29 protein-coding genes are annotated in these 40,882 nt (G+C 71.1%); 20 read left to right on the plus strand and 9 right to left on the minus strand.

Annotated elements, in window-relative coordinates; genetic code table 11:
• Nucleotides 1–248: 248 nt before the first annotated feature.
• Nucleotides 249–3,155, minus strand: coding sequence for a bifunctional [glutamate--ammonia ligase]-adenylyl-L-tyrosine phosphorylase/[glutamate--ammonia-ligase] adenylyltransferase (glnE, locus tag PKA16_RS10365; protein WP_324402984.1), 2,907 nt, complete (start codon nt 3,153–3,155; stop codon nt 249–251).
• Nucleotides 3,156–3,216: 61 nt separating this feature from the next.
• Between glnE and PKA16_RS10370 the strand changes: the two genes are divergently transcribed.
• The gene (locus PKA16_RS10370) at nt 3,217–7,287 is read left to right on the plus strand and encodes a YhdP family protein (RefSeq protein ID WP_324402986.1); all 4,071 of its coding nucleotides are present in this window, start codon (nt 3,217–3,219) and stop codon (nt 7,285–7,287) included.
• Entirely contained in the window at nt 7,284–8,105 is an 822-nt protein-coding gene (locus PKA16_RS10375; RefSeq protein ID WP_324402988.1) for a carbon-nitrogen hydrolase family protein, read from the plus strand. Before PKA16_RS10370 ends, PKA16_RS10375 begins: the two co-directional genes overlap by 4 nt.
• A 48-nt stretch (nt 8,106–8,153) precedes the next feature.
• Here the strand turns inward: PKA16_RS10375 and PKA16_RS10380 are convergent, their stop codons facing one another.
• Complete coding sequence (locus tag PKA16_RS10380; protein WP_324402989.1) at nt 8,154–8,393, minus strand: hypothetical protein; 240 nt, start codon at nt 8,391–8,393, stop codon at nt 8,154–8,156.
• Nucleotides 8,390–9,349, minus strand: coding sequence for a LysR family transcriptional regulator (locus tag PKA16_RS10385; RefSeq protein WP_324402991.1), 960 nt, complete (start codon nt 9,347–9,349; stop codon nt 8,390–8,392). Before PKA16_RS10385 ends, PKA16_RS10380 begins: the two co-directional genes overlap by 4 nt.
• Nucleotides 9,350–9,451: 102 nt before the next feature.
• Between PKA16_RS10385 and PKA16_RS10390 the strand changes: the two genes are divergently transcribed.
• Together PKA16_RS10390 and PKA16_RS10395 are read left to right on the plus strand one after the other, a co-directional pair.
• The gene (locus PKA16_RS10390; protein ID WP_324402993.1) at nt 9,452–10,810 is read left to right on the plus strand and encodes an aspartate aminotransferase family protein; all 1,359 of its coding nucleotides are present in this window, start codon (nt 9,452–9,454) and stop codon (nt 10,808–10,810) included.
• 26 nt (nt 10,811–10,836) lie between these two features.
• A complete protein-coding gene (locus PKA16_RS10395) occupies nt 10,837–12,357 on the plus strand; it encodes a CoA-acylating methylmalonate-semialdehyde dehydrogenase (RefSeq protein WP_324402995.1) in 1,521 nt (506 codons plus the stop codon).
• 64 nt (nt 12,358–12,421) lie between these two features.
• Here the strand turns inward: PKA16_RS10395 and PKA16_RS10400 are convergent, their stop codons facing one another.
• Complete coding sequence (locus PKA16_RS10400; protein ID WP_324402997.1) at nt 12,422–13,720, minus strand: D-amino acid dehydrogenase; 1,299 nt, start codon at nt 13,718–13,720, stop codon at nt 12,422–12,424.
• 132 nt (nt 13,721–13,852) lie between these two features.
• On the opposite strand from PKA16_RS10400, the gene PKA16_RS10405 reads away from it, so the two are divergent.
• The 3 genes from PKA16_RS10405 (at nt 13,853) to PKA16_RS10415 (ending at nt 16,341) form a co-directional block, all read left to right on the plus strand.
• Nucleotides 13,853–14,320, plus strand: coding sequence for an AsnC family transcriptional regulator (locus PKA16_RS10405; protein WP_324402999.1), 468 nt, complete (start codon nt 13,853–13,855; stop codon nt 14,318–14,320).
• An 89-nt stretch (nt 14,321–14,409) separates the two neighbouring features.
• Complete coding sequence (locus PKA16_RS10410; protein WP_324403001.1) at nt 14,410–15,480, plus strand: Dyp-type peroxidase; 1,071 nt, start codon at nt 14,410–14,412, stop codon at nt 15,478–15,480.
• A gap of 54 nt (nt 15,481–15,534) precedes the next feature.
• Nucleotides 15,535–16,341: a family 1 encapsulin nanocompartment shell protein gene (locus PKA16_RS10415; protein WP_324403003.1), complete on the plus strand. Its 807-nt coding sequence runs from the start codon at nt 15,535–15,537 to the stop codon at nt 16,339–16,341.
• 189 nt (nt 16,342–16,530) lie between these two features.
• Here PKA16_RS10415 and PKA16_RS10420 read toward each other — a convergent pair whose 3' ends face one another.
• The 3 genes from PKA16_RS10420 to PKA16_RS10430 all read right to left on the minus strand — a co-directional run bounded on the left by PKA16_RS10420 (nt 16,531) and on the right by PKA16_RS10430 (nt 19,999).
• The gene (locus tag PKA16_RS10420) at nt 16,531–17,529 is read right to left on the minus strand and encodes a diaminopimelate dehydrogenase (protein ID WP_324403006.1); all 999 of its coding nucleotides are present in this window, start codon (nt 17,527–17,529) and stop codon (nt 16,531–16,533) included.
• Between the two features lie 148 nt (nt 17,530–17,677).
• Complete coding sequence (dacB, locus tag PKA16_RS10425; protein WP_324403008.1) at nt 17,678–19,180, minus strand: D-alanyl-D-alanine carboxypeptidase/D-alanyl-D-alanine-endopeptidase; 1,503 nt, start codon at nt 19,178–19,180, stop codon at nt 17,678–17,680.
• A 312-nt stretch (nt 19,181–19,492) separates the two neighbouring features.
• A complete protein-coding gene (locus tag PKA16_RS10430; protein WP_324403010.1) occupies nt 19,493–19,999 on the minus strand; it encodes a DUF1993 domain-containing protein in 507 nt (168 codons plus the stop codon).
• Nucleotides 20,000–20,116: 117 nt separating this feature from the next.
• Between PKA16_RS10430 and PKA16_RS10435 the strand changes: the two genes are divergently transcribed.
• From PKA16_RS10435 to PKA16_RS10455, 5 genes are all read left to right on the plus strand, one after another.
• Nucleotides 20,117–23,695, plus strand: a complete 3,579-nt coding sequence (locus PKA16_RS10435; RefSeq protein ID WP_324403012.1) for an indolepyruvate ferredoxin oxidoreductase family protein — start codon at nt 20,117–20,119, stop codon at nt 23,693–23,695.
• A 672-nt stretch (nt 23,696–24,367) separates the two neighbouring features.
• Nucleotides 24,368–24,688 carry a preprotein translocase subunit YajC gene (gene yajC, locus PKA16_RS10440; RefSeq protein ID WP_324403014.1) on the plus strand — a complete coding sequence of 107 codons (321 nt, stop codon included), beginning with the start codon at nt 24,368–24,370 and terminating at the stop codon, nt 24,686–24,688.
• Nucleotides 24,689–24,778: 90 nt separating this feature from the next.
• On the plus strand, nt 24,779–26,659 hold the full coding sequence (gene secD, locus PKA16_RS10445) for a protein translocase subunit SecD (RefSeq protein ID WP_324403016.1): 1,881 nt from the start codon (nt 24,779–24,781) through the stop codon (nt 26,657–26,659).
• Nucleotides 26,660–27,172: 513 nt separating this feature from the next.
• The gene (gene secF, locus PKA16_RS10450; RefSeq protein ID WP_324403019.1) at nt 27,173–28,126 is read left to right on the plus strand and encodes a protein translocase subunit SecF; all 954 of its coding nucleotides are present in this window, start codon (nt 27,173–27,175) and stop codon (nt 28,124–28,126) included.
• A 56-nt stretch (nt 28,127–28,182) separates the two neighbouring features.
• Nucleotides 28,183–30,663: a DUF1631 family protein gene (locus PKA16_RS10455; RefSeq protein WP_324403021.1), complete on the plus strand. Its 2,481-nt coding sequence runs from the start codon at nt 28,183–28,185 to the stop codon at nt 30,661–30,663.
• Nucleotides 30,664–30,997: 334 nt separating this feature from the next.
• Here the strand turns inward: PKA16_RS10455 and dprA are convergent, their stop codons facing one another.
• Both dprA and PKA16_RS10465 read right to left on the minus strand, forming a co-directional pair.
• Nucleotides 30,998–32,173: a DNA-processing protein DprA gene (gene dprA, locus PKA16_RS10460; protein WP_324403023.1), complete on the minus strand. Its 1,176-nt coding sequence runs from the start codon at nt 32,171–32,173 to the stop codon at nt 30,998–31,000.
• A gap of 22 nt (nt 32,174–32,195) precedes the next feature.
• On the minus strand, nt 32,196–33,392 hold the full coding sequence (locus PKA16_RS10465; RefSeq protein WP_324403025.1) for a LysM domain-containing protein: 1,197 nt from the start codon (nt 33,390–33,392) through the stop codon (nt 32,196–32,198).
• 233 nt (nt 33,393–33,625) lie between these two features.
• On the opposite strand from PKA16_RS10465, the gene def reads away from it, so the two are divergent.
• The 8 genes from def to pyk all read left to right on the plus strand — a co-directional run.
• Nucleotides 33,626–34,156, plus strand: coding sequence for a peptide deformylase (gene def / locus PKA16_RS10470; protein ID WP_324403027.1), 531 nt, complete (start codon nt 33,626–33,628; stop codon nt 34,154–34,156).
• A complete protein-coding gene (locus PKA16_RS10475; protein WP_324403029.1) occupies nt 34,153–34,686 on the plus strand; it encodes a hypothetical protein in 534 nt (177 codons plus the stop codon). Before def ends, PKA16_RS10475 begins: the two co-directional genes overlap by 4 nt.
• Before the next feature lie 63 nt (nt 34,687–34,749).
• Complete coding sequence (gene fmt, locus PKA16_RS10480) at nt 34,750–35,901, plus strand: methionyl-tRNA formyltransferase (protein WP_324403031.1); 1,152 nt, start codon at nt 34,750–34,752, stop codon at nt 35,899–35,901.
• Nucleotides 35,898–36,713, plus strand: coding sequence for an AzlC family ABC transporter permease (locus PKA16_RS10485; RefSeq protein WP_324403033.1), 816 nt, complete (start codon nt 35,898–35,900; stop codon nt 36,711–36,713). The genes fmt and PKA16_RS10485 overlap by 4 nt, the downstream gene beginning before the upstream one ends.
• Entirely contained in the window at nt 36,706–37,047 is a 342-nt protein-coding gene (locus PKA16_RS10490; RefSeq protein WP_324403035.1) for an AzlD domain-containing protein, read from the plus strand. Before PKA16_RS10485 ends, PKA16_RS10490 begins: the two co-directional genes overlap by 8 nt.
• A gap of 112 nt (nt 37,048–37,159) precedes the next feature.
• Nucleotides 37,160–38,401 carry an MFS transporter gene (locus PKA16_RS10495; protein WP_324403037.1) on the plus strand — a complete coding sequence of 414 codons (1,242 nt, stop codon included), beginning with the start codon at nt 37,160–37,162 and terminating at the stop codon, nt 38,399–38,401.
• A gap of 76 nt (nt 38,402–38,477) precedes the next feature.
• Entirely contained in the window at nt 38,478–39,728 is a 1,251-nt protein-coding gene (locus PKA16_RS10500) for a phosphoglycerate kinase (RefSeq protein ID WP_324403039.1), read from the plus strand.
• 162 nt (nt 39,729–39,890) lie between these two features.
• Nucleotides 39,891–40,882: pyruvate kinase (pyk, locus tag PKA16_RS10505; RefSeq protein WP_324403041.1), on the plus strand; the 992-nt coding region annotated here is incomplete at its 3' end.

Genomic DNA, 40,882 nt, shown 5'->3' on the forward strand with positions numbered 1-40,882 from the left:
AAACCCAACCCCGGTTTGATCGCGTTGGCATCGGGGTAACTGAGGAAAATAGGTTTATAAGTGCCTGATAGCGTGAAACACTGCACTAGCGCAGCAGGTGTGCGTGTTGCTCGAAGCGCGCAAAGACGTGGTGCTCTCGAAAGACGGCAAGAGCGTTTCCTATCCAAAGTTGAGCGCCAAAAACACCTCCAGCACTTGACAAGAAGCGCAGGCAGCTACGTTTCCGAAAGCAAGTCGGCCAGACCGCGTCAGCCAAAAACCGCCTGCCACAGCGCGCCGATCGCTGTGCGTTCCTGCGCCAGCGATTCCTCCGGCACCTGCGTCGGCTGCTCGTCCAGGCGCGCGATGTGCTGGGCGAAGCGCAGGCTGCGGTAGGCGTCGGCGCCGGCGCGGCCGACGCCCGGCGGCAGCAGGCCGGCGTCCTCGGCGCGGATCAGCAGGGCGATGTTGCCCAGGTTGGGTTCCAGCTCGGGGTGCTCGGCCGTGTGGGCCAGCACCAGGTACTGGGTCACGAACTCGGCATCGATCATGCCGCCGGGGCTGTTCTTGAGGTCGAACAGGCCAGGCCGCACCGGGTTGGCGGCATGCATCCTGCGCCGCATGTCAGCGATCTCCGCGCGCAGCGCCGCCCGGTCGCGCGGCGCCGTCAGCACCGCGTGGCGCACCGCGTCAAACCGTGCCGTGAGGTCGAAGGCCTCGTCGTCGGTCTCCGCGGGAGCCCCCTCGGGGGGCAGCGCACCCTGCGCAGCAGGGGAGTGTGGGGGCACCACTCCGTCCGCCGCCGGGCCGCTCCCAAGGCGGGCGGCGGCCCCCTCGGGGGGCAGCGCACCCTGCGCAGCAGGGGAGCGTGGGGGCACCATCCTCGCTCGCGTCATCGCCTGATGCTCCCAGGTCCAGGCGGTGTTGCTCCCGCGCTGCTGCTGGTAGTCGGCGTAGGCGTCGAAACGGGTCACCAGCAGCCCCGAGCTGCCGTTCGGGCGCAGGGCGGTGTCGATGTCGTAGAGGTGGCCTTCGCCGGTCTGCAGGCTGAGCCAGGTGATCAGCTTGCGCACGAAGGCGGCGTACACCTCGGGCGCGCGCTCGTCGTCGTCGTCGAACACGAACACCAGGTCCAGGTCGCCGCCGTAGCCGAGTTCCTTGCCACCCAGCTTGCCGTAGGCGATCAGGCCCAGGCGCGGCACGACGCGGTGGCGCTGGCGCAGCCGGGACCAGCACCAGCGCACGGTGACGCGCAGGATGGCGTCGGCCAGTGCCGACAGGTCGTCGGCCACCTGTTCGACCGTGATGCGGCGCTCGACGTCGCGCACCAGGGTGCGGAACACTTCGGCCTGGTGCGCGCGGCGCAGCAGGCCGAGCAGGTTTTCCTCGTCGTCCTCGCCCCCCCGGGCCAGGGCGAGCCGGCGCTCCTCCAGTTCGCGTTCGAGCTGGGCGGCATCGAAGCGCTGGGCCAGCAGGCTGGGGCCGGCCAGCTCGTCGATCACGCCGGGGTGCTGCATCAGGTAGCGTGCCGGCCAGCGCGCCATGCCCAGCACGCGCAGCAGGCGCTCGTGCACGGCGGGCCGCTCGAGCAGCAGGACGTAGTAGCTCTCGCGCCGCAGCAGGCTGTCGAGCCAGTCGATGAAGCGCAGCACCGCGGTGTCGCCCACGCGGCCCTCGCCCAGCCAGCCGGCAGTGCGCACCAGCAACTGCAGCAGGCGCTGGCGCGTGCTGTCGCGCAGGGCCTGCACGCGGGGCTCCCGGCACCAGCGCGTCAGCGCTTCCTGCACGCCGGCGCTGGCGACCAGGGCGGCGACCTCATCCAGGTCGTTCGGGGCGGGGGCCGCCGGTGCCGGGGCATCGGGCTTCTTGCCGCAGGTGCGGCAGGGCACCGAGCCACCGAGCAGGCGATCGAACTCCTCGGCCACGGTCTCGCGGTGTGCGTCCAGGTCGCCCAGGAAGGGGCACACGCTGGCGTAGCCCAGGGTGTGGGCCAGCCAGTCGAGGTCGTCGTCGCGTGTCGGAAGCACGTGGGTCTGCTGGTCGTCGAGGTATTGAATGCGGTGTTCGACGCGGCGCAGGAAGGTGTAGGCGGCGGCGAGCGCGTCGGCGGTGGCCTGCGGCATCAGGCCGGCGCGCGCCACGCGCTGCAGCGCCTTCAGCGTCGGGCGCGTGCGCAGTTCGGGGTACTGGCCGCCGCGCACCACCTGCAGCAGTTGCACGATGAACTCGACCTCGCGGATGCCGCCGCGCGAGAGCTTGACGTCGTTGGCGCGTCCCGGCCGGCCGGCGCTGCGCCGGTTGGCGTGTTCGCGGATCTGGCGGTGCAGCACGCGCAGCGAGTCGAACACGCTGTAGTCCAGGTACTTGCGAAACACGAAGGGCTGGACCACGCCGCGCAGCGGCGCGGCGGCGCCCGCGGCAATCGCCGCCCGGGGCGCCACCGCTCGGCCCTTGAGCCAGGCAAAGCGCTCCCATTCGCGGCCCTGCACCAGCATGTATTCTTCCAGCGTCTCGAGCGAGCACACGGTCGGACCGCTGTTGCCGTTCGGGCGCAGCGCCAGGTCGACGCGAAACACGAAGCCGTGCTCGGTGACGTCGCCGATCAGGGCGCCGATGTGGCGTGCCGCGCGTGTGAAGTACTCGTGCACTGACACCCGGCCGCGCCCGTCGGCCAGGCCGCGCGTCTCGCCCTCCTCGTCGTACAGGTAGACCAGGTCGATGTCGCTCGATACGTTCAGTTCGCGCGCGCCCAGCTTGCCCATGCCCATGACCCAGAATGGGGTGCGCGCGCCGCTGGCGGCGCGCGGCTCGCCGTGGCGCGCGTCCAGGTGCGCGAACGCGTCGGCGCAGGCGACATCGAGTGCCAGTTCGGCGAGCGCGGTCATGACCCCGGTGACGGTGGCCAGCGCGGCGCCCTGCTCGCAGTCGAGCACCACCAGGCGTTCGAGCACCAGCTGGCGCAGGATGCGCAGCGCCGCGCCGGTGTCGTGCCCGCGCGCGCGCAGCGTGGCCAGGCATTCGACCAGGCTCGCGCGGCTCGGCGTGCCGGCGGGCAGCAGGCCCAGTTCGTCCGGGTAGCGGCGGCGCAGCCGCTGCACCATGCGTGAATGACTGGCCAGGCCGGCCAGCGCTGGTGTCTGTTCGCTCGCGAAACCTTGCGCGTTGCCGCGGGTCATAATTTCCTTGCTGCCTGATGCGGGCCCTCAAGGCCTCCAATCGATCACCCGCAGAACCGCCTTGATCCGGTCACCCCTCCGCCGAGTCGCCGCCGCCGTCGCGCGCTGGAGCCTGCGTGCGGCCCTGGCGCTGTGGCTGCTGGCCGTGATCGCCTGGGCCAGCCTGCACTGGTTCATTGTGCCGCGAATCGACGATTTCCGTCCGCGGCTGGAGCAGCTGGCCACGCGCGCCCTGGGCGCGCCGGTGGTGCTGGGCGCCTTGCGGGCCGAATCCAATGGCCTGGTGCCGACGATCTCGGTGCATGCGGCGCAGGTGCTGGGCGCTGCGGGCCAGCCGGCGCTCGAGGTCGCGCGCCTGTTGGTGACGGTCTCGATCGGCTCGCTGCTGCGCGGCGAGCTGGCGCAGCTGGTGATCGATCAGCCCGAACTCGAACTGCGCCGCGACCGCGCGGGGCGGCTGTGGCTGGCGGGGTTCGAGATCTCCGCCACGGACGGCGACCCGAACCCGGCGCTGGACTGGGTCTTCGCGCAGGAGGAAATCCTGGTGCGCGGCGGCCGGCTGCGCTGGCTCGACGAGCAACAGGGCGCGGCGCCGGTGATGGTGACCGCAATCGATGCGGTGCTGCGCAATCCGCCGCGCCGCCACGAGTTCCGCGTGGATGCCACGCCAGATCCGGGCTGGGGCGAACGCCTGACGCTGGTGGGCCAGTTCCGCCAGCCGCTGCTGAGCCGACACGCCGGCGACTGGCGCGCCTGGAACGGGCAGTTGCACGCCAGCCTGCCGCGCCTGGACCTGGGGCGCCTGGCGCAGCTGGCGTTGCTGCCCCCGGGCTGGCAGGTCGACCTGCAGGCCGGCACCGGGGCGCTGCGCCTGTGGCTGGACGTGCGGCACGGGGCGCCGGTGGGCGCAACCGTGGACCTGGGGCTGACGGGGCTGGACGTGGTCCTCGGCGCCGATCTGCCGGCGCTGCGACTGGCGCGCCTGCAGGGGCGGCTCGACTGGCACGAGCGCGATGGCGGCTTCGAGCTCGGCACGCGCGGGCTGCAGTTCGTCGAGGCGGACGGCACGGCCTGGCCCGGTGGCAACTTCCGCCTGCGCCAGGTGGCTGCCACGACCGCGCCCGCAAGCACGCTGCAGGCGGATCGGCTGGACCTGGCGGCGCTGGCGCGCCTGGCCGACCGCCTGCCGCTGCCGCTGGCGCTGCGTGAGCGCCTGCGCCAGCAGCCGGTGTCGGGCCAGGTGCAGGCGCTGCAGGCACGCTGGCAGGGCACGCTGACGGCACCCGCCGACTGGCGGGTGCAGGTCCGGTTCACCGACCTCGCCATCGGCGCGCGCGCCCAGGCGTCCGCGGCGGCCGGCGCGTTCGAGCCCGGGGTTCCGGGCATCGATGGCGCCGCGCTCGAGCTCGACGCCACGCCCGGCGGCGGCGAGCTGGCGCTGCAGATCCGCGCCGGCGGGCTGGAATTCCCCGGTGTCTTCGAGCAGCCGCGCATCGCGCTGGCCGAACTCACGGCGCAGGCGCGCTGGCGCATCGAGGGCGAGCGCATCGCACTCGAGGTGCCCGAACTGGTGCTGCGCAACGACGACGCCAGTGGACGCTTCAGCGCGCGCTGGCACAGCGGCGAGGACGCCGACGGCGGTGGCCCGCGCTGGCCGGGCGTGCTCGATCTGCGTGGCGCGTTCAGCCGTGCCAGCGCCGCCGCCGTGCACCGCTATCTGCCGCTCAGCCTGCCGGCCGAGGCGCGGCATTACGTGCGCGATGCCATTCGCCAGGGCGAGGGGCGGGACATTGCCGTGCAGGTGAGCGGCAAGCTGCGCGAGGTGCCCTTCAACCTGCCGGGCGAAGTCGGCGAATTTCGCTTTGCCGGCCCGGTCAGCGGCGTCACCATGGCCTACGTGCCGCGCGGCCTGCAGTCGGCCGATGAGCCGCCCTGGCCGCCGCTGGAGGCGCTCGCGGGCGAGCTGCTGTTCGAGCGCGCCGGGATGCGGGTGCAGGGCGCCTCGGCCGCGGTGCAGGGTCATCCGGGCTGGCGTTTTGCCGGCATCGAGGCCACGATTGCGGACTTCAAGCAGGAGCGCGTGCAGGTGCGTGCCGAAGGGCGCGGCGCGCTGGACGCCGGGCTTGGCATCGTGCGCGCCTCGCCGGTGGCGGCCTATACACGGCATGCGCTGGATGATGCCCGCGGCACGCGGGATGCGGTGCTCGGGCTCCAGCTCGACTTGCCGCTGGAGCGCCTGGCGGAGTCGCGCGTACGCGGCCATGTGACACTGGCGGGCAACGACCTGCGCTTCGGCGGGGCCGCGCCCTTGCTGGCCCAGGCGCACGGCACGGTGCGGTTCACCGAGCAGGGCTTTGCGATCGAGGATGCGCGCGTGCAGGCGCTGGGGGGCCAGGCCGTGGTGTCGGGCGGCACCGAGCCGTCCGATGCCGCGGGCACTTCGCCGGTGCTGGTGCGTGCCCGTGGCTCGGCCAGTGCCGAAGGCCTGCGCGCGATGACGCAATGGGGCCCGGTGGCCGAGCTGGCGCGGCACGCCAGCGGCAGCGCGGACTACACGGCGGAGATCCGGTTTGACGCCGCCACGCCCGATATCGTGGTGCACAGCGACCTGCACGGGCTGGCGCTGGCGTTGCCGCAGCCGCTGGCCAAGGCGGTCGGGGCCCGTTGGCCGCTGCGTTACGCGTCGAACGCGCGCGCCGGAGCCGAGGGTGCCGAGCGCCTGCAGCTGCGCGTGGCCGATCGGCTGGCGGTGGAGTACGAGACCACGGCGGCGACGCCGGCACGCGTGCTGCGCGGAGCGGTGGCGCTTGGCGCGGCGGCGCTCGGCGACCTGGCGCTGCCGGAGCGCGGCGTGCGCGCCTGGATCGAGCTGCCGGAGCTTGACGCCGACGCCTGGCTGGCCTTGCGTCCGGAGCCGGCGGGCGATGCCGACGCGCCCGCCGAGGCCTACGCCGACGCCCTGCCCAGCCGGTGGTCGGTGCGGGTCGACGAGTTGCGCGCCGGCGCGCGCCGGCTGCATGCGCTCGCCGCCACCTTGACACACGAGCAGGGACGCTGGCGCGTCGACGCGCACGCGCGCGAGCTGGACGGGCGCATCGATTACATCGAGGGGGCAGGCTCCGATCCCGGCACCCTGCGCGCCCGCCTGGCACGGCTCAGCCTGCCCGCCGAGACAGAGACAGAGACCGAGGCCGAAGCGAGCGCGAGACCGCAAGCGACGCAGCCATCCGGACGTCTGCCGGCGCTGGACGTGGAGATCGAGGACTTCGAGCTGCGCGGCAAGAAGCTCGGCCGGCTTGAGGTGCAGGCGGTGAATCGCGAGACGGCGCCGGCGGCCGATGGCGCCACCGCGCCCGCGCGCGAATGGCAGTTGTCGCGCCTGGCGCTGGTCACGCCGCAGGCGCAGCTCCAGGCCAGCGGGCGCTGGCTGACCGGGCGCGCCGGCGTGCGCGATGGCGGCGCCGCCAACGACACGGCGCTGGATTTCCGGCTCGAGGTGGAGGACGCCGGCGCATTGCTCGAGCGCTTCGGCATGCACGAGGTGCTGCGCGGCGGGCACGGGCAGATTGCCGGCCGGCTCGGCTGGGCGGGCTCGCCCACCGCACCGCACTACCCGAGCCTGGACGGGCAGGTGCACATCGACGTGCAGGCCGGCCAGTTCCTCAAGGCCGAGCCGGGCATCGCCAAGCTGCTGGGCGTGCTCAGCCTGCAGGCGCTGCCGCGGCGCCTGACGCTGGACTTCCGCGACGTCTTCAGCAGTGGCTTTGCATTCGACTACGTGCGCAGTGACGCCCAGGTGCGCCGTGGCGTCGCCAGCACGGAGAACCTGCAGATGAAGGGGGTGAACGCCGCCGTGCTGATGGACGGCCACGTCGACCTGGCGCGCGAGACACAGACGCTGCGCGTGCTGGTGGTGCCGGAAATCGATGCCGGCACCGCCGCGCTGGCGGCCACCCTGATCAATCCGGCCATCGGCATTGGCGCCTTCCTGGCGCAACTGGTGCTCAAGGGCCCGCTGGCCCAGGCCGCGACGCGCGAGTTCCGCATCACGGGCAGCTGGGACAATCCGGACATCCAGTCCGTGCAGGCGCCCGCGGCGGAGACGGTGCCGGCGCCAGGAGAACACCGATGAAGGTCGCCGCCATCCAGATGGTCTCGGGCATCGAAGTCGCCCCCAACCTGCAGGCCGCGCAGATCCTGCTGGCCCAGGCCGCCGCGAATGGCGCCGAGCTGGCCGTGCTGCCCGAGTACTTCTGCGTCATGGGGCGGCGCGACACCGACAAGCTGGCGCTGGCCGAGCCGCTGGGCAGCGGCCCGATCCAGGACTGGCTGGCGCGCACGGCGCGTGACCTGGGTCTGTGGCTGGTCGGCGGCACGCTGCCGCTGGCCTGTGAGCCGCCCCAGGCGGGGCGGGTGCGCAACGCGTCGCTGGTGTTCTCGCCGGCCGGCGAGCGGGTTGCCGTCTACGACAAGATGCACCTGTTTCGCTTCCACGATGGCGAGCGCGCCTACGACGAGGCGGCGGTGCTGGCGCCCGGTGATACCCCGGTGTGTTTCGATCTGCCGTCGAACGACGGCCATCGCTGGCGCGTCGGCCTGAGCATCTGCTACGACCTGCGCTTTCCCGAGCTGTACCGTCGCTACGCCACCCAGGGCGCCGATCTGCTGCTGGTGCCCAGCGCCTTCACCTTCGTCACCGGGCAGGCGCACTGGGAGGTGCTGCTGCGCGCGCGCGCCATCGAGAACCAGTGCGGCGTGGTCGCGCCGGCGCAGGGCGGCGTGCACGAGAACGGCCGGCGCACCTGGGGCCACAGCATGGTGGTCGACGCCTGGGGCGAGGTACTGGGCGTGCGTGCCGAGGGTGCGGGCGTGGTGCTGGCCGAACTCGATCCCGTGGCCCTGGCGGCGCGGCGACGCCAGCTTCCGGCGCTCGAGCATCGTCGACTCTGAGGCGTCGCCCGCGGGCGCAACCCGGCGCGGCCGATGCGCGCACCGGCGTCAGGGCGTGCGGGCGGATTGCGGGGTCGGCGTGTGGTCGGCGGCGGGCGCTGCGTCCGTGTCCGCAGGCGTCGCTGCCGCCGCGCGCGCCTGCTGTTGCAGGCGTGCGATCTCGCGCCCCCCGCGCACGGCGCAGGCGGCCAGTTGTGCCTGGCGCAAGGCCCGCACCTGGGCGAGCGGATCCTCTGCGGTCGGCGCGGCGGCCAGCGCCTGCTGCAGTCGGTGGGTGTCGTTGCTCATGCGGGTTCCCCAGGCTGGGGATGGGCGCCCAGCAGCGCGCGGTGGAAGGCCAGCGCCGCGCGCGGCGGCCGGGGCGAGCGGCGCAGCACGCTGACGAAGTCGCAAGCGTAGCGCAGGCGCCGTGGCTGCACGGCACGCATGCGGCCCTGGCGCTCGAAGGCCGCGGCGTAATGATCCGGCAGGAAGCCGAGGAAGCAGCCTGACAGGATCAGCGTGGCGATGGCCTCCTGGTCGAAGCCGGTGGCGGCGCGCGGCAGCCCGCGCGCGTGCGCCAGCTCCATGTTGGGCGAGTGGTAGCCCAGGCCGGCAAAGTCGCGCCGGCGGCGCAAGCCGTCCCAGTCCAGCTGCGCCGCCGGCGCGTCGAACAGCGGGTGGCCGGGCGCGCAATACAGGTGCATGGTCTCGCCGAACAGCCGGTCGTAACGCAGGCTGGCGGCGCTGCGGTGCGCCGGGACCACGCCCACCGCCAGGCTGCCGTCCATCACGCCGCGCTCGATCGCCTGGATGGTGCCCACGTGCAACTCCAGCGCCACGTCGGGGGCCTGGGCGCGAAAGGCGGCAATCGCCTGGGCGATGTGGGCCTCGGGGTTGCTCGCGGTCTTGTCGAACAGGCCCACCGCCAGGCGCCCGCCCATGCGCTGGTGGATGTCGTCGACGCCGGCGCGAAAACCCTCCACCGCGGCCAGCAGGCGCAGCGTTTCGTCGTAGACGCGCTGGCCCTCGGCCGTGAGCGCAAAGCCGGCACGCCCGCGCCGGCACAGGACGAGGCCGAGCCGCGTCTCCAGGTCCTTGACGTGGCGGCTGATGGTGCTGATGCCGATGTTCAGCTCCAGTTCGGCCGCCGCCATGCCGCCGCAGTCCACCACGGCCTTGAACACGCGCAACAGGCGCAGGTCCATGTCGCTGACCTGCCCCAGCACGGCGCGGGCGCGGGGCGCGGGTGCTTTGACTTTCATGAACAGTCAAGTGAACTTGGTCATTTGCCTATTTGATGAATTAAAGCACGCGCCGACAATCGCCGCATGGGCCCAAACGCGCCCGCTCGAAGGAGACCTGTCATGACCACCGTCCTCACGCCCCAGACCGCCACCCCCGCCATCCGCCGCGACGCCGCCTGGCTCGACGCGCACTGGATGCCCTTCACCGCCAATCGCCAGTTCAAGCGCGACCCGCGCCTGATCGTCGCCGGCGAGGGCGCGTACTTCACCGACGCCGACGGGCGCAAGGTGTTCGACGGCCTGTCCGGCCTGTGGTGCTCGGGCCTGGGCCATGGCCGGCGCGAGATCGCCGAGGCCGTGGGCCGCCAGGCGGCGCAGCTCGACTACGCGCCGGGCTTCCAGTTCGGCCACCCGCTGGCGTTCGAACTGGCCAACCGCGTCAAGGAGCTGACGCCCGAGGGGCTGGACTATGTGTTCTTCTGCAGCGGCGGCTCCGAGGCCGCCGACACCGCGCTCAAGATGGCGCGCGCCTACTGGCGCGCGCGCGGCCAGGGCGGCAAGACGCGCCTGATCGGGCGCGAGAAGGGCTACCACGGCGTCAACTTCGGCGGCGTCTCGGTGGGTGGCATGGTCGGCAACCGCAAGGTCTTTGGCCAGGGCATCGAGGCCGATCACCTGCCGCACATCCAGCCCCCGGTCGGCAGCTTCATCCAGGGCCAGCCGCAGGGGGGCGGGCGCGAGCTGGCGGACCGCCTGCTGGACCTGATCGCGCTGCACGACGCCAGCAACATCGCCGCCGTCATCGTCGAGCCCATGAGCGGCTCGGCCGGCGTGTTGATCCCGCCCGTGGGCTACCTGGAGCGCCTGCGCGAGATCTGCACCCAGCACGACATCCTGCTGATCTTTGACGAGGTCATCACCGGCTTCGGCCGCTGCGGCGCCATGACCGGCTCTGACGCCTTCGGCGTCGTGCCCGACCTCATGACCTTCGCCAAGCAGGTCACCAACGGCGTGCAGCCGCTGGGCGGCGTGGTGGCCAGCAAGGCGATTTACGACACCTTCATGGCCGCCGGCGGGCCCGACTACATGCTGGAGTTCGCCCACGGCTACACCTACAGCGGCCACCCCGTGGCCTGCGCGGCCGGCCTGGCGGCGCTCGACCTGCTGGAGCGCGAGGACGGCCCGGGCCGCGTGCGCGCGCTGGCGCCGCACTTCGCGCGCGCCGTGCACGGGCTGAAGGGCGCGAAGCATGTGGCCGACATCCGCAGCTACGGCCTTGCCGCCGGCCTGACCATCGCCGCGCTGCCGGGCGAGCCGGCGCGCCGCCCGTTCGAGATCGCCATGGCCTGCTGGAAGAAGGGCTTTTACGTGCGCTACGGCGGCGACACCATCCAGCTCGCGCCGCCCTTCATCAGCACCGAGGCCGAGATTGACCGTCTCGTGAGCGCCGTCGGCGACGCGCTGGACGAAGTGGCCTGAGCGCGACCCCTGGAGGAACAAGACCCATGCAACGCGACCCGAATGTCACCGCCACCGTCGGCCATCTGATCGATGGCCAGGTCGTCCACGAGGGTGGCCGCAGCCAGCCGGTGTTCAACCCCGCCACCGGCACCTCGCACACCAGCGTCGAGCTGGCCAGCCAGGCCACGGTGGAGCGCGCCATCGCCAGCGCCGCCGCCGCCTTCCCGGCCTGGCGCGACACGCCGCCGCTCAAGCGCGCGCGCGTGATGATGAAGCTGAAGAACCTGCTGGAGCAGCACGCCGACGAGATCGCCGCCCTCGTCACCGCCGAGCACGGCAAGGTGCTCAATGATGCGCACGGCGAGCTGCAGCGCGGCATCGAGAACATCGAATACGCCATGGGCGTGCCCGAGCTGCTCAAGGGCGAGCATACGCGCAACGCCGGCCCCGGCATCGACTCCTGGTCCGAGTTCCAGCCCCTGGGCGTGGTGGCCGGCATCACGCCGTTCAACTTCCCGGCCATGGTGCCGCTGTGGATGTGGCCGCTGGCGGTGGCCTGCGGCAACACCTTCGTCTTGAAGCCCAGCGAGCGCGACCCCTCATCCACGCTGCGCATCGCCGAGCTGGCGCTGGAAGCCGGCCTGCCGCCGGGCGTGCTCAACGTCGTGAACGGCGACAAGGAGGCGGTGGACACCCTGCTCGCCGACCCGCGCATCCAGGCCGTGAGCTTCGTCGGCTCCACCCCGATCGCCGAGCGCATCTACGCCGATGGCTGCAAGGCCGGCAAGCGCGTGCAGGCCCTGGGCGGCGCCAAGAACCACGCCATCGTGATGCCCGACGCCGACATCGCCAACGCCGTCAGCGCCATGATGGGCGCCGCCTTCGGCTCCTGTGGCGAGCGCTGCATGGCGGTGCCGCTGATCGTGGCCGTGGGCGACGACACCGCCGAGGCCATGATCGCCGGCCTGAAGACCGCCATCGCCGAGATGAAGGTCGGCCCCGGCAGCGACAACGCCAACGACATGGGGCCGCTGGTCACCAAGGCGCACTTCGAGAAGGTGCGGGCTTACGTCGACAGCGGCGTCGCCGAGGGTGCCATCCTGCTGGTCGACGGCCGCACGCTCAAGGTCAAGGGCCACGAGGACGGCTGGTTCCTCGGCCCCTGCCTGTTCGACCACGTGAAGCCCGGCATGAAGATCTACCAGGAGGAGATCTTCGGGCCCGTGCTCGGCATCGTGCGCGTGCAGTCGCTGCAGGAGGGCATGGACCTCATCAATGCGCACGAGTACGGCAACGGCACCTGCATCTTCACCCGCGACGGCGAGGCCGCGCGCTGGTTCACCGACCACATCCAGGTCGGCATGGTCGGCGTCAACGTGCCGCTGCCCGTGCCCGTGGCCTACCACTCGTTCGGCGGCTGGAAGCGCTCGCTGTTCGGCGACCTGTTCATGTACGGCCCCGACGGCGTGCGCTTCTTCACCCGTCGCAAGACCATCACCCAGCGCTGGCCGTCCGCCGGCGTGCGCGAGGGCACGGTGTTCAGCTTTCCGAGCCACCAGCACTGACGCCTTCAAGCCAGAAAAAGCCGCCGGCCCGTGAGGGCGAGGCGGCTTTTCTGTCTTGGCTCGATCAGGCCGGCGCGTGCTGGTGGAAGCGCCGCTCGTCACGGCCGCTGCGATCGTAGCGATCCAGCCCCAGCCCGTCGGTGCGGATGTCGGGCTGGCGGCCCAGCGTCAGGTCGGCGACCAGCTTGCCCGAGCCGGCGGCCATGGTCCAGCCCAGCGTGCCGTGGCCGGTGCTGAGCATCAGGTTGACGTAGCGCGTGGCGCCGACGATGGGGGTGCTGTCCGGGGTCATCGGACGCAGGCCGGTCCAGAATTCGGCACGCGGGATGTCGCCGCCGGTGAACAGGTTGCCCAGCACCATTTCCAGCGTCTCGCGCCGGCGCGGGTTCAGGCGCAGGTCGAAGCCAGCCAGCTCGGCCATGCCGCCGACGCGGATGCGGTCGTCGAAGCGTGTCAGCGCGACCTTGTAGGTTTCGTCCATGACGGTGGAGCGCGGTGCGCGTGCCGGGTCGATGATGGGCACGGTGAGTGAATAGCCCTTGACCGGATACACCGGCAGGTCCAGCCCGAGCGGCGCCAGCAGGGCGCGCGAGTAACTGCCCAGCGCCAGCACGTAGCGGTCGGCGGTGAGCACTTCGCTGCTGGCCAGGCGCACGCCCTTGATGGCCTGGCCGCTGGTCTGCAGGCACTCGACCTCGGTGTTGAAGCGAAACTGCACGCCCAGGGCTCGTGCCAGCTCAGCCAGCCGCGTCGTGAAGCGCTGGCAGTCGCCGGTCTCGTCGCCCGGCAGTTGCAGGCCACCGACCAGGCCGCGCGCCTGTGCCAGCGCCGGCTCGTATTCGGACAGTTCGGCCGCGTCGGTCATCAAGCGATACGGCACGCCGCATTCCTGCAGCACGGCAGTGTCGCGCTTGGCTGCTTCCATCTGGGCGGCGGTGCGGAACACCTGCAACGTGCCCAGGGTGCGCTGCTCGTACTCGATGCCGGTGTCCTGGCGCAACTGGCGCAGGCAGTCGCGGCTGTATTCGGCCAGGCGCGTCATGCGCTCCTTGTTGACCGCGTAGCGCGCGCTGGTGCAGTTGCGCAGCATGTGCGCCATCCAGCGCAACTGGAACAGGGTGCCGTCCGGGCGGATCGACAGCGGCGCGTGGCGCTGGAACAGCCACTTGATGGCCTTGAGCGGAATGCCGGGCGCGGCCCAGGGCGTGCTGTAGCCGGGCGAAACCTGGCCGGCGTTGGCGAAGCTGGTCTCCAGCGCGACGTCGGCCTCGCGCTCCAGCACCGTGACTTCGGCACCGGCACGCGCCAGATAGTAAGCCGTGCTGACGCCGATGACGCCGCCGCCCAGAACGATGACTTTCATGACTGTCTCCACTGTTGCTTTCGGATGATGGAAAGTGTAGGGAGAGTGCGGCGGAAAGAATCACCGAAATGCATTGCTCTTGCTTCTGTATCCAGTCAAAATCACTGCAAATCAACATTGATTTGGTGGATCATGCTGATGCTGGATCGAATTGACCGAAAAATCCTCGACGAGCTGCAGCGCGACGGCCGCCTGTCGATCACCGAACTGGCCCAGCGCATCGGGCTGTCGACCTCGCCCTGCTCCGAGCGCGTGCGTCGGCTCGAGCGCGACAAGGTGATCCTCGGCTACCACGCGCGCGTCGATCCCGAGGCGCTGGGGCGCAGTCTGCTGGTGTTCGTTGAGCTGACGCTGTCGTCCAAGTCCTCCCAGGTGTTCGAGTCGGTGCGCCAGGCCCTGCTGCTGGAGCCGCGCGTGATCGAGTGCCACCTGATCTCGGGCAGCTTCGACTATCTCGTCAAGGCGCGCCTGTCGGCGATGCGCGAGTACCGCGACCTGCTGGGCCAGATCCTGCGCCAGATCCCGGTGCCGGCCCAGAGCAACAGCTACGTGGTGATGGAGGAGATCAAGGAAGGACAACCGTTGCCGGTGGGCCTGTGACGGCGTGCGACCCGAGCGTGGGCACAGCGCGCGGTCGGTGCGGTTAGACTGATCCGTAAGCCCTTGGCGCTATTCCGACGGACCCTGACATGCCCCGCACCCCATCCGACGACGCTCCCGAGCCCCAGGCCGTGCTGGCCGGGCAGGGCATGGCCGCTCATTTCATCGTCCTGGACATTGCCCCCGGCGCTGACGCCGAGGAACGCGTGCGCGCCCTGTGCGGCAATGCCGCCGGCCTGGTGCGCAGCGTCGGCATGCGCGAGCCCGAGCAGCGCCTGAGCCTGGTGCTGGGCATCGGTTCGGCCGCCTGGGACCGGCTCTTCGGCGCCCCTCGGCCGGCGCGCCTGCACCCGTTCAAGGAGGTGCGCGGCGCACGCTACCATGCGCCCTCGACGCCGGGCGACCTGCTGCTGCACATCCGCGCCATGTCCGAGCGCATGTGCTTCGAGCTCGCGATGCAGATCATGCGCGCGCTGGGCGACGCCGTTACCGCGGTGGACGAGGTGCACGGCTTTCGCTACTTCGACCTGCGCGCCATGATCGGCTTCGTCGACGGTGTCGAGAACCCGGGAGGTCGCGAAGCCGTCGAGGCGGCGCTGGTCGGCGACGAGGACCCGGGCTTTGCCGGCGGCAGCTACGTCATCGTGCAGAAGTACCTGCACGACATGGTGGCCTGGAACGCCCTGTCCACCGAGGAGCAGGAGCGCGCCATCGGCCGCACCAAGCACGACAACATCGAACTGGCCGACGACGTGATGCCGAGCAACTCGCACGTCGCGCTGAACATCATCGAGGACGACGACGGCGAGGAACTCGCCATCGTGCGCGGCAACCTGCCGTTCGCCAACGCCGCGCGCGGCGAATACGGCACCTACTTCATCGGCTACGCGCGCGACCCGGCGGTGACCGAGCAGATGCTGGACAACATGTTCATCGGCCGCCCGCCCGGCAACCATGACCGCCTGCTGGATTTCAGCACCGCCGTCACCGGCACCCTGTTCTTCGTGCCCTCGACCGAGTTGCTGGAGCAACTCGCCGACGGCAACCCTCTCGCCGGCGAGGACGCGGCCCCGACTGGCAGTGCAGGCGCCGCCAGCAGCGGCACGCTGGCCATCGGTTCATTGAAGGGGCAGCCCCAGGCACCCCGCCGCAGCGACTAGGCGGCCCGGCGGCCGCGCGTCGAGCCCACAAACCATGCCACCGAGGATTTCGCCATGAACAACCTGCACCGCGAACTGGCCCCCATCTCCGACGCCGCCTGGGCGCAGATCGAGGAGGAGGTGGCGCGCACCTTCCGCCGCAACCTGGCGGGACGGCGTGCCGTCGACGTCGACGTGGCCGAGGCCGGCAGCCGGCACTCGGCCGTCGGCACCGGCCACCTGAAGGCGCTGGAGTCGCCACAGGAGGGCGTGATCGCGCGCCAGCGCGTGGTCATGCCGCTGGTCGAGCTGCGCGTGCCCTTCGAGCTCACGCGCGAGGCCATTGACGACGTCGAGCGCGGTGCCGACGATTCCGACTGGCAGCCGGCCAAGGATGCGGCCGAGCGCCTGGCCCACGCCGAGGACCGCGCCATCTTCCTCGGCTACGCCGCCGCCGGCATCGAGGGCATCCGCGACGGCAGCAGCAACCCGGTGCTGGCCCTGCCGGCGCAGGCGGCGCAGTTCCCGGACGTGGTGGCGGCCGCACTCAAGCAGCTCAAGCTGGTCGGCGTCGACGGGCCCTACGCCGCGGTGCTGGGCGCCGACACCTACACCGCCCTGCTCGAGGCCAGCGACCGCGGCTACCCGGTGCTGAACCACGTGCAGCGCCTGATTGGCAGCGACAACCTGATCTGGGCGCCGGCGATCGAGGGCGCCTACATCCTGTCCACGCGCGGCGGCGACTTCGAGCTCAGCCTCGGGCGCGACCTGTCCATCGGCTACCTCAACCACACCGACGCGCTGGTGCGTCTCTACCTGGAGGAGACGCTCACCTTCCGGCTGCTGTCGTCCGAGGCGGCGGTGGCGATCCTGCCGGCCTAGGAGTGTGGGCGGCAGAAGACGCCGAAGCGAAACGTGCGAAAAGCGAGGACAGCGTGGTGATACTGACAAGCTCAGGGTGACCCCCTGGGTGCGGTTGGCAGCACCGCGATGGATCAGTTTCTCGCGCGTTGCAGCCGGCGCGCCTCCAGCCGCCCACGCTCCTGGCCGCCGGCTCCGCCAGGCCGTGGTTCAGAGGTAGTCGCGTCGCAGCTCCTCGGCACTGCGCGGCGACAGCAGGCCGGGCGCCACGTCCAGCACGGTGTGGGCGCCATGGCGGCCCATCTGGTGCAGCCGGTACACGGCGCGCGCGTAGGCCACCAGCACGCTGGCGGTGAACTCCGGGTTGCTGCCGAGCTGCAGGCGGTACTCGATCACGTGCCGAGCGGCGTCCGAGGTGTCGCCGCTGCGGATCACGAAGCCGCCGTGCGGCATGGCCGCGTGGTCGCGCGCCAGTTCCTCGGCGCCGATGAAGCGCACCGTGGTCTCGTAGTCGGCAAAGTAGTCGGGCATGGTGACGATGGCCTGCCGCACGGTTTCGCGGTCGGCGCCCGGTGCCAGCACGACGAAGCACTCGCGCGTGTGCTTCTGGCGCGTCGTCAGCTCCGGCCGCGTGCCGCTGCGCACCTGCTGCATGGCGGCTTCGACCGGTACCGTGTACTGCACCGCGCCGGCCACGCCGGGCACGCGGCGCAGCGCGTCCGAGTGGCCCTGGCTCACGCCCTTGCCCCAGAAGGTGTAGCTGGCGCCGTCGGGCAGCAGGGCTTCGCCCATCACGCGCTGGATCGAGAACAGGCCCGGGTCCCAGCCCGCCGAGATCAGCGCGGTGGTCCCGGCGGCGCGCGCCGCCGCATCGACTGCCGCGAAGTGCTCGGGAACGTGCGCATGGGTGTCGAAGCTGTCGACGATGTTGCAGCGCGCCGCCAGCGCCGGTGACTGCAGCGGCAGGTCGTCCTTCGAGCCGCCGCACAGCACCAGGACGTCGACCTGGTCGGCCCGTGCGGCCAGGTCGTCCATGCGGTGGACCGGGGTGCCGGCGATGCGCGGCTGCACGGCGGCGGGGTCGCGGCGCGTGAAGATGCCGACGGTGCGCAGATCGGGGTTGTGCGTGATGGCGAGTTCGACGCCGCGGCCCAGGTTGCCGTGTCCCACGATGCCGATGCGGATCGGGGCGGCGGAAGGGGAGGTCATGGATTCAGCTCCTGTCTTGCTGGGGCGGTGCCCCTGCGGCGGCTGGCCGCCGAGTCTGGAAAGCCATCTTAACGGCGTTGCAGGGTCGACCGCTGACAGGGTGCACCGGTTTGCCAGCTGCATCCAGCCGGGAGCCGCCCGGGCCGCGTCACTGGTCGCGCACCGCCCACTCCACGAGCCGGTCCAGCGCGGCGCGCGCGGCGCCGGCGTTGGGGTCGTTGATCAGGCCCACCACGGCATAGACCTGGCCGGAGCGGCCAAAGGCGTAACCGGCAATGGCGGCGACGTCGCGCAGCGAGCCGGTCTTCAGGCGCGCCCTGCCGATCGCCTCGGAGCCCGGGCTGCGGCGTGCCAGGAAGCGGGCCGTGCCGGTGACCCCGGCCAGCGGCAGCGAGTGCTGGAAGGCCTCGGCATGCGGGCTGCGCGCGGCGTCCTGCAGCAGCGCCACCAGCGCGTCCGCGCTGATGCGGCCCTCGCGCGACAGGCCGGAGCCGTTGTCCAGCACCGGCGCGGCGCGCAGGCCGAAGCGCTCGCGCCACCAGCGCCTGAGCCGGTTGGTCGATTCCGCGAAGCTGCCGCGCCCGTCGCCCGCCGCCGACAGGGTCAGGAACAACTGCTGGGCCATCACGTTGTTCGAGTACAGGTTGATGTCGTCCACGATGTCGAGCAGCGGCAGCGAGTAGCCGGTCACCAGCGGCTGGCCGGTGGCCGGTCGGTCCAGCCAGCGCACCTGGCCGCTCAGGCCGCCGCTGGCGGCGCGCCACATGCCCTCGATCACGCGCGGCGCATGGCTGGCCGGATCGGCGTAGGCGACGGCCCACTCGCGCTCGCCGCAGGACCAGGGGTAGCGTCCGGCCAGCCGCACCTCGGACGGATCGCTGAAATCGGCCGCCAGGCGCGCCTGCCAGTCGCCGCAGGCGCCCTTGGCGCTCGCCACCCGGGTCGGCACGCGCACCCCCGCCATGGGCGGCTCGCTCTCCACGCGCACGCGGCGGGTGACCGGGTCCGGGATGAAGCGCAGCACCAGCGCCTTGAAGTTGACCAGCAGACCGTCCGGCCCCACGTTGTACGGGCGCAGCGGATCGTCGTCGAAGGCCGCCGGGTCGTGCGGCGGCAGGCGGAACACGCTGCCATCGAGCAGGATGTCGCCGTCGATGCTCCGCACGCCCTTGTCGCGGATCGCCGCGATCAGTTCGGCGAGGCGCTCGCGCACCAGCTTGGGGTCGCCGCTGCCCTGGATCAGCAGGTCGCCGTGCAGCACGCCGTCATGGACGTAGCCCTGGGTGTAGACGCGGGTCTTCCAGAAGTAGGCGGGCCCCAGCAGGTCGAGGCCGGCATAGGTGGTCACCAGCTTCATGACCGAAGCCGGGTTCATCGGCACGTCGGCCTGCCAGGACAGGCGCGGCGCCGGCGGCGCCGCGGTGGCCGGAGCCGGATTGGCCTCGCCGCTCGGGTTGACCGGCGCGGCGACGCGGCTGACGGTGCCGGGCGGCGGTGCCAGCGGCACCACCGTCATCGACACGTGGGCCTCGGGCACGCCGGCGCGCGCCAGCGCCTGGCTGACCTCCTCGGGCAGTGCCTGCGCCAGCACAGCGGCGGCCCAGCCCAGGCCCAGGGAGACGATGACGGCGCGCACACGGAACCGCTGCATGGGCGCCAAGTTTAGGCGGGCCGATCGAACGATGAACGACCACGGCCGCCGCCATCATCGCGAGCCGCGCAGCGACGTGGCGATCCAGCAACAGCGCCCGCGACGATCTCAGCGCTGCGCCTGGGGCGCTGCGCACGGGCCCGGCCCCATCCTGCGCCGCAGGCGCGTCATCGCAGCGCAGCGAAGTCATGCGTGATTTCAAGCGCAGGTTCGCATCAGGCGCCCCTGGCGTCGCGCGCCACCGGTGGCCGCGGAACAGGCCAGTCGGGGCGCCCGTGGCCGTGGCCTCCCTGGCCACGGGGGTGATTCATTTCACGGCTGCCCCAGGAAGTCGCGCTTGCCCACTGCCACCCCGTTCGCGCGCAGGATGTTGTAGGCGGTGACCACGTGGAAGTAGACGTTCGGCATGGAGTGGCCGAGCAGCAGTTGCAGGCCGGTGTAGCGTGTCTCCACGCGCGTCACCGGCAGCACGATCTCGTGGTCCTCCGTGCCGTCGATGCGCTCCGGCGGCACGCTCTGGATGAAGGCGATGCTGCGCGCGATGCGGTCCTTGAGCTCGGCCAGGGTCTGCTCGTTGTCCTCGTAGCGCGGCACCTCCATGCCCGCCAGGCGCGCCACCACGCTGCGCGCCTTGTCGCAGGCGATCTGCACCTGCTTGGAGAACGGGTACATGTCCAGCGCCAGGCGCGCCTGCATCAGCACGGCCACGTCAATGCCGTGCGCGTCGATGTGCGCCTGCGCCTTGTCCAGCATGCCCGACAGGTTGTGGAGCACGTTGACCAGGCGTGGCACGCTAGCCTGGTACATGGAAATCTGCATGGCAACTCCCAGGAGACGGACGCAAGCCGTCCGTGCGACACCGATCTTATCCACCCGCGGGCCACGCCTGCGCCCTATCATCGACGCATCAGCTTGCCAGACCAGGAGACCTGCCCCATGAACGCCCCGCTGCCCGAGTCGATTCGAAAGGCGCTGGAGACCGTCACGCTCGAGGACCGCTACACGCTCGAGCAGGGCCGCGCCTTCATGAGCGGCATCCATGCCCTGGTGCGCCTGCCCATGCTGCAGCGCCAGCGCGACCAGCAGGCCGGCCGCAACACCGCCGGCTTCATCAGCGGCTACCGTGGCTCGCCGCTGGGCGGCTACGACCAGGCGCTGTGGGCGGCGCGCCAGCACCTGCAGCAGCACCACATCGTGTTCCAGCCGGGGGTGAACGAGGAGCTGGCGGCGACCGCGATCTGGGGCACGCAGCAGCTCGGCTTCGCGCCCGCCGGCAGCAATCGCTACGACGGCGTGTTCGGCATCTGGTACGGCAAGGGGCCAGGCGTGGACCGCTCGGGCGACGTCTTCAAGCACGGCAACATGGCCGGCACCACGCCCTGGGGTGGCGTGCTGGCGGTGGCGGGCGACGACCACATGGCCGTCAGCAGCACGGCGGCACACCAGAGCGACCACATCTTCAAGGCCTGCGGCCTGCCGGTGTTCTTCCCGGCCAGCGTGCAGGAGATCCTCGACTTCGGCCTGCACGCCATCGCGCTCAGCCGCTACGCCGGCGTCTGGGCCGGCATGAAGACGATCCAGGAGATCGTCGAGTCGGCCGCCAGCGTCGAGATCGACCCCGGCCGCGTGCAGGTCGTGCAGCCGACCGACTTCGCGATTCCCGAGGACGGCGTGCACATCCGCTGGCCCGACGGCGCGCTGGCGCAGGAGGAGCGCCTGTTCAACGTCAAGTGGCGCGCGGCGCTGGCCTACATCCGCGCCAACCGCCTGAACCACGACGTCATTGCCGGCCCGCAGGACCGCTTCGGCATCATGGCCAGCGGCAAGGCATACAACGACACGCGCCAGGCGCTGCTCGACCTCGGCCTGGACGAGGCGGCCTGCCGCCAGCTCGGCATCCGCCTGCACAAGGTCGGCGTGGTCTGGCCGCTGGAGGCACAGGGCACGCGCGCCTTCGCCACCGGGCTGCAGGAGATCCTGGTGGTCGAGGAAAAGCGCCAGATGATCGAATACCAGCTCAAGGAGGAGCTCTACGGCTGGCGCGACGACGTGCGCCCGCGCGTGGTCGGCAAGTTCAGCGAGGGCGGCGAGTGGTCGCAGGCCGACCCGAGCGCCAACGAGCTGCTGCGCTCCACCGCCGACCTGACGCCGGCGCGCATCGCGCGCGCGCTGGCGCAGCGGCTGGGCAAGCTCGGCCTGGACGCCGACTGGAACGCGCGCATCGCGCAGGGCCTGGCGCGGCTGGAGGCGGCCGAGCGCGCGCAGAGCGTGATCCGCGTCAGCGGCCCGCTGGCGGCCGAGCGCATGCCCTGGTTCTGCTCGGGCTGTCCGCACAACACCAGCACGCGCGTGCCCGAGGGCTCGCGCGCCATGGCGGGCATCGGCTGCCACTTCATGGCCACCTGGATGGACCGCGACACCATCGGCTTCACCCAGATGGGCGGCGAGGGCGTGCCCTGGGTCGGCCAGCAGCCCTTCAGCAACGAGAAGCACGTGTTCGCCAACCTGGGCGACGGCACCTACTACCACAGCGGGACGCTGGCGGTGCGCCAGAGCGTCGCCGCCGGCGTCAACATCACCTACAAGATCCTCTACAACGACGCCGTCGCCATGACCGGCGGCCAGCCGATCGGCGAACGCCCCGAGGGCCTGTCGGTGCTGCAGATCGCTCAGAACATGCGTGCCGAGGGTGCAACCAGGATCTGCATCGTCACCGACGAACCGGAGAAGTACACCGAGGCACGCCGCCACGGCCTGCCCGACGGCATCGCCATCCACCACCGCGATGAGCTGGACGCGGTGCAGCGCGAGTTCCGCGAGATCGCCGGCACCACGGTCATCATCTACGACCAGACCTGCGCCACCGAGAAGCGGCGCCGGCGCAAGCGCGGCACCATGGTCGACCCGGCCGTGCGCGTGCTCATCAACGAGGCCGTGTGCGAAGGCTGCGGAGACTGCAACGTGCAGAGCAACTGCCTGTCGGTGGAGCCGCTGGAAACCGAGTTCGGCCGCAAGCGCACCATCAACCAGAGCACCTGCAACAAGGACGTGTCCTGCGTCAAGGGCTTCTGCCCCAGCTTCGTCACGATCGAGGGCGGACAGCTGCGCCAGCAGGCGCGCCAGGGCGTTTCCACCAAGCCGGATGAACTGGGCGCCCTGCCCGAGCCGGCGCCGGCGCCGCTCGCGCCCGGCCAGGCCTGGGGCGCGGTCGTGGCCGGCGTCGGCGGCACCGGCGTCATCACCATCGGCCAGCTGCTCGGCATGGCGGCGCACCTGGAGGGCAAGGGCATCGTGACGCAGGACGCGGCCGGCCTGGCGCAGAAGGGTGGCTCGACCTGGAGCCACGTGCTGATCGGCGCCTGCCAGGACGACATCGCCACCACCCGCGTCGGCATGGCGGCGGCCGACCTGGTGCTGGGCTGCGACCCGATCGTCGCCGCGCACCGCGAGACCGTGGCGCGCATGGGCCCCGGGCGCACGCACGTGGTGCTGAACAGTCATGCGGCGCCGACGGCGGCCTTCCTGAAGGACGGCGCCTGGCAGAACCCAGCCGAGCGGCGTGCCCAGGATATCGCGCGCGTGGTCGGCGACGCCGGCCTGGCGCGGCTCGATGCCGACGCGCTCGCCGCCGGCCTGCTGGGCGACACCATCTACACCAACCCCATCCTGCTCGGCTACGCCTGGCAGCGCGGCTGGCTGCCACTCGGCCGGGCGGCGCTGCGCCGCGCCATCGAGCTGAACGGCGTGCAGGTCGAGAAGAACCAGCTCGCCTTCGAATGGGGCCGCCAGGCGGCGCACGACCTGGCGCGCGTGCAGGCGCTGCTGGCGCCGGTGCGCGCAGTGGCCAAGGCGCGGCCGCAGTCGCTGGACGAGGTCGTGGCGCGCCGCGTGGCCTATCTCACCGACTACCAGGACGCTGCTTATGCACGCCAGTACCGGGATTTCGTGACACGCGTGCAGGCGGCCGAGGCGCCGCTCGGCCGCACCGAGCTGGCCGAGGCCGTGGCGCGCTACCTGTTCAAGCTGATGGCCTACAAGGACGAGTACGAGGTCGCGCGCCTGCACGCCGACCCGGCCTTCCTCGCGCGCATCGAGTCCATGTTCGAGGGCGACTACAGGATTCACTACCACTTGGCGCCGCCGCTGCTGGCCAAGCGCAATGACCAGGGCGAGCTGGTGAAGCAGAAATACGGCCCCGGCATGCTGCGTGCCTTCCGCCTGCTGGCTCGGTTCAAGGGCCTGCGCGGCGGCCCGTTCGACGTGTTTGGCCGCACCGCCGAGCGGCGCACCGAGCGCGCCCTGATCGCCGAATACCGGGCCAGCATCGAGGCCGTGCTGCCCGCGCTGGTGGCCGGAAATCACGCCGCCGCCGTGGAGATTGCCCGCATCCCGGAGCAGATCAAGGGCTACGGCCACGTCAAGGAGCGCAACCTCCAGGCGGCACGCGGGCGCTGGGACGCCCTGCTGGCTGCATGGCGGCCGGCCGGCGCGCAGCGTCCCCCGGCGGCGTCCTAGGATGAAACACCCCCTATGTCGCTGAGCTCCACGTGCTCGCCGCCAGAGGCGGCGGCTCTTCGGCCCGTCCAGACCTGCGCAGGCAGGTCTGGAGCCGCGGGCCTCAGCCCCCTGCAAGGGGGACGCACCCAGTGTCCAGGGAGACCCCGGCCACGGGTGCCCCCGCCTGGCCTGCTCCGCGGCCCTTGGAGCCGTGGCGTTTCATGCGTCGCGGGTGGCGCGAAGCGCGGTGGAGCAACTGAAGTGAAACACGCTCCGCGGCTTCACGCGCTGCGCGATGTCGCGCCCGCCACCTTGAGCACCGCTCGGCCGCCGCAGGTGCGCAGGCCCCCCATCGGGGGCAGCGCAGCGTGCGCGCGTTGTGCGGGAGCGCGCAGCCCGTGGCCGCGGAGATCCCGGTCATGGCTGCCGCTGGCGTGGCCTGCCCCGCGGCCATCGGAGCACGATCCCTCCATGCGTCGCGGATCGCGCGAAGCGCGGTGGAGCAGCTGATGCCGCCTCGCATTCGAACGCAAGCTCGCAGGACGCGCCGGCGCGCGGCCCGGCCTGCCCTGGCCGGCAACGCCGACTTACAATAAAGGGTTCAACTGCGCGCGGCCATCGGCGCCAGCGCGGTCGCGGCGCACGCCACCCCGGCGCGCGCCTTGCTTGCCCTTTGCCCAGGAGCCCCTCGTGTTCATCTCCAACGCCTACGCCCAGGCCGCGCCCGCGGCCGACATGTCTTCGTCCCTCATGAGCATGGCACCGCTGGTGCTGATGTTCGTGGTCCTCTACTTCATCATGATCCGTCCGCAGATGAAGAAGCAGAAGGAGCACCGGGCCATGATCGATGCCCTGGCCAAGGGCGACGAGGTGGTGACGGCCGGCGGCATCCTGGGCCGTGTGACATCGCTCGGCGACAGCCACCTGGGCGTGCAGATCGCCAGCGGCGTCGAGGTGCAGATGCAGCGCAGCTCGGTGGTGCAGGTGCTGCCCAAGGGAACCTTGAAATAAGCCGGCCGGTCGCAACCCGGTGGGCTGGCGCATGATTGCTGGCCCGGTGCGCCGCCATTCCTTGATGCCCCGCTTGCCACGAATCGCTCCATGAACCGTTATCCGCTCTGGAAGTACCTTCTCCTGCTCGTCGTGCTGGTGGTGGCGGTGATCTACACCCTGCCCAATTTCTACGGCGAGGCGCCGGCGGTGCAGGTTTCGGCCGGCAAGACCACGACCCGGGTCGACGAGGCCACGCTGGAGCGCGTCGAGAGCGCGCTGCGCGCGGCGGACACGCCGGCCAACCAGCTCACGCTGGAAGGCGGTTCGGTGCGGGCGCGCTTCGACACGCCCGACGCCCAGCTCAAGGCCAAGGACGTGATCGAGCACGCGCTCAACCCCGATCCGGCGGACGCGGCCTACATCGTCGCGCTGAACCTGGTGTCGCGCTCGCCGACCTGGCTGTCGCAGCTCGGCGCCAAGCCGATGTACCTGGGGCTGGACCTGCGCGGCGGCGTGCACTTCCTGCTGCAGGTCGACATGCGCGCCGCGCTGACCAAGAACCTGGACACCCAGGTGAGCGACCTGCGCCTGGCGCTGCGCGAAAAGGGTGTGCGCCACGGCGGTATCAACCGGGAGGGACAGAGCATCGAGGTGCGCGCCAATGACCCGGCCACGCTCGAGGCGGCGCGCCGCGTGGTGCTCGACAAGCTGCCCGACCTGCAGGTCGACACCGCCGGCAGCTCGGACGGCCGGCTGGTGCTGACTTTCAAGCCCGAGGCGCTGCGCCGCGTGCAGGACAACGCCATCAAGCAGAACATCACCACCCTGCACAACCGCGTCAACGAGCTGGGCGTGGCCGAGCCGGTGATCCAGCAGCAGGGCGCCGACCGCGTCGTGGTGCAACTGCCCGGCGTGCAGGACACGGCCAAGGCCAAGGACATCCTGGGCCGCACGGCGACGCTGGAGATGCGCCTGGTCGACGAGAGCGCCGAGGGCCGCGCCGCCGAGCTGGGCCAGGGCCCGGTGCCGTTCGGCTCGGAGAAGTTCCTGCTGCGCGACGGCACGCCGGTGGTGGTCAAGCGCCAGGTGATCCTCACCGGCGACAGCCTGACCGACGCCCAGCCCGGCTTTGATTCGCAGACGCAGCAACCCAAGGTCGACCTGACGGTGGACGGCAAGGGCGGGCGCATCATGCGCGACGTCAGCCGCGAGAACCTGAAGAAGCGCATGGCCATCATCCTGTTCGAGAAGGGCAAGGGCGAGGCGCTGACGGCGCCGGTGATCCAGGCCGAACTGGGCACGCGCTTCCAGATCTCGGGCTCGATGACGGTGAACGAGGCCAGCGATCTGGCGCTGCTGCTGCGCGCCGGCTCGCTGGCGGCGCCGATGGAGATCATCGAGGAGCGCACCATCGGCCCCAGCCTGGGCGCCGAGAACATCAGCAAGGGCTTCCACAGCGTGCTCTGGGGCTTCGTCGCGATCGTCATCTTCATGTCGATCTACTACATGATGTTCGGCGTGTTCTCGTCGATCGCGCTGACCTTCAACCTGCTGCTGCTGATCGCCATCCTGTCGATGCTGCAGGCCACGCTGACCCTGCCCGGCATGGCGGCGGTGGCGCTGACCATGGGCATGGCGATCGACGCCAACGTACTGATCAACGAGCGCGTGCGCGAGGAGCTGCGCGAAGGCGCAGCGCCGCAGACCGCGATCCACACGGGCTACGATCGTGCCTGGGCCACCATCCTGGACTCCAACGTGACCTCGTTGCTGGCGGGCCTGGCGCTGCTGGCCTTCGGCTCGGGGCCGGTGCGCGGCTTTGCCGTGGTGCACTGCATCGGCATCCTGACCTCGATGTTCTCGGCAGTGTTCTTCTCGCGCGGCCTGGTCAATTTGTGGTACGGGCGCCAGAAGAAGCTCAAGTCGGTGTCGGTCGGCACGGTCTGGAAGCCCGAGCCCGAGGATCGCCTGGTGGCAGGCGCGCGCTGAGAAATGGGTTACCCCCTGTGTCGCTGCGCTCCTTCCCCCAAGGGGGACGCACCCTGTGGCCGGGGAGACCCCGACCACGGGCGCCGCGCATGGCCTGCTCCGCGGCCGCGGGGGCAGTGTCGTTTTGTGCGGCGTGGGCGGCGCGCGACTGCACGGGCAATCGAGATGAAGCCCCTTGGTGGCGCCCCGCTCCTTTCCCCTGGAAGGGTGATGCACCCTGTGGCCAGGGGAACCCCTGCGACGCATGGTGCGATTGGCCTGCTCCGCGGCCGCGGGGGCAGTGTCGTTTTGTGCGGCGTGGGCGGCGCGCGACTGCACGGGCAATCGAGATGAAGCCCCTTGGTGTCGCCCCGCTCCTTGCCCCTGGAAGGGTGATGCACCCTGTGGCCAGGGGCACCCCTGCGACGCGTGGTGCGATTGGCCTGCTCCGCGGCCTCTCGAGGTGGCACGCGGGGTTCATGAGTCGCGCGCGATGCAGCGCACCGTGACCCACTGATACGAAAGAGATACGGCATGGAATTCTTCAAGATCCGGCGCGACTACCCGTTCATGCACTACGCGCTGTACTTCAACATCGCGTCGTTCCTGATGTTCGCGCTGGCGGTGTTCTTCCTGGTCACGCGCGGCCTGCACCTGTCGGTGGAGTTCACGGGCGGCACCGTGATGGAGGTCGCCTACAGCCAGCCGGCCGACCTCGGCAAGGTGCGCGGCAGCCTGGCCGCGCTCGGCTACAACGACGCCCAGGTGCAGAACTTCGGCACGTCGCGCGATGTCATGATCCGGTTGCCGGTGCAGAAGGACCAGACCTCGGCGCAGCAGAGCCAGGTGGTGATCAAGGCGCTGCAGGCGGACCATCCCGACGCCGAGCTGCGCCGCACCGAATTCGTCGGACCGCAGGTCGGCAAGGAGCTGGCCTCCGACGGCCTGAAGGCGCTCGCCTTCGTGGTGATCGGCATCATGATCTACCTGTCGATGCGCTTCGAATGGAAGTACGCGGTCGCCGGCATCATCGCCAACCTCCACGACGTCATCATCATCATGGGGTTCTTCGCCTTCTTCCAGTGGGAGTTCTCGCTCTCGGTGCTGGCGGGGGTGCTGGCCACGCTGGGCTACTCGGTGAACGAATCGGTGATCATCTTCGACCGGATCCGCGAGGCGTTCCGGCGCTTTCGCAAGATGTCGACGGTGGAGATCATCAACCACGGCATTACCGCCAACATCAGCCGCACCATCATCACGCACGGCTCGACCCAGGCGGTGGTGGTCTCGATGTTGCTTTTTGGCGGCGAAGCCCTGCATTATTTCGCGGTGGCGCTGACCATCGGCATTCTCTTTGGCATCTACTCCTCGGTGTTCGTGGCCGCCGCCATTGCCATGTGGCTGGGCATCAAGCGCGAGGACCTGATCAAGGCGCACCGGCGTGAACCGGGCGACCCGAACGATCCCAACGCCGGGGCCGTGGTGTAGGGAAAACCGGGTACAGGGGAGGTGAAGGCGCCGCCGGAACCCGCTACCATGCGCGCATGGTGACGAACCCGCAACCCGGTGCCATGGCGGCGGCGCAGCTCGCGCGCGAGGTGCGCGAGCGCTTTGCCCGTGCCGTCACCGGGTTGGTGGACGCTTTGCCGGCGGCGGTCGAGGCGCAGCTCGATGGCGTGCTGCGCGACAGCAAGGGCCTGACCATGGCCCAGCTCTCGGTGGCGATGGAGGCGGCGGGCGCCTTCAAGCGCCTGCGCGGCGCCTGGGTCGAGGCGGTGCATGCGCAGTGGCGCGCCGCACTCGCGCCGCGCGTGCACGAGGCGCAGCCGCAGAAGCCACTGGCCAAGTTCGGCCTGGTGGACGACGACGTGGTCGAAGACAAGATCCTCGCCTCGCGCCTGGGCGCTGCCGTGCTGGAAGTCGCCGGCAGCGAATGGAGCGACCTGCGCATGCGCATGCAGCGCCTGGAGCGCAACGGCGAACTGGCGGCCGATGATCCGCTGCGTCCGGACGTGTTCGCGCTGGCCCTGGTCAAGGGCTGGGCCGATTGCGGCCTGAAGCGGCCCATGTGGAACCTGGTGCAGGCCGGGCTGCAGCCGGTGCTGGCCAGACACTACCAGGAGGCCTATGCGCAGGGCAATGTGCTGCTGCGCCAGCACGGGGTCGAGGCCGAACTGGCACTGCGTGCGCGCGTGCAGCGTTCCGGCGGACCGCCCACGGGCGTGCGCGACGAGACACGCGCCAGCGGCGTTCGCAGTGGCCAGGCGCCGTTCGACAGTACGGGTGGCTGGAGCGGTCGCGACGCACGTGCCAGCCGCAGTGGCCATGGCAGCGTGGCGCCGTCCGGGCCGGTCGATGCGCGCGCTGCCTGGTCCGCCTCTCCCGCGGCGCAGCGCCACCAGGCCGGCGCTGTTGCCGCAGACGTGCCCGCGGGCACGACCGAGTGGCGCGATGGCGTGGCGCAGTCGGCGCTGGCCCGCGCGGCCCAGGAAACCCGCATGGTCACCGGCATGTCGCCGGTGGCGCGCGTGCGCCAGCGCGCGCAGGGCGTGCTGGGCCAGTTGCGCCGGCTGCTGTCCGACCCGGCCGTGGGTTACGACTCGGGCGCCGCGCCGCAGGCCCCGTCGCCGCAGCTGGCGCGCGCGCTCGCCGAGCCGCCCGATGCGGCCTACGCCGTGACCGAGCTGATGCACCGCGTTGATGGCGACACGGTGCCGCATCTGATGCCCGATGTCGGCGCGGTGGCACGCCAGTTGCGCCAGCGCGCCGCCGACCTGAAGGCCAAGGCGGAAAAGCCGAGCGAGAAGGCGGTCATCGAGATCGTGGCCCTGATGTTCCAGGCCATCCTGGCCGAGGAGCGCATCGCGGCCGGCGTTCGTGTGTGGTTCGCGCGCCTGCAGATCCCGGTGCTGCGGCTGGCGCTGGCGGAGCCTGACTTCTTTGCCTCGGCCGACCATCCGGCGCGCCAGCTGATCGACCGCATGGGCGCCTGCGCGCTCGGCTTCGACGCGGCCCAGGTGGCGGGCGATCGGCTCGAGCGCGAGGTCAAGCGCATCGTGCAGGTGATCGAGCAGTACCCCGAGACCGGCCGCCGCGTCTACCAGCTGGTGCTGGAGGAATTCAAGAAGTTCCTCGGCAGCTCGCTCACCGAGGGCAAGGCGGCCGGGCAGGTCGCCACGCTGGCGCAGCAGGTCGAGCAGAAGGAGGCCCTGGCGATCCAGTACACGATCGAGCTGCGCCGCATGCTGGCCTCGGTGCCGATCGGCGAGGAGGTGCGCGAATTCCTGTTTCGCATCTGGTCCGACGTGCTGGCCGTGGCGGCGGTGCGCCATGGTGCGCAGGACTCCGAGACGGTGCGCATGAAGCAGGCGGCGGCCGATCTGATCTGGGCCGTCAGCGCCAAGCCCGAGCGCACCGAGCGCGCGCGCGTGATGCAGCAGCTGCCCGGCCTGCTGCACGTGCTGCGCGACGGCATGGCGATGCTGGCCATCGCGCCCGAGGAGCAGGAGCGCCAGGTGAAGCTGATCAACGACGCCGTGGTACAGGCCTTCATGGCGCGCGGCGAGGGCCTGGCACCCGGCAAGTTCGACGAACTGGCGCATGCGCTGGCGACGCTGGAAGACGTGGTGAAGGATGAGCCCGAAGGCGAGCTCTGGCTCGATGCCGGCGTCATCGAACTGATGGCGGGCGAGGATGGCACGTCGGTCGAGGTCATCAGCGAGGGCGGGTCGCAGCCGGCCGAGGCGATCGTGCAGTGGGCGCGGCAGCTCGAGCTGGGGACCTGGTTCACGCTCGATTACCAGGGTGCGCTGATCCAGGTGCAATACGTCTGGCGCAGCGCGCGCGGCCAGCTGCACCTGCTGGCCGGGGCGGCCGACAAGAGCTACCTGGTGCAGACCCAGCGCCTGGCGGCCTACCTGCAGGCGGGCCTGCTGGTGCCGGTCGAAGACGAGGCGCTCACCGTGCGCGCGACGCGCGAAGCCCTGGCCAAGCTGCAGGCAAAGCCGGACGAATTGCTGCACTGATCCTGGAAACGGCAGTTGGCCGCGTCCGCCAGTGCCGCACTCGGCGTGGCAGGCGAGACGAGAGGACGCGGCAGGCTCGTGCCGGCAAGGACGATCAACGACGCATGGCGCGGCGAGAGTGGTGCTGGCGGGCGTGTAGCGTGCTCACCCATGGGGTGAACAGGAGAGAAGCCACCAACGTCCATGGCCACGCGCGTTTGGAGTAGGTTGCAAGCGGTCAACTGCCGTTTCCAGGCTGATCGCGTCGTGCGATGATGCGCGATTGCACCGCTGATGCGGCTGCGATGACGAAGGGCTCACGAACGGACGCGGCGGCCGTGGCGGCTGGGCTGCCTCAACCAAGCGCCAGGCGCTGGAACAGTCCGCCCGGCAGCCGGCCGACCTGACCCGCCAGTTCGAGCTCCAGCAGCCGCGCCTGCAGCGTCGCGGTGTCCAGGCCGGTGCGGGCCTGCAGTGCGTCCAGGCCGATCGGATCGCCGCCGAGCGCCCGCAGCAGGGCGTCGGCGTCGCTGCCGGGCGCGGGGGCGGGAGACGGGTCGGCGGCGGCGCCCCCGACAGGCACGGCAGCCGCGGCCGGGCCGGGCCAGTGCAACTCCTCCAGCACGTCCTGCGCGGTCTCGACCAGCTTGGCGCCCTGGCGGATCAGCGCGTGCGGGCCACGCGACTGCGGGCTGTGGATCGAGCCGGGGATGGCGAACACCTCCTTGCCCTGTTCCACCGCGAGTCGTGCCGTGATCAGCGAGCCCGATTGCAACGCGGCCTCGACCACCAGCGTGCCCAGGCTCAGCCCGGCAATCAGGCGGTTGCGCCGCGGGAAGTTGGGTGGCAGTGGCGGCGTGCCCAGCGGGTATTCGCTCACCAGCATGCCGTGCGCGGCGATGCGGTGCGCCAGTTCCCGGTGCTGGCGCGGGTAGACGCGGTCGATTCCCGTGCCGATCACCGCCAGGGTGGCCAGCCCCGGCCCCGCCTGGGGTGCATCCGCGTCGAGCAGGGCGCCTTCGTGCGCGGCACCGTCGATGCCCAGCGCCAGGCCCGAGACGATGCTCAGTCCGGCGGCGCGCAGGGCGCGCGCGAACTGCCGGGCATTCTGCAGCCCCTGGGGCGTGGGGTTGCGACTGCCCACCATGGCCAGCGCCTGCCGGGGCCAGCCGCCGGCCGCTTCCAGGCAGTCGATGCGGCCCTGCAGGTACAGCAGCAGTGGCGGATCCTCGATCGCCAGCAGGCCGGCCGGGTAGAGCGGGTCGCCCAGCGTCACCACGCGCCGGGTCGCGGCCGCGTCCGGCGCCGCCAGCCAGTCCTGGGTGGCCTGGAACTGGGCGGCGAGGTTGGAGGGCTCGGTGCGCAGGGCACTGGCCTGGGCTGGTCCGACCACCTGCTGCAGGGCGGCCGCCCCCTGGGCGAAGACCGCCTGCGGCAGGCCGAACGCCACCAGCAGGCGCCGCGCCGCGTCGTTGCCGATGCCCGGCGTGAGCACGAGCCGCAACCAGGCGGCCAGCTCGTCTGGCGCCACCGCCGTGCCCCCGGTCGCGCGATCAGCGCGGATTGGTCAGCTTGTCGCCCACCTGCACGGGGGCCGTCACTTCCATCACCAGCACGTAGGAGACGCGATCGAAGGTGCGAAACACCATGCCCAGCCCGTTGCGCTCGTCGGGCAGTTGCAGGGCCTCGCGCCGTCCCTCGGTCTTGTCGAGGATGCGCGGTCCGGTCGAGAGCAGGGCCAGCACGTCGCCGCTGGCCATGCCATCGCGCGTGCCCTTGTTGATGGCCACCACCTGGTTGCCTCCGGCGTAGCGCACGGCGTTGCCGTAGACCGAGACCACGCGCGCATCCACTGTCTGCTCGGGCGCGTGCGGTACGTAGTTGCGGTATTCGCGCGGCGGCTCGGGCAGCAACCGATCGCCCGCGCGCATCTCCTCCTTGCTGCTGAGCACGTCGATGGTGGCCGGCACGTGCAGCACGGTCGGCTCCGAGCCGGGCTGGGGCCCCGGCTCGGCGGTCTGCGATTCGCCGCGGACCAGCTGGACCTGGCCCACGTACTGGCCTTCGTAACCGAGGATTTCGCCGCTCACCGGGTCCTTCAGCGGGGTGGCGGCGCGAAACACGCGGAAGTCGGTCGGCGCGTCGGCGACCTTGGCCAGCGGCGCATCGTCGGGTCCGCGGGCATAGGCGCGGTCGCCGCTGACCACCAGCACCCGGTCCTGGTTGCTCAGCGCGACGATGCGCGGCGCGCGCTGGAAGGTGTCATCGTCGAATACCAGGGGTTCGGCCAGGAATGGTTCGATCAGGTGGGTCGCCAGCGTCGGCAGCGGGTTGGCGTCGAGCATCTCGACGCGATTGCGTGGCGAAACCCGCACCGTGCCCCCGACCTGGCCATCGGCCGTGCGGCGCGCGCGCAGAAAGGCGCGGTCGCCCACGCGCTCGAGGTAGAGCTGCTGGCCGGGATAGATCAGGTGCGGGTTGCGGATGTCGTTCAGGTTCATGCCCCACAACTCGGGCCAGCGCCAGGCCGAACGCAGGAACTTGCCGGAGATGCCCCACAGCGTGTCGCCGCGTCGCACCGTGTATTCGTCGGGTGCGTCGGGCGCCAGCGCCGACAGCGGCACGCCCTGGGCTGCCACCTGCTGCGCCGTGGCGCGCTGCGTCGGCGTGACCGGGGAGTGGATGCCATGCTGGGGCGGGGCGGCCAGCGCAGCCGCAGCGGCCAGCAGCGTGCCCAGGGGAAGCAGCACGGCGCTCGTGGCGCGAAGAAAAAGTGGTTTCATTGTTTTACAAAAACGCAGTTGCGCACTTGACAAGTCAGCAGACATTGTGAATGCAAGCCCGCCATCGGGCAACGACAATGCGGTGTCGAGCCCCCGGCGAATTGAAAAAGTAGCGAAAATAGCCACATCTTGAGGACTTCCGGCGGTCACCGACGCGGGGCAGGCGTTCCCGGCGCAGGTGCGAACCGCCACCCTGATCGATGGCCCTGCTTCCGATTCTTCGCTATCCCGACCCGCGCCTGCACAAGGTGGCCCAGCCCGTGGAGACCGTGGACCAACGCGTGCGCACCCTGGTCGCGGACATGCTGGAAACCATGTACCACGCCCAGGGCATCGGCCTGGCGGCGACCCAGGTGGACGTGCACGAGCGCGTGATCGTGATCGACGTGTCCGAGGCACGCAACGAACCGATGGTGCTGATCAATCCCGAATTGCTGTGGGCCAGCGCCGAACGGGTCCGGGGCGACGAGGGCTGCCTGTCGGTGCCGGGCATCTACGATGGCGTCGAACGCGCCGCCGAGGTGCGCGTGCGTGCGCTGGACGCCGAGGGCCGGGTGCGCGAGATCGCGGCCGAGGGCCTGTTGGCGGTGTGCATCCAGCACGAGATGGACCATCTGGTCGGCAAGGTGTTCGTCGACTACCTGTCGCCGCTCAAGCGCGGCCGCATCAAGTCCAAGCTGCTCAAGGCCGAGCGCGAGGAGCGTGCGGAAAAGGCCAGGGTGACGGCGTGACGCCGCAGCGCCAGGCACTCGGCGGCGTGCTTCGCGGGGGGCTGGGCAGTGCCATCGTGGCGCTGCTGCTGGCGGGTTGCGCGCTGTTTCCCGACCCCGAGCGCGTGGCGCCGGGCACCCCGGTGGCGCAGGTGCTGGAGCAGCTCGGCCGGCCGAGCGCGCACTTTCCGGCCGGCGGCGGGATGGACGAGCGCCTGCAGTACTCGTACCAGCCGGGGGGACAGCGGGTGATCAACCTCGATCTGGACGACCGGGGCCGCGTGGTGCGGGTGGAACAGGTCCTGAACGAAGCCCTGTTCGCCCAGCGCATCGAGCCGGACCGCTGGACCCGGGCCGACGTGCTGCGTGAATACGGGCCGCCGGCGCGCATCGAGCAGGTGCACAACTTCCATGGCGACATCTGGGTCTGGCGCTATCTGACCGGGCCCACCTGGCGCCTGCTTTTCATCGACATCGATCCGACCGGCGTGGTGCGCGGTTGGTCGACCGGCGACGAACCTCTTTCCGACCCGCCCGAGCCACCACGCTGAAATGCTGCGCGGGTGCGCGCCGACCTTCCTACCCGGGGCCGGATGCGGCCTCCGGAGCCATCCATGAGTCTTCGAGTCGCTTTCGCCGGCACGCCCGAGTTCGCCGCGCGCGCCCTGCAGGCCATCCTGGAAGCCGGCTTTGCCGTGCCCCTGGTGCTGACGCAGCCCGATCGCCCTGCCGGGCGCGGCCTGAAGCTGCAGACGTCCCCGGTCAAGCAGCTGGCGCGCGCGCACGGCCTGCCCGTGGTGCAGCCGCGCAGCCTGCGCCTGGACGGCCGCTACCCGCAGGACGCCGAGGCCGCGCGCGCCGCCCTGCAGGCCGCCGACGCCGACGTGCTGGTGGTTGCAGCCTACGGCCTGATCCTGCCGCGCTGGGTGCTCGATGCCATGAGCGCCGCGCGGCCGCCCGGAGGCGCGCAGGCCCCCTCTGGGGGCAGCGCAACAGGCGCAGCCGTGGAGCGTGGGGGCGAGATGAGCGCCGCGCGGCCGCCCGGAGGCGCGCAGGCCCCCTCTGGGGGCAGCGCAACAGGCGCAGCCGTGGAGCGTGGGGGCCTGGGGCTCGGTGCGCTGAACATCCACGCCAGCCTGCTGCCGCGCTGGCGCGGCGCGGCGCCGATCCAGCGCGCGATCGAAGCCGGCGACGCCGAAACCGGCATCACCATCATGCAGATGGACGAAGGCCTGGACACCGGTGCCATGTTGCTGCAGGCGCGCTGCCCGATCGGTGCGCAGGCCACCAGCGCGACCCTGCACGACGAACTGGCGGCCCTGGGCGCGCGCCTGATCGTGGAGGCGCTGCGGCGCGCCGCGCAAGGCAGCTTGCGGGCCGTGCCCCAGCCGGCGACCGGTGCGACCTATGCGCACAAGATCGACAAGGCCGAGGCCGCCATCGACTGGCGCCTGCCGGCGGCCACGATCGAGCGTCGGATCCGCGCCTTCGACCCGTTTCCGGGGGCCAGCACAAGCCTGGAGGGTGTCCCCCTCAAGGTCTGGCGAGCCAGCGTCGACGCACAGGCGCTGCCCGCGGGTGCGCTGCCCGGCGACGTGCTGGCGGTGGACGATGACGGCATCGGGGTTGCCTGCGGCGAAGGGGTGCTGCGCCTCGCCGAACTGCAGCGCGCGGGCGGTCGGCGCCTGCCGGCGCGCGCCTTCCTGGCGGGTTGTCCGGTGGCGCCCGGCATGCGGCTGGGGACAGGGCAGGGCGACGTGCCATGAACATGCCGCTGCCGGAACGGCCGCCGGACCTGGCGCCGCACACGCGCCTGGCCGCCTGGCTGCAGCAGCGCGTCGACGCCTGGGCGCGCACCGCGCGCCACCCCCTGTTCTGGGTCGGGGCGCGCGAGATGAGCGGTGTCTCGGTCGGGTTGACGGCCTGGGCCTTCATGACCGGCGTCGCCATGGTCAAGTCCGGGCTCACGCTGAGCCAGGCGGTGCTGATGACGCTGCTCGTCTTCGCCGGCAGCGCGCAACTCGCGGTGCTGCCGCTGATCGCGGCCGGCGCGCCCCTGTGGGTGATCTGGACCGCGGCCACCTGTGTCAACCTGCGCTTCGTCGTGTTCAGCCTGCATCTGCGCGACTACCTGATGTTCCTGCCGCGCGCGCAGCGCATGTACCTCGGCTACTTCATGGGCGACGTGACCTACGTGCTGTTCACCCGGCGCTTTGCGCGGCCGGGCGAAACCGAGCGCCAGCGTCGCGCGCAGCTGGCCTACCTGTGGGGCGGCAACTGCCTGAACTGGGCGAGCTGGCAGACCATGAGCCTACTCGGCATCTTCCTCGGCGCGGCCCTGCCGGAGCGCTGGGGTCTGGGCTATTCCGGCACGCTGGCCCTGCTGGCGGTGACCTGCACCCTGGTGACGACGCGGCTGCGCGCGGTGGCGGCGCTGCTGGCGGGCGTCGCCGCGCTGGCTGCCTACGGCCTGCCGTATCGTCTCAACATCGTCGCCGCGATCGCGGTGGCGCTGGCGGCCAGCCTGCTGCTCGAGCAGCGCCAGCGCGCCGCCGCCCAAGGAGCGGGCGATGCCTGAATCCGACGGCTGGATGCTGCTGGCGATCCTGGGCCTGACGGCGATCAGCATCGTCACGCGCAGCTTCTTCTTCATCTCGGAGCGCCCCTGGCGGCTGCCGGCCTGGGCCCAGCGCGCCCTGCCCTATGCCCCGATCGCGGCGCTCTCGGCCGTCATCGCGCCGGACGTCTTCCTGCAGGGCGGGGCCTGGGACGTGTCCTGGCGCGACGCCCGCCTGTGGGGCGCGCTGGCGACCATCCTGTACTACGTCTGGGGACGCGATCGGCCGCTGCCACTGCCGCTGGCGATCGGTGCCGGCCTCGTGGTCTACCTGCCATTGCAGTTGCTGCGCTGATCGTCTGCAGGCGCGGCGACAAGGCGTACCATCCGGGTTTTGCCCGCGCGCCGGGCCCTGCCGTCGCGGCTGCAGCGCCGGCGGGCGCGTGCACCGGGGCATCACCCCTGCCATGACCAGCGGCACTGCCATACCTCCCGCCCTGCCAGCGAGCCGCGAGGGCACGCGCTATCGCGTGCTCGGCGCGATCAGCTTCTCGCACTTCCTCAACGACATGATCCAGTCGTTGATCCTGGCCATCTACCCGATGCTCAAGGGCGAGTTCGCCCTGAGCTTCGCCCAGGTCGGCCTGATCACGCTGACCTACCAGTTCACCGCCTCGCTGCTGCAGCCCCTGGTCGGGCTCTACACCGACCGCCACCCCAAGCCGTACTCGCTGGTGTTCGGCATGGGGGCGACGCTCAGCGGCCTGGTCGTGCTGTCGCTGGCGCCGAGCTTTGGCGTGGTGCTGCTGGCGGCGGCCCTGGTGGGCACCGGCTCGTCGGTGTTCCACCCCGAATCCTCGCGCATCGCGCGCCTGGCCTCGGGCGGTCGGCCGGGGCTGGCGCAATCGATCTTCCAGGTTGGCGGCAACGGCGGCAGCGCGGTCGGCCCGCTGCTGGCCGCGGCCATCGTGATGCCGCACGGGCAGGGCGCGATCGCCTGGTTCGCGCTGGCGGCGCTGGTCGCCATCATCGTGCTGTGGCAGGTCGGTGCCTGGTACCAGCGCCAGCACCTCGCCAGCGGCGCGCGAGCGCGACGCAAGGCCGCGCCGATGGCCAGCCCGGTGTCTTCGCGCGTGGTGGCGCTGGGCATCGGCGTGCTGCTGGTGCTGATCTTCTCCAAGTACTTCTATCTGGCCAGCCTGACCAGCTACTACACCTTCTACCTGATCACGCGGTTCCACCTGTCGGCGCAGGCGGCGCAGGTCTACCTGTTCGTGTTCCTGTTCGCGGTGGCCGCCGGCACCTTGCTGGGCGGCCCGATCGGTGACCGCATCGGCCGCCGCCAGGTGATCTGGCTCTCCATCCTCGGCGTGGCGCCGTTCACCCTGGTGCTGCCCCACGTCGACCTGATGTGGACCGGCATCCTCACCTTCGTCATCGGCCTGATCCTGGCCTCGGCCTTTCCGGCCATCCTGGTGTTCGCCCAGGACCTGATGCCGGGCAAGCTTGGCGCCGTCTCCGGCCTGTTTTTCGGCTTTGCCTTCGGCATGGGCGGCATCGGTGCCGCCGTGCTCGGCGCGCTGGCCGACCAGCGCGGCATCGAGTTCGTCTACCACCTCTGCGCCTGGCTGCCGCTGCTGGGCGTCCTCGCGGTGCTGTTGCCCGACGTCGGGCACGAGCCCCGTCGCCTGCGCGCCGCCGCGTCCTGAGCGGACACGCGGGGCAGCCCTTCTACAATGCGGCGGCCCGCCCCTGGCGGGCCGTGCAACCAACCCGCTTCCTCCGATGAACGTCCTCCGTTTTGCCGACCTTTGCGCGCAAGGCGCCGTGCGTGGCCGGCGCGTCTTCATTCGCGCTGATTTCAACGTGCCGTTGAAGGCCCCGGTGCCCGCCGCCGGCGCCGACCCGCAGGACCTGGTGGTTGGCGGCTGGGGCGATCCGGCGCGCATCGCCGAGGACACGCGGATCCGCGCCAGCCTGCCCGGCATCCGCATGGCGCTGAAGGCCGGCGCCGCCGTGATGGTGACCAGCCATCTGGGCCGCCCGACCGAGGGGGTGCTGCGGCCGGAAGACTCTCTGGCGCCGGTCGCTGCCCGCCTGGGCGAGCTGCTCGGGCGCCCGGTACCCCTGGTGGGCAACTGGGTGGACGGCGTCACGGTCGCGCCTGGCGAGCTCGTCCTGCTCGAGAACTGCCGCGTCAATCCAGGGGAAAAGAAAGACGATGAGCAGCTATCTCGAAAAATGGCTGCTCTTTGTGACATTTACGTGAACGATGCCTTCGGTACGGCACACCGCGCCGAAGCCACCACGCATGGCATGGCGCGCTATGCCACCCAGGCCTGCGCCGGCCCCTTGCTGGCGGCCGAGATCGATGCCCTGAACCGCAGTCTGAAGGACCCGAGGCGGCCCCTGGTGGCCATCGTCGGCGGCAGCAAGGTGAGTACAAAACTCACGATCTTGCAGTCATTGGCGGCTAAAGTAGATCAACTCATCGTTGGCGGTGGAATTGCGAATACCTTCATGCAAGCCGCAGGCCTGCCCATCGGGCGCAGCCTGGCAGAGCCCGACCTGGTGGACGAGGCGCGTGCCGTGATGGCCGCCATGCGGGCGCGCGGTGCCGAAGTGCCGATCCCGACCGACGTGGTCACTGCCAAGGCGGCGACGGCGGAGGCCGCAGCCGAGGTCAAGCCGGTCCACGCCGTGGCGGACGACGACCTGATCCTGGACATCGGCCCCGAAACCGCGGCGCGCCTGGCCGCGCAACTGCGCCAGGCCGGCACCATCGTCTGGAACGGCCCGGTCGGCGTGTTCGAACTGGCTGCCTTCGAGGGCGGCACGCGTACCCTGGCCCGCGCCATTGCCGACGCCAGCGCCTTCAGCATCGCCGGCGGCGGCGACACGCTGGCCGCCATCGCCAAGTACGGCATTGGCGCCGAGGTCGGCTACATCTCGACCGGCGGTGGCGCCTTCCTGGAAGTCCTGGAAGGCAAGACCCTGCCGGCGCTGGCGATCCTGGCGCAGCGCGCGGCCGCCTGACGTCGGCCCCGTGCGCGGCCGGACGGGGGCTGCGCCGACGTTGCCGGCATGCCAGAATGGGCTGTGCGGGTGCGGCCAGGAGGCTGGGCGACGGCGCCGCCGCGAGGCCGTCCGCCATCGCCCGCGCAGCGTGAACCACTTTCCGTCCTTTCGAAAGCCCCCATGAGTCGTCGCCGCGCCACCAAGATCGTTGCCACCCTCGGGCCCGCCTCGAGCGATCCGGCCATCCTGGAGGAAATGATCCGCGCCGGCGTCAACGTCGTGCGCCTGAATTTCAGCCACGGCGTGGCCGCCGACCACGTCGAGCGCGCGCGCCGGGTGCGCGAGGCGAGTGTGCGCGCCGGGCGCGAGGTGGCGATCATGGCCGACCTGCAGGGGCCCAAGATCCGTGTCGGCAAGTTCGCGGACGGCAAGGTGCAACTGGTGCAGGGCGCGGCCTTCGTGCTGGATGCGGCGCGCAGCGAGCCGGGCGACGCGCAGGGCGTGGGCCTGGACTACAAGGAGCTGCCGCGCGACGTCCGGCCGGGCGACACGCTGCTGCTCAACGATGGCCTGATCGTGCTCGCCGTGGACGCAGTGCGCGGCGAGGCGGTGCACACCACCGTCAAGCTCGGCGGCGAGCTGTCCAACAACAAGGGCATCAACAAGCACGGCGGCGGCCTGACCGCGCCGGCGCTGACGGCCAAGGACATGGAGGACATCCGGACCGCCATGAGCCTGCGTGCCGACTACGTGGCGGTCAGCTTTCCCAAGAGCGCCACCGACATGGAGATGGCGCGCCAGCTGTGCCACGTCGCCGGTGCCGAATGGGGGCACAAGCCAGGCCTGATCGCCAAGATCGAGCGCGCCGAGGCGATTCCCAAGCTGGCGGAGATCATGGCCGCCAGCGACGGCATCATGGTGGCGCGCGGCGACCTGGCGGTCGAGGTCGGCAACGCCGTGGTGCCGGCGCTGCAGAAGAAGATGATCCGCATGGCGCGCGAGGCCGACAAGCTGGTGATCACCGCCACCCAGATGATGGAAAGCATGATCAGCAACCCGGTGCCCACGCGCGCCGAGGTCAGCGACGTCGCCAATGCGGTGCTCGACGGCACCGACGCCGTCATGCTGTCGGCCGAGACGGCGGCCGGCAAGTATCCGCTGGAGACCGTGCG

The organism is Ottowia sp., from assembly GCF_035325765.1.
Lineage (GTDB): Bacteria > Pseudomonadota > Gammaproteobacteria > Burkholderiales > Burkholderiaceae_C > Ottowia.

What these genes read in the sequence shown, in the direction of transcription:
- def (WP_324403027.1), top strand. Translation starts at nt 33,626, where the DNA reads ATGGCCCTGCTTCCGATTCTTCGCTATCCCGACCCGCGCCTGCACAAG.
- PKA16_RS10485 (WP_324403033.1), top strand. Translation starts at nt 35,898, where the DNA reads ATGAACATGCCGCTGCCGGAACGGCCGCCGGACCTGGCGCCGCACACG.
- PKA16_RS10455 (WP_324403021.1), top strand. Translation starts at nt 28,183, where the DNA reads ATGGTGACGAACCCGCAACCCGGTGCCATGGCGGCGGCGCAGCTCGCG.
- PKA16_RS10500 (WP_324403039.1), top strand. Translation starts at nt 38,478, where the DNA reads ATGAACGTCCTCCGTTTTGCCGACCTTTGCGCGCAAGGCGCCGTGCGT.
- fmt (WP_324403031.1), top strand. Translation starts at nt 34,750, where the DNA reads ATGAGTCTTCGAGTCGCTTTCGCCGGCACGCCCGAGTTCGCCGCGCGC.
- PKA16_RS10495 (WP_324403037.1), top strand. Translation starts at nt 37,160, where the DNA reads ATGACCAGCGGCACTGCCATACCTCCCGCCCTGCCAGCGAGCCGCGAG.
- PKA16_RS10435 (WP_324403012.1), top strand. Translation starts at nt 20,117, where the DNA reads ATGAACGCCCCGCTGCCCGAGTCGATTCGAAAGGCGCTGGAGACCGTC.
- PKA16_RS10420 (WP_324403006.1), bottom strand. Translation starts at nt 17,529, where the DNA reads ATGACCTCCCCTTCCGCCGCCCCGATCCGCATCGGCATCGTGGGACAC.
- PKA16_RS10490 (WP_324403035.1), top strand. Translation starts at nt 36,706, where the DNA reads ATGCCTGAATCCGACGGCTGGATGCTGCTGGCGATCCTGGGCCTGACG.
- PKA16_RS10390 (WP_324402993.1), top strand. Translation starts at nt 9,452, where the DNA reads ATGACCACCGTCCTCACGCCCCAGACCGCCACCCCCGCCATCCGCCGC.
- PKA16_RS10395 (WP_324402995.1), top strand. Translation starts at nt 10,837, where the DNA reads ATGCAACGCGACCCGAATGTCACCGCCACCGTCGGCCATCTGATCGAT.
- PKA16_RS10400 (WP_324402997.1), bottom strand. Translation starts at nt 13,720, where the DNA reads ATGAAAGTCATCGTTCTGGGCGGCGGCGTCATCGGCGTCAGCACGGCT.
- PKA16_RS10375 (WP_324402988.1), top strand. Translation starts at nt 7,284, where the DNA reads ATGAAGGTCGCCGCCATCCAGATGGTCTCGGGCATCGAAGTCGCCCCC.
- PKA16_RS10405 (WP_324402999.1), top strand. Translation starts at nt 13,853, where the DNA reads ATGCTGATGCTGGATCGAATTGACCGAAAAATCCTCGACGAGCTGCAG.
- glnE (WP_324402984.1), bottom strand. Translation starts at nt 3,155, where the DNA reads ATGACCCGCGGCAACGCGCAAGGTTTCGCGAGCGAACAGACACCAGCG.
- PKA16_RS10385 (WP_324402991.1), bottom strand. Translation starts at nt 9,349, where the DNA reads ATGAAAGTCAAAGCACCCGCGCCCCGCGCCCGCGCCGTGCTGGGGCAG.
- PKA16_RS10415 (WP_324403003.1), top strand. Translation starts at nt 15,535, where the DNA reads ATGAACAACCTGCACCGCGAACTGGCCCCCATCTCCGACGCCGCCTGG.
- PKA16_RS10430 (WP_324403010.1), bottom strand. Translation starts at nt 19,999, where the DNA reads ATGCAGATTTCCATGTACCAGGCTAGCGTGCCACGCCTGGTCAACGTG.
- dacB (WP_324403008.1), bottom strand. Translation starts at nt 19,180, where the DNA reads ATGCAGCGGTTCCGTGTGCGCGCCGTCATCGTCTCCCTGGGCCTGGGC.
- secD (WP_324403016.1), top strand. Translation starts at nt 24,779, where the DNA reads ATGAACCGTTATCCGCTCTGGAAGTACCTTCTCCTGCTCGTCGTGCTG.
- PKA16_RS10380 (WP_324402989.1), bottom strand. Translation starts at nt 8,393, where the DNA reads ATGAGCAACGACACCCACCGACTGCAGCAGGCGCTGGCCGCCGCGCCG.
- PKA16_RS10410 (WP_324403001.1), top strand. Translation starts at nt 14,410, where the DNA reads ATGCCCCGCACCCCATCCGACGACGCTCCCGAGCCCCAGGCCGTGCTG.
- secF (WP_324403019.1), top strand. Translation starts at nt 27,173, where the DNA reads ATGGAATTCTTCAAGATCCGGCGCGACTACCCGTTCATGCACTACGCG.